At 67.0% G+C, this 47,131-nt stretch carries 46 protein-coding genes, 1 tRNA gene and 1 rRNA gene; 34 read left to right on the forward strand and 14 right to left on the reverse strand.

All coding sequences use genetic code 11. From position 1 onward, the window contains the following. The 7 genes from rrf to recN all read left to right on the forward strand — a co-directional run. Positions 1-90 (forward strand): 5S ribosomal RNA (gene rrf / locus RMCN_RS02110); the annotation flags it as partial. 103 nt (positions 91-193) lie between these two features. Then, positions 194-976, forward strand: coding sequence for a tetratricopeptide repeat protein (locus tag RMCN_RS02115; RefSeq protein ID WP_084377029.1), 783 nt, complete (start codon positions 194-196; stop codon positions 974-976). Between the two features lies 1 nt (position 977). Further along, entirely contained in the window at positions 978-2,000 is a 1,023-nt protein-coding gene (locus RMCN_RS02120) for an HAD-IIA family hydrolase (protein WP_067386946.1), read from the forward strand. Positions 2,001-2,008: 8 nt separating this feature from the next. After that, a complete protein-coding gene (locus RMCN_RS02125; protein WP_064414514.1) occupies positions 2,009-2,194 on the forward strand; it encodes a hypothetical protein in 186 nt (61 codons plus the stop codon). Between the two features lie 5 nt (positions 2,195-2,199). Next, on the forward strand, positions 2,200-3,003 hold the full coding sequence (locus RMCN_RS02130; RefSeq protein ID WP_064414445.1) for a TlyA family RNA methyltransferase: 804 nt from the start codon (positions 2,200-2,202) through the stop codon (positions 3,001-3,003). Between the two features lie 20 nt (positions 3,004-3,023). Continuing rightward, positions 3,024-3,923, forward strand: a complete 900-nt coding sequence (locus RMCN_RS02135) for an NAD kinase (RefSeq protein ID WP_067386994.1) — start codon at positions 3,024-3,026, stop codon at positions 3,921-3,923. Beyond that, entirely contained in the window at positions 3,923-5,704 is a 1,782-nt protein-coding gene (gene recN / locus RMCN_RS02140; protein ID WP_067386948.1) for a DNA repair protein RecN, read from the forward strand. Before RMCN_RS02135 ends, recN begins: the two co-directional genes overlap by 1 nt. On the opposite strand, the gene RMCN_RS02145 is transcribed toward recN, so the two are convergent. Further along, on the reverse strand, positions 5,701-6,276 hold the full coding sequence (locus tag RMCN_RS02145) for a TetR/AcrR family transcriptional regulator (protein ID WP_067386950.1): 576 nt from the start codon (positions 6,274-6,276) through the stop codon (positions 5,701-5,703). The two genes, recN and RMCN_RS02145, sit on opposite strands and share 4 nt — an antisense overlap. 31 nt (positions 6,277-6,307) lie before the next feature. Here RMCN_RS02145 and RMCN_RS02150 point away from each other — a divergent pair, with 31 nt between their 5' ends. From RMCN_RS02150 to xerD, 6 genes are all read left to right on the forward strand, one after another. After that, positions 6,308-6,688, forward strand: coding sequence for a VOC family protein (locus RMCN_RS02150; RefSeq protein WP_067386952.1), 381 nt, complete (start codon positions 6,308-6,310; stop codon positions 6,686-6,688). An 81-nt stretch (positions 6,689-6,769) separates the two neighbouring features. After that, complete coding sequence (gene steA / locus RMCN_RS02155) at positions 6,770-7,954, forward strand: putative cytokinetic ring protein SteA (RefSeq protein ID WP_064414449.1); 1,185 nt, start codon at positions 6,770-6,772, stop codon at positions 7,952-7,954. Between the two features lie 9 nt (positions 7,955-7,963). Beyond that, positions 7,964-8,902, forward strand: a complete 939-nt coding sequence (locus RMCN_RS02160; protein ID WP_064414450.1) for a copper transporter — start codon at positions 7,964-7,966, stop codon at positions 8,900-8,902. Positions 8,903-9,100: 198 nt separating this feature from the next. Further along, positions 9,101-10,864 carry a CTP synthase gene (locus RMCN_RS02165; RefSeq protein WP_067386953.1) on the forward strand — a complete coding sequence of 588 codons (1,764 nt, stop codon included), beginning with the start codon at positions 9,101-9,103 and terminating at the stop codon, positions 10,862-10,864. Continuing rightward, a complete protein-coding gene (locus RMCN_RS02170; protein ID WP_067386955.1) occupies positions 10,857-11,477 on the forward strand; it encodes an NUDIX domain-containing protein in 621 nt (206 codons plus the stop codon). Before RMCN_RS02165 ends, RMCN_RS02170 begins: the two co-directional genes overlap by 8 nt. After that, the gene (gene xerD, locus RMCN_RS02175) at positions 11,474-12,421 is read left to right on the forward strand and encodes a site-specific tyrosine recombinase XerD (RefSeq protein WP_067386957.1); all 948 of its coding nucleotides are present in this window, start codon (positions 11,474-11,476) and stop codon (positions 12,419-12,421) included. Before RMCN_RS02170 ends, xerD begins: the two co-directional genes overlap by 4 nt. A gap of 75 nt (positions 12,422-12,496) precedes the next feature. Here the strand turns inward: xerD and RMCN_RS02180 are convergent, their stop codons facing one another. Then, the gene (locus RMCN_RS02180; protein WP_067386959.1) at positions 12,497-13,255 is read right to left on the reverse strand and encodes an O-methyltransferase; all 759 of its coding nucleotides are present in this window, start codon (positions 13,253-13,255) and stop codon (positions 12,497-12,499) included. 138 nt (positions 13,256-13,393) lie between these two features. Between RMCN_RS02180 and RMCN_RS02185 the strand changes: the two genes are divergently transcribed. The 12 genes from RMCN_RS02185 to RMCN_RS02245 all read left to right on the forward strand — a co-directional run bounded on the left by RMCN_RS02185 (position 13,394) and on the right by RMCN_RS02245 (position 23,689). Continuing rightward, complete coding sequence (locus tag RMCN_RS02185; RefSeq protein WP_064403198.1) at positions 13,394-14,254, forward strand: ParA family protein; 861 nt, start codon at positions 13,394-13,396, stop codon at positions 14,252-14,254. 8 nt (positions 14,255-14,262) lie between these two features. Next, positions 14,263-15,099, forward strand: a complete 837-nt coding sequence (locus RMCN_RS02190; protein ID WP_064396540.1) for a segregation/condensation protein A — start codon at positions 14,263-14,265, stop codon at positions 15,097-15,099. Continuing rightward, entirely contained in the window at positions 15,092-15,841 is a 750-nt protein-coding gene (scpB, locus tag RMCN_RS02195; RefSeq protein ID WP_084377033.1) for an SMC-Scp complex subunit ScpB, read from the forward strand. The genes RMCN_RS02190 and scpB overlap by 8 nt, the downstream gene beginning before the upstream one ends. Continuing rightward, positions 15,834-16,577, forward strand: a complete 744-nt coding sequence (locus tag RMCN_RS02200) for a pseudouridine synthase (protein WP_064414457.1) — start codon at positions 15,834-15,836, stop codon at positions 16,575-16,577. Before scpB ends, RMCN_RS02200 begins: the two co-directional genes overlap by 8 nt. Next, positions 16,574-17,257, forward strand: coding sequence for a (d)CMP kinase (cmk, locus tag RMCN_RS02205; RefSeq protein ID WP_067386961.1), 684 nt, complete (start codon positions 16,574-16,576; stop codon positions 17,255-17,257). The genes RMCN_RS02200 and cmk overlap by 4 nt, the downstream gene beginning before the upstream one ends. Beyond that, the gene (gene der / locus RMCN_RS02210) at positions 17,254-18,657 is read left to right on the forward strand and encodes a ribosome biogenesis GTPase Der (protein WP_067386963.1); all 1,404 of its coding nucleotides are present in this window, start codon (positions 17,254-17,256) and stop codon (positions 18,655-18,657) included. The genes cmk and der overlap by 4 nt, the downstream gene beginning before the upstream one ends. A gap of 81 nt (positions 18,658-18,738) precedes the next feature. Beyond that, positions 18,739-19,506 carry a sulfite exporter TauE/SafE family protein gene (locus RMCN_RS02215; protein ID WP_082680882.1) on the forward strand — a complete coding sequence of 256 codons (768 nt, stop codon included), beginning with the start codon at positions 18,739-18,741 and terminating at the stop codon, positions 19,504-19,506. Between the two features lie 228 nt (positions 19,507-19,734). After that, on the forward strand, positions 19,735-20,646 hold the full coding sequence (locus RMCN_RS02225) for a sulfite exporter TauE/SafE family protein (protein WP_064414461.1): 912 nt from the start codon (positions 19,735-19,737) through the stop codon (positions 20,644-20,646). A 101-nt stretch (positions 20,647-20,747) separates the two neighbouring features. Then, positions 20,748-20,821: transfer RNA gene (locus RMCN_RS02230), tRNA-Pro, on the forward strand. Positions 20,822-21,013: 192 nt separating this feature from the next. Then, positions 21,014-21,313 carry a WXG100 family type VII secretion target gene (locus RMCN_RS02235; RefSeq protein WP_064414462.1) on the forward strand — a complete coding sequence of 100 codons (300 nt, stop codon included), beginning with the start codon at positions 21,014-21,016 and terminating at the stop codon, positions 21,311-21,313. Then, positions 21,313-23,127, forward strand: coding sequence for an alpha/beta hydrolase (locus RMCN_RS02240; protein ID WP_064414463.1), 1,815 nt, complete (start codon positions 21,313-21,315; stop codon positions 23,125-23,127). The genes RMCN_RS02235 and RMCN_RS02240 overlap by 1 nt, the downstream gene beginning before the upstream one ends. An 82-nt stretch (positions 23,128-23,209) precedes the next feature. Beyond that, a complete protein-coding gene (locus RMCN_RS02245; RefSeq protein WP_067386965.1) occupies positions 23,210-23,689 on the forward strand; it encodes an LppA family lipoprotein in 480 nt (159 codons plus the stop codon). A 12-nt stretch (positions 23,690-23,701) separates the two neighbouring features. Here RMCN_RS02245 and RMCN_RS02250 read toward each other — a convergent pair whose 3' ends face one another. Both RMCN_RS02250 and RMCN_RS30940 read right to left on the reverse strand, forming a co-directional pair. Continuing rightward, entirely contained in the window at positions 23,702-24,388 is a 687-nt protein-coding gene (locus RMCN_RS02250; protein ID WP_067386967.1) for a sensor domain-containing protein, read from the reverse strand. Between the two features lie 261 nt (positions 24,389-24,649). Next, positions 24,650-24,964, reverse strand: coding sequence for a hypothetical protein (locus tag RMCN_RS30940; RefSeq protein WP_067386998.1), 315 nt, complete (start codon positions 24,962-24,964; stop codon positions 24,650-24,652). Between the two features lie 247 nt (positions 24,965-25,211). On the opposite strand from RMCN_RS30940, the gene RMCN_RS02260 reads away from it, so the two are divergent. The 3 genes from RMCN_RS02260 to RMCN_RS02270 all read left to right on the forward strand — a co-directional run bounded on the left by RMCN_RS02260 (position 25,212) and on the right by RMCN_RS02270 (position 28,504). Next, positions 25,212-25,532, forward strand: a complete 321-nt coding sequence (locus tag RMCN_RS02260; RefSeq protein WP_064414466.1) for a hypothetical protein — start codon at positions 25,212-25,214, stop codon at positions 25,530-25,532. A 136-nt stretch (positions 25,533-25,668) separates the two neighbouring features. Beyond that, positions 25,669-27,198, forward strand: a complete 1,530-nt coding sequence (locus RMCN_RS02265) for a flavin-containing monooxygenase (RefSeq protein WP_084377037.1) — start codon at positions 25,669-25,671, stop codon at positions 27,196-27,198. Positions 27,199-27,202: 4 nt separating this feature from the next. Further along, positions 27,203-28,504: an acyltransferase family protein gene (locus RMCN_RS02270; protein ID WP_067386969.1), complete on the forward strand. Its 1,302-nt coding sequence runs from the start codon at positions 27,203-27,205 to the stop codon at positions 28,502-28,504. Here the strand turns inward: RMCN_RS02270 and RMCN_RS02275 are convergent. Further along, positions 28,449-31,316, reverse strand: a complete 2,868-nt coding sequence (locus RMCN_RS02275; RefSeq protein WP_067386971.1) for an MMPL/RND family transporter — start codon at positions 31,314-31,316, stop codon at positions 28,449-28,451. The genes RMCN_RS02270 and RMCN_RS02275 overlap by 56 nt on opposite strands. An 82-nt stretch (positions 31,317-31,398) precedes the next feature. Continuing rightward, the gene (locus tag RMCN_RS02280) at positions 31,399-32,028 is read right to left on the reverse strand and encodes a cutinase family protein (RefSeq protein ID WP_067386973.1); all 630 of its coding nucleotides are present in this window, start codon (positions 32,026-32,028) and stop codon (positions 31,399-31,401) included. A gap of 222 nt (positions 32,029-32,250) precedes the next feature. On the opposite strand from RMCN_RS02280, the gene RMCN_RS02285 reads away from it, so the two are divergent. Next, positions 32,251-33,483 carry a DUF7159 family protein gene (locus tag RMCN_RS02285; RefSeq protein ID WP_067386976.1) on the forward strand — a complete coding sequence of 411 codons (1,233 nt, stop codon included), beginning with the start codon at positions 32,251-32,253 and terminating at the stop codon, positions 33,481-33,483. A 9-nt stretch (positions 33,484-33,492) separates the two neighbouring features. On the opposite strand, the gene RMCN_RS02290 is transcribed toward RMCN_RS02285, so the two are convergent. The 5 genes from RMCN_RS02290 to RMCN_RS02310 all read right to left on the reverse strand — a co-directional run bounded on the left by RMCN_RS02290 (position 33,493) and on the right by RMCN_RS02310 (position 38,382). Further along, positions 33,493-33,945 carry a DUF5078 domain-containing protein gene (locus RMCN_RS02290; protein ID WP_407937604.1) on the reverse strand — a complete coding sequence of 151 codons (453 nt, stop codon included), beginning with the start codon at positions 33,943-33,945 and terminating at the stop codon, positions 33,493-33,495. 10 nt (positions 33,946-33,955) lie between these two features. After that, positions 33,956-34,297 carry a DUF732 domain-containing protein gene (locus RMCN_RS02295; protein ID WP_064414471.1) on the reverse strand — a complete coding sequence of 114 codons (342 nt, stop codon included), beginning with the start codon at positions 34,295-34,297 and terminating at the stop codon, positions 33,956-33,958. Next, complete coding sequence (locus RMCN_RS02300) at positions 34,294-37,200, reverse strand: MMPL/RND family transporter (RefSeq protein WP_064414472.1); 2,907 nt, start codon at positions 37,198-37,200, stop codon at positions 34,294-34,296. Before RMCN_RS02300 ends, RMCN_RS02295 begins: the two co-directional genes overlap by 4 nt. After that, on the reverse strand, positions 37,197-37,625 hold the full coding sequence (locus tag RMCN_RS02305) for an MmpS family transport accessory protein (RefSeq protein ID WP_067386978.1): 429 nt from the start codon (positions 37,623-37,625) through the stop codon (positions 37,197-37,199). Before RMCN_RS02305 ends, RMCN_RS02300 begins: the two co-directional genes overlap by 4 nt. Positions 37,626-37,791: 166 nt before the next feature. Beyond that, positions 37,792-38,382 carry a TetR/AcrR family transcriptional regulator gene (locus tag RMCN_RS02310; protein WP_084377039.1) on the reverse strand — a complete coding sequence of 197 codons (591 nt, stop codon included), beginning with the start codon at positions 38,380-38,382 and terminating at the stop codon, positions 37,792-37,794. Between the two features lie 53 nt (positions 38,383-38,435). On the opposite strand from RMCN_RS02310, the gene RMCN_RS02315 reads away from it, so the two are divergent. From RMCN_RS02315 to RMCN_RS02335, 5 genes are all read left to right on the forward strand, one after another. Next, positions 38,436-39,272 (forward strand): mycofactocin-coupled SDR family oxidoreductase, encoded by an 837-nt coding sequence (locus RMCN_RS02315; protein ID WP_067386980.1) that lies wholly within the window; start codon positions 38,436-38,438, stop codon positions 39,270-39,272. A 9-nt stretch (positions 39,273-39,281) separates the two neighbouring features. Continuing rightward, on the forward strand, positions 39,282-40,496 hold the full coding sequence (locus tag RMCN_RS02320; protein WP_067386982.1) for a cytochrome P450: 1,215 nt from the start codon (positions 39,282-39,284) through the stop codon (positions 40,494-40,496). A 113-nt stretch (positions 40,497-40,609) separates the two neighbouring features. After that, positions 40,610-40,849: a hypothetical protein gene (locus RMCN_RS02325; RefSeq protein ID WP_084377041.1), complete on the forward strand. Its 240-nt coding sequence runs from the start codon at positions 40,610-40,612 to the stop codon at positions 40,847-40,849. 137 nt (positions 40,850-40,986) lie between these two features. Next, positions 40,987-42,360 carry an aromatic ring-hydroxylating oxygenase subunit alpha gene (locus RMCN_RS02330; protein WP_067386984.1) on the forward strand — a complete coding sequence of 458 codons (1,374 nt, stop codon included), beginning with the start codon at positions 40,987-40,989 and terminating at the stop codon, positions 42,358-42,360. Further along, a complete protein-coding gene (locus RMCN_RS02335) occupies positions 42,354-44,027 on the forward strand; it encodes an FAD-binding protein (protein ID WP_084377043.1) in 1,674 nt (557 codons plus the stop codon). The genes RMCN_RS02330 and RMCN_RS02335 overlap by 7 nt, the downstream gene beginning before the upstream one ends. Here RMCN_RS02335 and RMCN_RS02340 read toward each other — a convergent pair. From RMCN_RS02340 to RMCN_RS02350, 3 genes are all read right to left on the reverse strand, one after another. Further along, the gene (locus tag RMCN_RS02340) at positions 44,008-44,853 is read right to left on the reverse strand and encodes an enoyl-CoA hydratase/isomerase family protein (protein ID WP_201028784.1); all 846 of its coding nucleotides are present in this window, start codon (positions 44,851-44,853) and stop codon (positions 44,008-44,010) included. The genes RMCN_RS02335 and RMCN_RS02340 overlap by 20 nt on opposite strands. A gap of 8 nt (positions 44,854-44,861) precedes the next feature. Continuing rightward, positions 44,862-46,082 (reverse strand): CaiB/BaiF CoA transferase family protein, encoded by a 1,221-nt coding sequence (locus tag RMCN_RS02345; RefSeq protein WP_067386988.1) that lies wholly within the window; start codon positions 46,080-46,082, stop codon positions 44,862-44,864. Further along, positions 46,079-47,131, reverse strand: a 1,053-nt coding sequence (locus tag RMCN_RS02350) for an acyl-CoA dehydrogenase family protein (protein WP_110765729.1), incomplete at its 5' end; no start/stop codon positions are given. The genes RMCN_RS02345 and RMCN_RS02350, both read right to left, overlap by 4 nt.

Raw genomic sequence — 47,131 nt, forward strand, 5'->3', positions numbered from 1 at the left:
ACGCCCGGACCCATCCCGAACCCGGAAGCTAAGCCTGCCAGCGCCAATGATACTGCCCAACCCGGGCGGAAAAGTAGGACACCGCCGAACACACATTAGGATTACCCCCCACAATTGCGTGGGGGGTAATTCTATTTCGCGGCAATTCATTTCGTATTATCGCGAGGCTCCTCCATCGGGTAGAAAGGCATACGTGGCTGAAGAAAGAAGGGGCGGTGGCACCGGGGGCCGCCCGCAGCGGTCGGCTCCGCGCAGCTCCGGCCCGAACCGAGCCCGCAGGGCGCAGCCCAAGCCCGACGGCGAGGCTCGTCAGCCGTTGGGCCCGCCGATACCGGAGGGTATCGAGCCCCGCCAGCTCGCGCCTGATGTGCGTGGCGAGCTCACAACGCTCGACCGCTCGACTGCCGACTTCGTCGCCCGCCATCTGGTGGCTGCCGGACAACTCATCGATGACGATCCACAGACGGCGCTCGAACACGCGCGCGCCGCGCGCAACCGCGCTGCCCGAATCCCCGCGGTGCGCGAAGCGGTCGGTATCGCCGCGTACCACTGCGGCGACTGGGCGCAGGCACTCGCCGAACTGCGCGCCGCCAGGCGGATGGGTAGCAGATCCTCGCTGCTGGCGTTGATCGCCGACTGCGAACGCGGTCTGGGACGTCCGGAACGCGCGATCGAACTGGCGCGCACCCCGGAGGCCGCTCAGCTCACCGGTGACGATGCCGACGAACTCAAAATCGTGCTAGCCGGCGCCCGCTCCGATCTCGGGCAGCACGAGCAGGCGTTGGCACTTCTGTCGACGCCGCAGCTGGATCCGAACCGCAAGGGGCAGACCGCGGCACGCCTGTTCTACGTGTACGCCGAAACGCTTCTGGCCCTTGGCCGCAACGAGGACGCGTTGCAGTGGTTCATCAACGCCGCCGCCGCCGACCTCGAGGGCGTGACCGACGCCGAAGAGCGCATCACGGAGCTCTCCTGAGGTGAACACCCTCGCCCACGAGCACGACTGCCTTCTGCTCGATCTCGACGGCACCGTTTTTCGCGGACACGAAGCCACCGTCGGAGCGGTCGACACGCTGGCCACGATCAGCGCACGCACCCTCTACGTCACCAACAACGCCTCGCGTGAGCCCGCCGACGTCGCGGCGCATCTTCACGCTTTGGGCTTTCGCGCCGCTCCCGAGGACGTCGTCACCAGCGCGCAGAGCGCCGCTCGACTGCTGGCCGCCCAACTGCCTTCTGGGGCAGTCGTTCTCGTCGTCGGAACCGATGCGCTGGCCAACGAGGTCGTTCGCGTTGGACTCAAACCGGTCCGACAGTGGTCGGATGGGCCGATCGCCGTTGTGCAGGGCCACTCACCGCAGACCGGTTGGCCCGATCTGGCCGAAGCGGCTTTGGCCATCCGGGCCGGCGCACTGTGGGTGGCCGCCAATGTCGACCGGACCCTGCCGTCGGAACGAGGACTGTTGCCCGGCAACGGATCCATGGTGGCGGCGCTGCGCGCGGCGACCGACCGCGAACCCCAGGTGGCGGGCAAGCCGCAGCCGACTCTCCTCACCGATGCCTTGGCCCGGGGCAGCTTCCAGACGCCGCTGGTGGTCGGCGATCGCCTCGACACCGACATCGCCGGGGCCAACGCCGCCGGACTGCCCAGCCTGCTCGTGCTCACCGGCGTCAGCACTGCCGTCGACCTCGTCCGGGCACAAAGCTCGGAGCGGCCGACCTATCTGGCCGCCGATCTGCGGTCGCTCAGCGAGCCTGCGCACACGCTGCGCATCGGGGCCCATCCGGCCTGGCGCGTCGACGCCGCTGCATCGACGGTGACGGTGCGCTCCACGGGACACGATCCCGGCGAGATGCTGTCGGTGGTGCGCGCCCTCGCCGACGCGGTGTGGAACGCCGGCCTCGACGGCCGCTCGGTCACGATCACCGCCGGTGACGACACCGCCCGACAGGCGCTGCAACGCTGGTCCCTGCTTCCTGAGTCGAATCAGCTAGCGTGAACCTCGATATGAGTACCGATCCCGAACAAATCCGCGCCCGGATCGCGGAGTTGCTGGCCGACCTGCCCGACCCCGCGCAGGAGGGTTCGGGTTTCGCGGAGCTGGCCGATGCCGACGTGGAGCTGCTCGCGGCACGGCTGGAAGAGGCGCACGACGTGCTCGTGCAGGCGCTCGAGTCGGTCGAGAAGGGCTGAGCGCCGTGGCACGGCGCGCGCGAGTGGACGCCGAGTTGGTGCGACGGGGGTTGGCCCGGTCCCGCCAGCAGGCCGCCGAGCTCATCGGCGCGGGACGGGTGAGCATCGATGGTATGCCGGCCGCCAAACCCGCCACCGCCGTCTCGGTCACGGCCCACCTCACCATCGAGGGTGCCGACGAGCGCACCTGGGTGTCGCGGGGCGCGCACAAGCTGATGGGCGCACTGGACGCCTTCGGTCTCCCGGTGGACGGTAAGCGATGCCTGGATGCCGGCGCGTCGACGGGTGGCTTCACCGAAGTGCTGCTCGACCGCGGCGCCCGCCAGGTGATCGCCGCCGACGTCGGCTACGGACAGTTGGCCTGGTCGCTGCGTAACGATCCGCGGGTGAGCGTGCTGGAACGCACCAATGTGCGCGAGCTGACCGCCGACGCGATCGGTGGACCCGTCGACCTGATCGTCGCCGACCTGTCGTTCATCTCACTGTCCACAGTCCTGCCCGCGCTGACGTCGTGCGCCTCACCGGGCGCCGATATCGTTCCCATGGTGAAACCGCAATTCGAGGTCGGCAAGGACCGAGTCGGTGCCGGCGGCGTGGTCACGGATCCGGCCTTGCGCGCCGAGGCGGTCCTCTCGGTGGCCCGCCGCGCGGCCGAACTGCGCTGGCATCCGGTTGCGGTGACCGCCAGTCCGCTTCCCGGGCCCTCCGGCAACGTCGAGTACTTCCTGCACTTGCGCACCGACGGGGGACTGGAAGGGCACGACCTCGAGGGCGCCGTACGCACCGCCGTCGCGGAGGGCCCACAGTGAACACCGACCGCGCGATTCTGATGGTGGTGCACACCGGCCGCGATGAAGTCGCCGAGGTCGCCCGACGCGTACAAAAGGTTCTCGGCGACAACGGGATTGGACTCAAGGTCCTGTCGGCCGAAGCGGTCGACCGCGGGCCCGTTCCGCTCTCACCCGACGACATGCGCGCGCTCGGCGCCGAGATCGAAGTGGTTGACGCCGACGAGCGCGCCGCCGAGGGTTGCGAACTCGTCCTCGTCCTCGGCGGCGACGGAACCTTTCTGCGCGCTGCCGAACTCGCTCGCAACGTCGAAATCCCGGTGCTGGGAGTGAATCTCGGCCGCATCGGCTTTCTGGCCGAGGCGGAGGCCGACTCCATCGACACAGTGCTCGACCGGATCGTCAAGCGTGACTACCGCGTCGAGGAGCGGATGACACTCGACGTCGTGGTGCGGGTGGACGGCAGGATCGTCGACCGGGGTTGGGCGCTCAACGAAGCCAGCCTTGAAAAGGGGCCCCGGCTCGGAGTCCTCGGAGCCGTGCTGGAAGTCGACGGCCGACCGGTATCGTCGTTCGGCTGCGACGGCGTGCTGGTGGCGACGCCGACCGGGTCGACGGCGTGGGCCTTCTCCGCCGGCGGGCCGATCGTGTGGCCTGAACTCGAGGCAATCCTGGTCGTACCGAACAACGCTCACGCATTGTTCGCCCGGCCGATGGTCACCAGCCCGGAAGCGGCCATCGCGATCGAGGTCGAGGCGGGAGGCCACGACGCGCTGGTGTTCTGCGATGGACGCCGCGAGATGGTGGTGCCCGCCGGGGGACGCCTGGAGGTGACCCGGTGCGGAACTCCGGTGAAGTGGGTGCGCCTGGACAGCGCACCGTTCACCGACCGCCTGGTGCGCAAGTTCCGGTTGCCGGTCACGGGGTGGCGCGGACAGTAGTGCTATCCGAGATCCGTATCGAGTCGCTGGGTGCGATCAGTGCTGCGACCGCTGAATTCGATCGCGGTTTCACCGTGCTGACCGGCGAGACCGGCACCGGCAAGACGATGGTGGTCACTGGTCTGCACCTGCTCGGCGGCGCACGCGCCGACGCCACCCGGGTACGCTCCGGGGACACCCGGGCGGTTGTCGAAGGGCGTTTCACGACAACCGAACTCGGTGACGGCGTGGCTTCGCTGGTGGATGAGATCCTCGACAGCTCGGGCGCCGAACGCGACGACGACGGCAGCGTGATCGCTGCCCGCTCGGTCAGCCGCGACGGCCCGTCACGCGCCTATCTCGGCGGCCGCAGCGTGCCGGCCAAATCGCTGAGCAGCTTCACCACCGAACTGCTCACGCTGCACGGGCAGAACGACCAGCTGAGGCTGATGCGTCCCGATGAACAACGCGCCGCGCTCGACCGGTTCGCCGACGTCGAGACGCAGCTGAAGAAGTACCGCCGCGTGCGCGAGGAGTGGCTGGCGGCCAGGCGCGATCTGTTGGACCGCACGCAGCGGGCGCGGGAACTTGCACTCGAAGCCGACCGGCTGAAATTCGGGCTCAATGAAATCGACGCTGCGGCACCGCAACCGGGCGAGGATGCCGCGCTCGTCGACGACATCCGGCGGCTCTCCGAACTCGACGCCTTACGCGAAGCCGCCCAGATCGCTCGGGCCGCGCTTGCAGGGCCTGACGACCCCACGCCCGACGTGGTGTCCGCGACCCACGGTGTAGCACAGGCCAAATCGGCACTGGAGGCCACCGGCGACACCACGTTGACCGCGCTGGCCGAGCAGCTCAGCGAAGCCATCGCGGTGATCACCAATGTCAGCGGGGAACTCGGCAGTTATCTGTTCGGGTTGCCGACCGACACCAGTGCCCTGGAAACCAAGCTGGCTCGGCAGTCCGAACTGCGTTCCCTCACCCGCAAGTACGCCGCCGACATCGATGGTGTGCTCGAGTGGGCCCGGGAGTCCCGGGAACGGCTCGAGCAACTCGACGTGTCCGAGGAAGCGCTCGCCGGTCTGCAGCGCCGGGTCGACGAACTCGAGGAGAAGACCGTCGTCGCGGCTGCCGACCTGACCAAGGCCAGAACCAAGGCGGCCAAAGGTCTCGCCAAGGCGGTGACCGCCGAATTGTCGGGTCTGGCCATGGCGGGTGCCGTGTTCACGGTGTCGGTGGGCCCGCTGCTCGCGCGCGCGGACGACTCCGCGCCGGTCGTGTTGCCGTCGGGTGAGACGGTGCATGCCGGTCGTGACGGCGTCGACAACGTCGAATTCGGCTTCGCCACCAGCGGTACCGATGTGCTCCCGCTGCACAAGAGCGCATCGGGCGGTGAGCTCTCTCGGGTGATGCTGGCACTCGAGGTCGTGCTGTCCTCGTCGGCGGAGGGAACCACGATGGTGTTCGACGAGGTCGATGCCGGGGTCGGGGGCCGGGCCGCGGTGCAGATCGGCCGCCGGTTGGGCCGTTTGGCTCGCACTCATCAGGTCATCGTCGTCACGCACCTGCCGCAGGTCGCCGCTTATGCCGACGTGCACCTCGTCGTCGGGGGCGAGAGCGGGAAAGCCACCGCCGGCGGTGGCGGGAAGAAAGCCAGTGGCGTTCGCCGCCTCGAGGACGAGGAGCGAGTGGCCGAGCTGGCGCGCATGCTGGCGGGTCTCGGTGAATCCGACAGCGGCCGGGCCCACGCCCGCGAGCTGCTCGAGGCGGCGCAGAAAGAGCGTGCCGAAGGCGATTAGGCGCCCAGCACCGTGTCGATCAGCGCGGTGAGAAATTCGGAGTCGGCCGGCTCGGTCGTCGCGAGGCGCCGGTAGAACAGCGCGCCCGACAGCGCCACCGATGCGGCCTCGGGATCGATGCGCGCCGGGAACTGTCCATCACCGACACCGGAGGCGATCGTGGCGGTGAGCCGTTGCCGTCGTTGTGCCGAATACGCGTGGAAGAACCGGCGGATGTCCGGTTCGGTCCCTGCAGCGTGTACGAGCGCGGGGATGCACGCGGAGACCGCCGAATCGCTCAGGGCGCGGGCGAGGTGCTTCAGAAGGATCTCGACCTGCCTGCGTGCCGTTCCCGTGGGCGCTTCGCGCTCGGGGTCCGGTTGGACATTGAGGGTCTCGAGTGCATCGGCGATCAGGGCGGCCTTGTCCGGCCAGTGCCGATACAGCGTGCTGCGGCCCACGCGCGCGCGGGCGGCGACGGAGTCCATCCGGAAGCCCGCGTAGCCGGCGTCGGCGAATTCGTCGAGGGCTGCGCGAAGGATCGTCCGACGGGAGTGCTGGGCGCGCGGATCATGCTGACTTTTCTGGGACACAGATGTATCATAACTGTCAGGAGGTGCAATTATGACGAGCACCAGTGTTCGCTACATCGTGGACGACGTCGATGCCGCCGTCCAGTTCTACACCGGCCAGTTGCGCTTCGACGTGGCCATGCGGCCCGGACCCGGGTTCGCCATGCTCCGTCGCGACGAGTTGCGGCTGCTGCTGAACTCGCCCGGCGGTGGAGGCGGGGCGGGGGAGTCGCTCAGCGACGGAAGCCGGCCAGCCCCCGGCGGCTGGAATCGAATCCAGTTGGAGGTCAACGACCTTGACGAGACCGTCACCCGACTCGCCGATGCCGGCGTGCCCCTGCGCGGAGACGTCATCACCGGACGCGGCGGGCGTCAGGCCTTGGTCTCGGATCCGTCGGGCAACCTCGTCGAGTTGTTCGAGCCATACCGCTAAGGTGTTACCTGTGTGACAAAAGGGACAGATGATACGGCGCGCCTCCGACAGATAGCGCGCTAGTCTCGACAAAATCGGCGCATGAAGATGTCAGCGCTGCTATCTCGTAACGCCAGCTCACGTCCGGGCATCACCGGCACCGCCAGAGTCGACCGCGACATCGATCGACTGCTGCGGCGTGTCACCCCCGGCGACATCGTCGTCATCGACGCCCTCGATCTCGACCGCATCACCGCCGATGCGCTCGTCGAGGCCGGCGTCACCGGCGTGGTCAACGCCTCACCCTCCATCTCCGGGAGGTATCCCAACCTCGGGCCCGAGGTTCTGGTCGCCAACGGAATCACCCTGATCGACGACACCGGCGACGACGTCTTCAAGAAGGTCAAAGACGGCGCGCGGGTGCGACTGCACGAGGGCGGCGTCTACACCGGTGATCGTCGCCTGGTGCTGGGCGTCGAGCGCACCGACCACGAGATCCACGAGCTGATGCACGAGGCCAAGAGCGGGTTGGTGGCCCATCTCGAGGCCTTTGCGGGCAACACCATCGAGTTCATCCGCAGCGAGAGCCCGCTGCTGATCGACGGCATCGGCATCCCCGACATCGACGTCGACCTCAACCGGCGCCACGTGGTCATCGTCGCCGAAGACGTCGACGCCGCCATCGACCTCAAGGCGCTCAAACCCTTCATCAAGGAATACCAACCGGTGCTCGTGGGTGTCGGCACCGGCGCCGACGTACTACGCAAGGCGGGCTACCGGCCGCAGCTCATCGTCGGGGATCCCGACAAGATGAGCGCCGAGGTGCTGCGGTCCGGCGCGCAGGTGGTGTTGCCGGCCGACGCCGACGGACACGCCGCCGGTCTCGAACGAATACAGGACCTCGGGGTGGGGGCGATGACGTTCCCGGCCGCGGGGTCGGCGGCCGATTTGGCCTTGTTGCTGTGCGACCACCACGGCGCGTCGCTGATCGTCACCGCCGGCCACACCGCCAGCATCGAGGAGTTCTTCGACCGGGCCCGCCAGCAGAGCAACCCATCGACGTTTCTGACCCGGCTCAAGGTCGGGGAGAAACTCGTCGACGCCAAAGCCGTTGCCACGCTGTACCGCAGCCGCGTGTCGGGCGGCGCGATCGCGCTGCTGGTGCTCGCGGTGTTGGTCGCGGTGATCGTCGCCCTGTGGGTGGCCCGCGTCGACGCCGCGCTGCTGGACTGGGTCGTGGACTACTGGAACCGCTTCTCGCTGTGGGTCCAGGGCTGGGTCACCTAGGAGCGCGCGATGATATCGCTACGTACACATGCGATTTCGCTTGCGGCGGTGTTCCTTGCGCTTGCCATCGGTGTCGCGCTCGGGTCGGGGATGCTGTCCAACACCGTGCTGTCGGGACTGCGCGATGACAAGCACGAACTGCAGGAGCGGATCAACGCCCTAACCGACGAGCGTAATGCGCTCAATGAAAAGCTCAGCGCGGCAGGGGAATTCGATGCGCAGATGTCACCGCGCATTCTGCGGGAGACACTTGTCGACAAGTCGGTGGTGCTGTTTCGCACTCCCGATGCCGCCGACGACGACGTCGACGCGGTGACACGGCTCGTCGGTCAGGCCGGGGGAACGGTCAGCGGAACGGTCGGGCTGACACCCCAGTTCGTCGAGGCCAACGCCGCCGAGAAGCTGTTGTCGGTCGTCAACTCGCCGATCGTGCCTGCGGGCAGACAGCTCAGCACCACGTCGGTGGACCAGGGCTCCCAAGCCGGCGACCTGCTGGGCATCGCGCTGTTGATCAATCGCGACCCCAAGGTGCAGACCGTCGACGACACCCAACGTGAGACGGTGCTCGCCACGCTGCGCGACACCGGTTTCATCACCTACACCGATCGGGTGGGTGCGGCGAACACCGCGGTGATCGTGACCGGCGGACCGCTGGGCGACGACGCCGGTAACCGAGGCGCCACCGTCGCCCGATTCGCCGGCGGGCTGGCCCCGCACGGTTCGGGCACCGTACTGGTGGGCCGCGACGGCTCGGCATCGGGAACCGCGGCGATCGCCGTCACTCGCTCGGATCCCGCGCTGACAGCGGCTGTGAGCACGGTCGACGACGTGGGCACCGAATCCGGCCGCATCACCTCGGTGCTGGCGCTGGGCGATCTGGCCAACGGTGGCGGGCCCGGCCAGTACGGCATCGGTCAGGGTGCGACGTCGGTCACCGTGCCGCAGTAAGCTCCGCGCCCGCGGAATCCACGACGGCGCGTCACCGACGTTCCAGCCCTCGGCGCGTCACCGACGCGGTGTCGCCCTCGGCGCGTCACCGACGCGGTGTCGCCCTCGGTGTTAAGGTGGGGTTCCGTGGGTCGGCAGGCCCCAAACTAGGAATCAGCCTAGAAACGCAAGCCCTGCCCGTCGTCACGGAGGTCGTTCTTGCCAGCGTTACGCAAACATCCGCAGACGGCCACCAAGCACCTCTTCGTCACCGGTGGCGTCGTCTCCTCACTCGGCAAGGGACTCACCGCTTCGAGCCTCGGGCAGCTGCTGACCGCGCGCGGCCTGCAGGTGACGATGCAGAAGCTCGACCCGTACCTCAACGTCGACCCCGGCACGATGAACCCGTTCCAGCACGGTGAGGTGTTCGTCACCGAGGACGGCGCCGAAACCGATCTCGACGTGGGCCACTACGAGCGCTTCCTCGATCGCAACCTGTCGGGATCGGCGAACGTGACCACCGGACAGGTGTATTCGACCGTCATCGCCAAGGAACGCCGCGGCGAGTACCTCGGCGACACCGTGCAGGTGATCCCGCACATCACCGACGAGATCAAGGCGCGAATCCTGGAGATGGCCGCGCCGGACGTCGACGGCCGGCGCCCCGATGTGGTGATCACCGAGATCGGCGGCACGGTCGGCGACATCGAATCGCTGCCGTTCCTGGAGGCGGCGCGCCAGGTCCGCCACGAGGTGGGCCGGGAGAACTGCTTCTTCCTGCACTGCTCGCTGGTGCCCTACATGGCGCCGTCGGGTGAACTGAAGACCAAGCCGACTCAGCATTCGGTGGCCGCTCTGCGCAGCATCGGTATCACCCCGGACGCGCTGATCCTGCGCTGCGACCGGGACGTACCCGAACCGTTGAAGAACAAGATCGCGCTGATGTGTGACGTCGACATCGACGGCGTCATCTCGACCCCGGACGCCCCGTCGATCTATGACATCCCGAAGGTGCTGCACCGCGAGGAACTCGACGCCTACGTCGTGCGTCGGCTGAACCTGCCGTTCCGCGACGTCGACTGGACGCAGTGGAACGATCTGCTTCAGCGGGTACATGAACCGCACGAGACGGTGCGAATCGCGTTGGTGGGCAAGTACATCGACCTGTCGGATGCGTATCTGTCGGTGGCCGAGGCGCTGCGAGCGGGTGGGTTCGCGCACCGGGCGAAGGTGGAGATGCGCTGGGTGGCCTCCGACGACTGCGAGGTCGACGGCGACGCCGCCGCGGCGCTGGCCGACGTGCACGCTGTGCTGATACCGGGCGGCTTCGGCATCCGTGGTATCGAGGGCAAGATCGGCGCGATCCAGTACGCCCGCAAGCGTGGTCTGCCCGTGTTGGGGCTGTGCCTGGGACTGCAGTGCATCGTGATCGAGGCGGCCCGTTCGGTCGGCATCACCGAGGCCAACTCCGCGGAGTTCGACCCGGCGACCCCGCATCCGGTGATCTCCACCATGGCCGATCAGCGCGACGCCGTTGCGGGGGACGCCGACCTCGGCGGCACCATGCGTCTGGGCGCATATCCAGCTGTGCTGGAACCGGATTCGATCGTGGCACGGGCCTACGACGCCACGGAGGTATCGGAGCGGCACCGTCACCGCTATGAGGTGAACAACCAGTACCGTGACCGTATCGCCGAGAGCGGACTGCGGTTCTCGGGAACGTCTCCCGACGGTCACCTCGTCGAGTTCGTCGAGTACCCGCGCGAAAGGCACCGCTTCATCGTCGGCACCCAGGCGCACCCAGAACTCAAGAGCAGGCCGACCCGGCCGCATCCGCTGTTCGTCGCGTTCGTGGGAGCGGCCCTCGACTACAAGGCCGAGGAGCGCCTGCCCGGGATGGACATCCCCGAGCAGCGGTCCAACGGCGTCGAGCACGGTGCCGAGGTCGGTGCCCTGCTGCAAGAGCCCGCGACCCGTGGCTGACCACATCTTCGAGACGGTCTCCTCTGAAACCCTCTACGTCGGAAACATTTTCGCGTTGCGCGCCGACGAGGTGCGCATGCCCGGCGGCCACACCGCCCGCCGTGAGGTCGTGGAGCACTACGGCGCCGTCGCGGTGCTGGCGATGGACGAGAACCGCAACATCGCGATGGTCTACCAGTACCGGCACCCGCTGGGGCGTCGCCTCTGGGAGTTACCCGCCGGGCTGCTCGATCTCGGTGGCGAACCGCCGCACGTCACCGCCGCACGCGAACTCGAGGAGGAGGCCGGGCTGACGGCCGCCGAGTGGCGCGTGCTGGTCGACCTCGACTCGGCGCCGGGCTTCAGCGACGAGAGCGTGCGGGTGTATCTGGCCACTGGGCTCACCGACGTGGGACGTCCCGAAGCCCGCGACGAGGAAGCGGACCTGACGCTGTGGTGGTATGCGCTCGACGAGGCGGTGCGCATGGTGTTCGCCGGTGACATCGTGAATTCCATTGCGGTGAGCGGGGTTCTGGCCGCTCACGCCGTCACGGACCCCGGCGCGCTGAGAAACGTCGACGCACCGTGGACCGATCGGCCCTCCGCCTTCGGTCGCCGTCAGGGGCACCCGTGACCACTTTCACGTCCGCGCTCGGAGGTCAGGTCCAGGGTTATCTCGACCACCTGGCCATCGAACGCGGGGCGGCCGCCAACACCCTGAGTTCCTATCGCCGCGATCTGCGTCGCTACACCGAATACCTGACCGCGCGCGGCGTCGACGACCTGACCAAGGTGAGCGAATCCGACGTCAGTGAGTTCCTGGTCGCGTTGCGCCGGGGGGATGCCGAGGCTGGAACCGCCCCACTGTCGGCGGTTTCGGCGGCGCGAGCACTGATCGCCGTGCGGGGCCTGCACCGGTTCGCCGCCGCCGAGGGGCTCACCGAGCTGGACGTGGCCTCGCAGGTCAAGCCGCCGACCCCGAGCAGGCGGCTGCCCAAGAGCCTGTCGATCGACGAGGTGTTGGCCCTGCTCGAGGCGGCCGGCGGCGACAGCGACGCCGACAGCCCACTCACGCTGCGCAACCGGGCGCTGCTGGAACTGCTGTACTCGACCGGGGCGCGGATCTCAGAGGCGGTGGGGCTCGACATCGACGACGTCGACACCCATGCACGCTCGGTGCTGCTGCGCGGCAAGGGCGGCAAGCATCGGCTGGTCCCGATCGGCAGGCCCGCGGTGACCGCTCTCGACGCCTATTTCGTGCGGGGGCGTCCTGATCTGGCGCGCCGCGGTCGCGGCACCGCGGCGATCTTCCTCAACGCCCGCGGCGGTCGGCTGTCGCGGCAGAGCGCATGGCAGGTGCTGCAGGACGCCGCCGAACGCGCCGGGATCACCTCCGCGGTGTCGCCCCACGTGCTGCGGCACTCGTTCGCCACGCATCTGCTCGACGGCGGCGCCGACGTCCGTGTCGTGCAGGAGTTGCTCGGCCACGCCTCGGTGACGACCACGCAGATCTACACCATGGTCACCGTCAACGCGTTGCGCGAGGTCTGGGCCGGTGCCCATCCGCGGGCGCGCTAGCCGCCGGATGGCGCGTTAACTGGTGGATCGCACGTACCGGCTGCGTGCAATCCACCCGTGAAGGCATGAAGACAGTCACCGGCCGCCCAGATACACGGATTCGAGGACCAGGTCGGCCAGCAGCGACTGGTACTCCGCGTGGGTCTTGTGCTCAACGGTGTCGAACAACGTGCCCTGCTGTCGGCGCATGTACTCGCGGTACTTCGGCGCGCCGGGAATCTTCACGTTGTCGGCGACGACGACGGAGCCGCGGTGCAGCCAGCCACAGTCGAGGATGCTCTGCAGATCGGCCAGGTAGGCGGCCTTGTCGTGGTCGATGAACACCATGTCGAGTGCGCCCGCGCCGAACCCGTGCTTGGAGGCCAGCGCGTCGAGGGTCCGCCCGCCGTCGCCGAGTGTGCCGACCACACAGGTGATGCGGTCCGCGACGCCGGCATGCGCCCAGACATCCCGGGCGATGTCGGCGTTGGCCTCGGCGAGTTCCACCGAGTAGATCCGCGCCGACGGCGCCGCCCTGGCCAGTCGCAGCGCCCCGTATCCGCAGTAGGTCCCGAGTTCGAGCACCAGGCTCGGGTTGCTGCGGCGCACCGCGGCGTCGAGAATCTCGCCCTTCTCGTCGCCGACATTGATCAGGAAAGACTTCTCGTACGCGAACCGGTCGATGGTGGCGAGGACGTCGTCGATGTCACCGCGCCGCGCGTTGGCCACCACATAGTCGCGAAGGGCGGCCTCGCGCCCGTCGCCGACCTGACCGGTGGTGGAGATGTTGCGCACACCGATGGCCAACCGCAGAAATGACCACCTCAGCAGCGGGATCCGTTGCTTCAAGCCCATCTCGCCAGCCTATGACGCGGTGCGGCTCAATCGGTCCCCAACTTGCCCGCGGGTCTGGCTGACCTGGCACGTTCCTGCCGTTAAACTTGCCCGGATGTCCGCCATGCCCGTGAAGTGCCTGACCAGCGACGGTCTGGTATGAGCGACGACGGGGCAGCGGTGGAAGTGGGCCTGACCGGCCGTCCACCGCGGGACATCCCCGAACCGCCGCCGAAGACCACGCACGGTCCGGCCAAGGTCATCGCGATGTGCAACCAGAAGGGCGGGGTCGGCAAGACCACGTCGACGATCAACCTCGGCGCCAGCCTCGCCGAGTACGGCCGCCGGGTGCTGCTGGTCGACCTCGACCCGCAGGGCGCGCTGTCGGCGGGCCTGGGGGTGCCGCACTACGAACTCGAGCACACGGTGCACAACCTGCTGGTCGAGCCCCGGGTGTCGATCGACGATGTGCTGATCCACACGCGGGTCAAGAATCTGGACCTCGTGCCCAGCAACATCGACCTGTCGGCGGCAGAGATCCAGCTGGTGAACGAGGTGGGCCGGGAGCAGTCGCTGGCGCGTGCGCTTTACCCCGTGCTGGACCGCTACGACTACGTCCTGATCGACTGCCAGCCCTCGCTCGGCTTGCTCACCGTCAACGGCCTGGCGTGCAGCGACGGTGTGATCATCCCCACCGAGTGCGAGTTCTTCTCGCTGCGCGGCCTGGCGCTGCTGACCGACACCGTCGACAAGGTCCACGACCGGCTGAACCCGAAACTGTCGATCAGCGGCATCCTGATCACCCGCTACGACCCGCGCACCGTAAACTCTCGCGAAGTCATGGCCCGGGTAGTTGAGCGTTTCGGTGATCTCGTGTTCGACACCGTCATCACCCGCACGGTGCGCTTCCCAGAAACCAGCGTCGCCGGGGAGCCGATCACCACATGGGCGCCGAAATCCGGTGGGGCGCAATCGTATCGATCTCTGGCTCGCGAGGTCATCCACCGGTTCGGCGCGTGAATGACCCGGTGACGGAGACCGAAGCCGCGACGACCCCGGATTCGGACGATGCTCCGCAGTCGGGTTTCCAGGTTCGGCTGAGCAATTTCGAGGGCCCGTTCGACCTGCTGTTGCAGCTGATCTTCGCGCACCGCCTCGACGTCACGGAGGTGGCGTTGCACCAGGTGACCGACGAGTTCATCGCCTACACCAAGGCGATCGGCCCGCAGCTCGAACTCGACGAGACCACCGCGTTCCTGGTGATCGCCGCGACCCTGCTCGATCTGAAGGCGGCGCGGCTGTTGCCCGCCGGCGAGGTGCACGACGAAGAGGATCTCGCCCTGCTCGAGGTGCGTGACCTGCTGTTCGCCCGCCTGCTGCAGTACCGCGCGTTCAAGCACGTCGCCGAGATGTTCGCCGAACTGGAGGCCGCGGCGCTGCGCAGCTATCCGCGCGCGGTCGCGCTGGAGGAGCGCTACTCCGAGTTGCTGCCCGAAGTGATGATCGGCGTGGACGCCGAGGCTTTCGCACAGATCGCCGCGGCGGCCTTCACGCCGCGGCCTGTGCCGACGGTGAGCACCGAGCATCTGCACCACGCGGCGGTGTCGGTGCCCGAGCAGATCGGTAACCTGATGGCACTGCTGGAGAGCCGCGGGATCGGCCAGTGGGCGTCCTTCCGAGATCTGGTCGCCGACTGTGAAGCGCCGATCGAGATCGTCGGGCGGTTCCTGGCGCTGCTCGAGCTCTACCGCGCCCGGGCGGTAGCATTCGAACAACCTGAAGCGCTTGGTGTGCTGCAGATTTCGTGGACCGGCGAGCGGCCGACACACCAACACCTGGCGGTGGAAGAAGATCAGTATGGATAGCGAAGACCACGACAACCTCGACGGGGTCGCGACGGACCTCGACCACGAGGGCGTCGCGGCTGACGCCACCGATCTCGGCATCGACGTCGCCGAACCGCCCGAGCTACAGGACGGCGAACTGGGCGCGGCGCTCGAGGCGCTGCTGCTGGTGGTCGACACCCCGGCGACCGTGGAGCAACTGGCGCTGGCGATCGAGCAGCCGCCGTACCGGGTCGCGGCCAAGCTGCAGGCGATGGCGCAGGAGTACACCGCCCGCGACAGTGGTATCGACCTACGCGAGGCCGGCGGTGGGTGGCGGATGTACACGCGGTCGCGCTACGCCCCGTACGTGGAACGGCTGCTGCTCGACGGGGCTCGCTCCAAGCTGACGCGCGCGGCGCTGGAGACGCTGGCCGTGGTGGCCTACCGGCAACCGGTGACTCGAGCCCGGGTGAGCGCGGTGCGCGGTGTCAACGTCGACGCGGTGATCCGCACCCTGGTGGCGCGCGGGCTGATCACCGAGGCGGGCACCGATCCCGACACCGGAGCGGTGACGTTCGCCACCACCGAACTCTTCTTGGAACGGTTGGGCCTGACGTCGCTGGCCGACCTCCCCGACATCGCGCCGCTGCTACCCGACGTCGACGTCATCGACGACCTCAGCGAAACCCTCGACGAGGACCCGCGTTTCATGAAGCTCAGCGGCGCTCCGGCGTCCGAACAACCGCTGTCGTTCGACGTGGACACCGATGCACATGGCTGAACCCGAAGGCGTGCGACTACAGAAAGTGTTGTCGCAGGCGGGAATTGCCTCGCGCCGGGTCGCCGAGAAGATGATCAGAGATGGTCGCGTCGAGGTCGACGACCGCGTCGTCACCGAGCTGGGCACCCGCGTCGACCCCGATGTTTCGGTGATCCGGGTCGACGGGGCCCGGGTGACACTCGACGACACCCTGGTGCACCTGGCGATCAACAAACCCAGGGGCATGCACTCGACGATGTCCGACGACCGGGGCCGCCCGTGCATCGGTGACCTCGTCGAGCACCGGGTTCGGGGTAACAAGAAGCTGTTTCACGTCGGCCGCCTCGACGCCGACACCGAGGGGCTGATGCTGCTCACCAACGACGGGGAGCTGGCTCACCGGCTGATGCACCCGTCGTTCGAGGTGCCCAAGACCTACCTGGCGACCGTGCTGGGCGCGGTGCCGCGCGGAGTGGGCCGCGAACTGCGCAACGGCGTCGAACTCGACGACGGGCCGGCGCGGGTCGACGATTTCGCGGTCGTCGACAAGGTCCCCGGCAAGACGCTCGTGCGGGTCACCCTGCACGAGGGCCGCAAGCGGATCGTGCGCCGGATGCTCGCGGCGGTCGGCCATCCTGTGCAGGAACTGGTACGAACCGACATCGGCACCGTCACGCTGGGGGATCAGCGTCCGGGCAGCATCCGGGTGCTGACGCAGAAGGAGCTCGGCGAGTTGTACAAGGCGGTCGGCCTGTGACATCACTGGTCATCGCCGTCGACGGCCCAGCGGGTACCGGAAAGTCAACGGTGTCAAGGGGTTTAGCGCGCGAGCTGAACGCGCGCTACCTCGATACCGGGGCCATGTACCGGATCGTCACGCTGGCCGTGCTGCGTGCAGGTGTCGACCTGACCGACACCGAAGCCGTCGCGGCAACGGCCGCGGACGCCGAGCTGGCGGTCGGGTACGACCCTGATGAAGACCGCTCTTATCTTGGCGGAGAAGATGTTTCGACCGAGATTCGCGGCGCCGCGGTGACCACGGCGGTGTCCGCGGTCTCGGCGATGCCCGCCGTGCGCACCCGACTCGTCGACCTGCAGCGCAAGCTGGCCTCCGGACAGGATTGCGTCGTCGTCGAGGGCCGCGACATCGGGACGGTGGTGCTGCCCGACGCCGACCTCAAGATCTTCTTGACCGCATCGGCCGAAGAGCGTGCGCGACGCCGCAACGACCAGAACATGGCGACCGGTCTGGACGACGACTACGAAGCGGTGCTGGCCGATGTCAAGCGACGCGACCACCTCGACTCGACGCGGGCGGTGTCGCCCCTGCGGCCCGCCGACGACGCCGTCATCGTCGACACGAGCGCGATGACGCAGCCCGAGGTGATCGAGCATCTGACGCACCTGGTGCGGGAGCGGGCAGGAGCGCAGCGATGAGCGAGGACGGCACCTGGGTTGACGAAAGCGATTGGGAGATCGCAGAAGACGTCGCCGAAGCCATCGAGGAGGCTGCGGCAGCGCCGCCCGTCGTTGCCGTCGTCGGACGACCGAACGTCGGCAAGTCGACGTTGGTGAATCGCATCCTGGGCCGGCGCGAAGCCGTCGTGCAGGACGTGCCCGGGGTGACCCGCGACCGAGTGTCCTACGACGCGTTGTGGTCGGGCCGCAGGTTCATTCTGCAGGACACCGGCGGCTGGGAGCCCGACGCCAAGGGTCTGCAACAGCTGGTGGCCGAGCAGGCTTCGGTGGCGATGCGCACCGCCGACGCGATCATCTTCGTCGTCGACGCGGTCGTGGGCGCCACCACCGCCGACGAGGCGGCAGCGAAACTGCTGCAGCGCTCCGGCAAGCCGGTGTTCCTGGCGGCCAACAAGGTCGACAGCGAGCGCGGAGAGGCCGACGCCGCCATGCTGTGGTCGCTTGGGCTGGGAGAGCCGCACCCGATCAGCGCAATACACGGCCGGGGAGTGGCCGATCTGCTCGACACCGTGATCGACGCTCTGCCCGCGGTGTCGGAGATGGCAGGCGGCGGGGGCGGACCGCGCCGCGTCGCGCTGGTGGGCAAGCCGAACGTGGGAAAGAGCTCGCTGCTGAACCGGCTGGCAGGTGATCAGCGCTCGGTGGTGCACGACGTCGCGGGCACCACGGTCGATCCGGTCGACTCGTTGATCGAGATGGACGGCAAGATGTGGCGGTTCGTCGACACCGCGGGTCTGCGCCGCAAGGTGGGACAGGCGAGCGGGCACGAGTTCTACGCGTCGGTGCGCACGCACGGCGCGATCGACGCGGCCGAGGTGGCGATCGTGTTGATCGACGCGTCGCAACCGCTGACCGAGCAGGACCAGCGTGTGCTGTCGATGGTGATCGAGGCGGGCCGGGCACTGGTGCTGGCGTTCAACAAGTGGGACCTGGTCGACGAGGACCGGCGCTACCTGCTGGACCGTGAGATCGACCGCGAGCTCGTGCAGCTGCAGTGGGCGCCGCGGGTGAACATCTCGGCCAAGACGGGCCGCGCGGTGCAGAAGCTGGTGCCCGCGCTGGAGAAGTCGCTCGAGTCGTGGGACACCCGCGTTCCGACGGGCCGGTTGAACACGTTCCTCAAGGAAGTGGTGGCGGCGCATCCGCCGCCGGTGCGCGGAGGTAAGCAACCCCGGATCCTGTTCGCCACCCAGGCGACCGCACGCCCGCCGACGTTCGTGCTGTTCACCTCGGGATTCCTGGAGGCCGGGTACCGGCGTTTCCTGGAACGGCGACTGCGCGAGACCTTCGGCTTCGAGGGCAGCCCGATCCGGATCAACGTGCGGATGCGCGAGAAGCGCGGCCCCCGCTCCCGGTGATCTGTGGAGTCGCACCGGCGGTAGGCGCCGCTGCCGCTCCACAAATCGACGATTAGCCTTGCCCAAGTGCCCGTCGTCGACATGGTTCTCATCGCGTTGGCGGGCCTGGGAGCGGGTGCAATCAACACGCTCGTCGGCTCCGGCACGCTGATCACGTTCCCGACGCTGGTGACGCTCGGGTTTCCTCCCGTGACGGCCACGATGTCGAATGCGATCGGGCTGGTGGCCGGGAGTGTCTCAGGTACCTGGGGCTATCGCCGCGAACTGCGCGGACAGTGGGATCGACTGCGGTGGCAGCTCCCCGCCTCGTTCGTAGGAGCGGGGCTGGGTGCGTGGCTGCTGTTGCACCTGCCGGAGACGGTGTTCGATCGGGTCGTGCCCGTGCTGCTGATCGCCGCGCTGGTGTTGGTGGTGATCGGTCCGCGGATCCAGTCCTATGCGCGGGCGCGCGCCGAGGCGGCCGGGCAGTCCGCAGAGCATGTGTCACGTACGCGGATGGCCGCGGTGGTGTTCGCAACCTTCGCGATCGGGGTCTACGGCGGGTACTTCACCGCCGCGCAGGGGATCATGCTGATGGCCGCGATGGGTGCGTTGCTGCCCGAGGACATGCAGCGGATGAACGCCGCCAAGAACTTGCTGTCGTTGGTGGTCAACGTGGTCGCGGCGGTGGCATACACAATGGTCGCGTTCGAGCGGATCAGCTGGGTGGCGGCGGGCCTGATCGCGGCCGGTTCGTTGGTCGGCGGCTTCCTCGGCGCCCACTATGGACGGCGGCTGTCGCCGAACGCGTTGCGCGCCGTGATCGTCATCGTGGGAATGATCGGGTTGTATCGATTGCTGAGCGTCTAGACGGCTTGGGTATGGTTACGGAAACCGCTGACCAGGAAAGGGGAGACGGGTGGCCGAACGCCAGTTCCACACCGCGCCGTCTGCCCTTTGCGCGCTGGAGCCGTTCTGGCCGTCGCGCCGGGTCATCGCCTTCGACGAGTGGTGTCGCGCGCGCATCTGATCCGCGCCCACCTGTCCGTCCGGTCGGCCGCCCCGCCGCGCTGACCACTTCCGAAAGCAGTCGAACCTGTGCGTTCGCTTCTGATCTTCGCGCTCGTCGGTGTCGGAGCGCAGCTGGTGGATGGCGCGCTGGGCATGGCGTTCGGCGTGACCGCCTCGACGCTGCTGGTGCTCAGTGGCCTCGGAGCCGCCCAAGCGAGCGCCGCGGTGCACCTGGCCGAGGTCGGCACGACGCTGGCTTCGGGTCTGTCGCACTGGCGGTTCAAGAACCTCGACTGGTCGATCGTGCTGAAGCTGGGCGTGCCCGGTGCGATCGGCGCATTCGCGGGTGCGACCGTGCTGTCGTCGCTATCGACCGAGCATGCCGCGCCGCTGATGGCGGCGATCCTGGTGGCCATCGGGGTTTACGTGTTGCTGCGGTTCTCGCTGCGCAACCCTCCGGTGCTGCGGCACGGCGAGACGCCGCATACGGCGAAGTTCCTCAGCCCGCTCGGATTGTTCGGCGGATTCATCGACGCGTCCGGAGGCGGCGGCTGGGGTCCGGTGACCACGAGCACGCTGCTGTCCCGCGGGAAGACGGCGCCGCGCACGGTGATCGGGTCGGTCAGCGCCTCGGAGTTCCTGGTGGCGGCGTCGGCGTCGGTCGGTTTCGGTGTGGGGCTGCGCGAGGAGTTCGTCGAGAACCTGCCGGTGGTACTCGGTCTCGCGGTGGGTGGGGTGATCGCCGCCCCGTTCGCGGCCTGGCTCGTCAGCCGGATCCGCCCCGCCCTACTGGGAACCGCGGTCGGCGGTGTCATCGTGTTGACCAACAGCCAGAAGCTGGTGCACTACTTCGGTATTGAATGGCCGTGGTCGACAGGCGTCTACACGCTGATCGTGATCGGCTGGGCCGCAGCGCTTTACGTGGCTTGGCGGTACCGGCGGTCGGTGGAGCCGGTGCCTGCCGCCGACGAGGCGGCAAGCGTCGCGGTCGGCAGGTGAGCGGACCCGCTCTCGGCGAGATCGCGCCGGGTGGCGGTTGGGATTGCAGGGCGCGCCTGCGGTAGCATTTCGACCTGCTGCCGGCGATCCCGGCGGCACCGCGGGCTGTGGCGCAGTTTGGTAGCGCACTTGACTGGGGGTCAAGTGGTCGCAGGTTCAAATCCTGTCAGCCCGACTTTCGAATCACACTGTGACCTGGGGTGATGCCCCCTCAAGCGGAAGCATTCGCGCGTCGTGATCTAAGGCCAGTGTCGCCCAGCGGGACCACACCGAACCTCCTGCCTGAGCCAGCCTCGCGCGTACTTACCCTTGATGAAGGGTTGCGTTCACACAGACCGCCGCTGGCGGCTCGGCAACGGAGGGTGCGATGCCGAAGGATCTCGAGGTCGATCCGATCGATCTCCACATGTCCGCTGATCACATGGACATGCATCATTCGGACCTGCTTGCCGCGCACAGCGCTGCCAACAGCGCGATCGAGGGGGCTCAAGTGGGCTGGGTCGGCGCCTCGGCATCGGCTCTGCAGGCGAAGTTCGCGGAGTGGCACGAGGCCACCGAAACGATGGCGGACGACATCGCCGCGCACGGCGCAGCGTTCCGATCGGCCGCCTCCGAGTATCAGATCCGCGATGCGGAGGGCGCGGCGGCGCTCAACGACCAACTCTGATGACGCTGACCCTCGCCGACGTCGAACGATGGGATGCGGGCGCGGTACGAGAAGTGTCATCGGCGCTGGCCAAGCGTGGCGCGAGCGCCGAGGAGGTCCGATCCGGTTTGACCAAGTTGCCCATGGTCGGCACCTGGCAGGGATCTGGCGGCGATGCGGCTCGAGCCTCGCTCGACAAGCTCTCGGCGTATCTCGCCGGCCACGGCCTGGAGATGGCGCGCCTGTCGTCGGCCACCGGAGAGGCCGCCGACGAGATCGAGCGGATCAAGGCCGGCCTGCAACGACTCAAAGACGATGCGCAACGCCTCGGTTTCGCGATCGATACGTCCACCGGCGAGGTGACGCCACTGCATCCGGACATGGTCGGCGACCCGATCTACGCACTACAGCAAGCCGACCTCGAAGTCCGGGTCACCGAGTTGCTGACCGCGGCCGAAACGGCCGACTCCGACCTGGCCCGCGCCATCACCACCGCCGGTGAAGCACCGGCCGACCAGCCTCCGATTCCCGATCCGCTGTCTACACCCTTGCCGGACGATCCGGAGCAGTTCCACGACTTCTGGCAGCGGCTCACCCCCGAGCAGAAGGACCTGCTGTATCGGCGCGACCACACGATCGGCAACCGCGACGGGATGCCCGCTGTCGACCGCGACTACTTCAACCGACTGGCGCTCGCCGATGAGCTGAAGCAGGCCCAGTCGGCGCAGACCACCGCGGACACACTGCGCAACGAACACCCCGACTGGGCAGCTGGACAGAACATCCCGCCACCGAACAAACCGGGCGCGATCTTCGACGAACGGCTGAGATACGAAGCGTGGCAACGCCGGTACGACGCGGCGCGAGCCGGCGCCGACGCGCTCCCGGATCTGGCCGCCGTCGACCGGGCGATCGAGGAACCCGGCCGCAAACTACTCCTGCTCGACACCAAGTCCGGCGAGATGGTTCACGCCGCGGTAGCCATCGGCGACCCGGATACCGCCGACAAGGTCGCGGTGACCGCCCCCGGGCTCAACACGACCGTGCGCGACAGCCTGGTGGGCATGACCGAAGAGGCGGTCAACCTCCAACGCGAAACCTACCGACAGCTCAGCCTGTCACCGGGTCACGAACTCGATTCGGTGTCGACGATCGCCTGGATCGGGTACGACACCCCGCAGATCCCCGGATTCGACGACACGGGCGCATCGCTGACCGGCGCCTGGGACGTCAGCCACGGCCAGCTCGCACAGGCCGGTGCCAGGGATCTCGCCGGTTTCTACGACGGCCTCACCGCCAGCCACGAGGGCGTGCCGGCCCAACTCACCGCGATCGGCCACTCGTATGGGTCGTTGACCACCGGACTCGCTCTGCAAGAGCCCGGCGACCACGGCGTGACCGATGCGATCTTCTACGGTTCGCCAGGCATCATGGCGACAACTCCCGGTGAGCTGCAGCTCCCCGACGGCCACGTCTTCACCATGCAGGCGCCGGACGACCCCATTCGGCATGTCTTCGACGCGCCCTGGCTGCACGCGGCCACGCCGCTTCTACCCGAGCCGTTCGAGACCCTCGCCGAATCAACGCTTCGGACAATGGAACTCACCGGGGCCGGGCAGTTCGGTCCGGACCCGGCCGCCAATCCGAACTTCACACACCTCGAAACCGGTGCGGTGAGCGTCCCCGACGGCAGCGGCGGGACGTTCAGCCTCGGTGCGGCACAAGGCCACAGCGAGTACCCCCGGTTCGGCGACGACGGGATGCCACGCACGACCAACTACAACATCGCCGCGGTGGTCGCGGGCCTACAAGACGACGCCATCCGGCAGAAGTGAGGCGGACGAGATGCACCGATCCTTGGGCGCTGGCATCAGCGTGGTGACGACAGGCCTTCTACTACTAGCGACAGGATGCGACGTGTCAGACCGAGATCCCGCCCCCTCGCCGACCTCGTCCGTCGAGGCGCGCGACCAACTCAACGCGTTGCCGTCCCTGGAGGAAACCCAGGCTCAGATAGTGGCCGTCATCGACGAGATCAAGGCGACCGCGTCCGCGCAGCAAGCCGGCCTCAGCTGGCAGTCCCTGCACGGTGAGACCCGGGGTAATTGCGAGGGACCGTTCGCGAACACCGATGGCAAGCGTCTGTTCCTGCCCGATGCCGTCGCCTCGGCCCAGCTCTCGGACACCCAGTGGGCGGCGGTTCTGGAAACCGCGCGGCAGTCGGCGGCACGGCTCGGCGCCACCGATGAACAGGTCATGCAGGACAGCCCGGGACATCACGACGTGTGGTTCACCGGGCCGGCGGGCCTGTCTGTCAAGGTCGCCTACAAGGGCAACCTGGTGATCTCCGGCTTCACCGGTTGCCGACTGCCCGAAGAGAAGCGGACGGCCACCTAACCCGAGACGCGCTCACCAGCGAGCGGCCACCTTCTCCGCGATCTGTTTGGCGATCCGCACGGCTGAGTCGCCCGGATTGGCGCTGCACGTGTTCACGTCGATGATGACGTTGTTCTCCAGCGCGACGGCATGCCCGCAGGCCCACCCCGGCGCAGCGGCCTCCTGCAGGGTGGCGACGGTGCTCAGCACGTCGTCGGCGTGGGTGATCGGCCCGACCGTCCACTTCGTCCCGCTCTGCAGATGGGTGTAGTCGTGGCAGGCCGGCCACTGCTGCGCGGACGCGTCGAGAAAGCCTTGCGCCTGCTTCACGAGCGGATACAGCACGACGGCCTGCTTCACATAGTGCGCGAACTTGTCGCCGTCGTTGAGGCTCTGGTCCCGCGACGCTTGGAACCCGCTGTCAGCGTAGACCGGAGCCTCCGCCGCCCCGTCGATGCCGAGGCATTCCTGCGGTTCCATCGTCGCGCTGTTGTCCGACATCGAACTCTGAGCGCTGGTGACCTCCAGGGTCTGCGAGCCCATCGCGGCGTTCAACTCAGCGGGATTGAGCAGCAGTTCATCTAACTCGCGCTCCACGAGAGGGCGCGGAATCAACGTACGGGTGGGCGTGGTCGTGACCGCATTGCCGACCGAGCTGGCACACCCGGCGACCAGAAGACAGACCATCGTGGCACCGAATGCCGTCACTGGTTGGCGCATGTGTTCCTCCCCACGGCAGCCGTCTCCAACCGATCAACGCGCGGCGATGTCCCCAACAACGCCGCTCGTGGAGCAATGGTGCAGCAGGGCGGCCGCCGACCGTACGAAGTATCACGGCGTTTCTGATAACGATGGGCGCTGCTTCTGATAACGATTGATGCGTCGCATGCAGCGCCGGAGCGCGACCGGAGAACGACACAGCCTGGGGGAACGCACCGCACCCGTTGCGCGAGAGCGGGATTCGCCAACCGTCGGGCAACCTCAGTCGGACTTTTTGTCGTCGTCGTCGTCGTCAGAGCCCTCGTCGTCGGAGCCCTCGTCATCATCGGAGTCGTCGTCATCGTCATCCGAGCCGTCGTCATCGTCATCCGAGTCGTCAGACTCGTCCTCGTCGCCGGATCGGGGGGAGTCGTCGAGTTTGTCTGCGAATTTCGTCAGCGCCCGTGCCAGCTGGCGCGCTTCGTGCGGCTCGAGAGAATCCCCGAACAACACCTCGCCATCGTCATTGGTGCGTTCGATGTAGACCCTGTTCTCCTTGGCCGCAACATTCCACTGACCGGACTCGGGCTCTGCCATCATTGCCGCCTCTCGCAAGTGAACAGTTTGGCCTCGTATACCCACCCAGATTCGCTGTCACGCAACTCACGACGCAGGCGGCACGCGTTAGCTTCTTTCGCAAGCAGTTGATCCCCCGGCCTTACCGCGGAGATAGAAAAACCTCCCCACACACGGACGGAATCTGACCTCGCGGCGATTACGGAGCCCCCCGCCGACTCGCAATCATTTCTCTCAACACCCCGCACCACCCCCGAGAGGACCCGACATGACCACCACACACGCTCGACGGACCCGACTCCAGTACGCCGCCACGCTCGTCGGCGCCTTGGCCGTCTTCGTCTTCGCCCCGGCGACCGCTTTCGCCGTCGACAATGAGCCCACGCCCGGCAGCGGCGGATGCACCTACACCGACGCCGACGGTTACGACATCCCGATCGACGATGGGCAGGACGTCTTCGTCGACGGCAAGATCGTCTCCTGCCGCGGCGGCAAGATCGTGATCACCACTGCGCCTCAGCGCAATCCAGTCAACGTGCGCCCGGCGTTGCCCGCCGGCAAGCTGCCGGTGCTCACCCGGCTGCCCTGAAACCCCTCCCCACAATCGGCCCGTCACCTCACGGTGGCGGGCCGATTCAGTACGCGATCGGCGTGGCCGGAGGAAGATCCGCAGTACATTCGCCGCATGCCGAATTGTGGCGGCACGCTTCCGCCGGGAAAGCCAAGTGGCCGGTGACGTAGCGGTCATCGGTGCGGGCCCCGGCGGGCTCGTCGCAGCACGCTGGCTCATCGCTCAGGGATTCGAGCCGACGATCTACGAGCGCGGCGCCGCCTTGGGCGGTCAGTGGACCGGGGAGCAAGGCCGCAGCGGCGTGTGGCCGACCATGCACACCAACACAAGTCGCGTCCTCACCGCGTTCAGCGACCTCGATCCCGGGGCAGGTCCCGTCTTTCCACCCGCGGTCGAGATCCTTCGTTACCTCCACCGGTACGCCGAGATGTTCGACCTGTCACGACGAATCCGGTTCCTCACGCCGGTGGCCGGCATCCGCCGCGACGACGGCCGGTGGCTGGTCGGCAGTGCGGGCGGTGAGGAAAGCTACGAGCGCGTCGTCGTGGCCACCGGGCGGTTCCAGTCACCCCTCGTTCCGGCTGTCGACGGGTTGGACGGCTTCACCGGTCCACTTGGCGCGGTACCGACCTTCGACTATCGGGATCCGACGCCCTACTGCGACAAGCGTGTCCTGGTGGCCGGATGCGCCGTCAGCGCGTTGGAGATCGCCGCCGAATTGGCCCAGCGCGGGGCCGCGCGCGTTGTGGTCACCCAGCGCCGTCAGCGCTACGTGCTGCCGAAGTTCGCCGCGGGTGTGCCGTCCGACCACCGAATCTTCACCCGGTACCTGGCGCTGGCCGACGAGCAACTGCCTTTCGCCGAGGTCGACCGTCAGCTCAAGGAGATCGTCGTCGAAGCCGGGGGAATGCCGCAGCAGTATGGTGCACCGGCACCCGATGCCTCACTGGTTTCCGCAGGAGTCACGCTGAGCCAGCATTACCTACCGCTGGTGGGGGAGGGCCGGATCGAGGTGCGCCCGTGGATGAGGTCGGTGGCCGGTGCGACGGTGACGTTCGCCGACGGGCATGCCGAGCAGTTCGACGGCATCCTGCTCGGCACCGGTTTCGGTCTCTCGATGCCGTTCCTGCACAACGAGATCCACGCAGTCCTCGATACAGACAACGTCCACCTCGACACCGATCGCCACACCTTCCATCCCGACCTGCCCGGCTTGGCGTTCATGGGGATGTGGGATCAGTCCGGCGGGTACTTCGTGCCGCTGGAGTTGCAGGCCCGCTGGATCGCCTACGCGTGGGGCGGCACGATCCCGGCTCCGAGTGCTGCCGGCCAACGAAGTGCGATCGAGGTGTACCGGTTGCGCCGTGGCCTGCCTCAGAAGACCCGGATGAATCTCGTGGCGTTGACCTTCGCTCGGGCCGCAGGCGTCGAACCGGCGATCCAGAACTGGCCCGAGCTTCACCGCGCCCTGTTGTTCGGCCCGCTGGCCCCGAGCTGCTTCCGCCTCGAGGGTCCCGACGCGTTGGAGGATGCGCCTGCGCGGTTCGCCCGTGATGCCGCGGCGTTCGGCGCGATCACCTCGCCTGCTCTGACAGACCGCGAACGCGCCTACTGCGCGTTGTTCGGGGCGCCCGCGTCACGTAGTACTACTCAAGCCGAGCCGCGGCCGGCCGGGGCATCCTGAACTCATGCCGCTCACCAAGCCCCTGTCCGGCGCCGACGAACTGGCCGCCGACACCCCGCCGACCCGCGACCGCGCCGTCGACGTCGCCCGTCTGGCCGCGCTCATCGTGGTCATGTTCGGCCACTGCGCGCTGCTGCTGGCCACCATCGACTCCGGCGGGGTGCGGATCGGCAACATCCTCGGAGAGATCCCCGCTCTCGCCCCGGCGACGTGGATCGTGCAGGTCATGCCCCTGTTCTTCCTCGCCGGAGGCGCCGCGGGGGCATACGGCTGGCACGCGGGCAAGTCGTGGGGGACCTGGCTGGTCGCCCGTGCGCAGCGATTGTGCCGGCCGGTCTTCTGGTACCTGGCGGCCTGGACGGTCGGACTTCTCGCGGTGCGACTGACCCTCGGCCCGGACTCCGCCGCGGACCTCGGCCGCGAGTCCGTCGCGCTGTTGTGGTTTTTGGGCGTGTACCTGGTCGTGCTCGCGTTCGTCCCCGCCCTGACGCGGCTGACGACGGGCCGCGACGTCGCGGTGGTGGTGGCCGGCCTGCTGGCCGCCACCGCGGTCGTCGACACCATCCGGCTTTCGGTCGGTGCTCCGATGGCCGGAGTCGCGAACTTCGTCATCGTCTGGCTCATCCCGGTCGTGCTGGGCGTCGGATATGCGCGACGGTTGATCGGCCCGCGTGTCGCGCTCGCGGTGGCGGCCGGTGCGCTCCTCGCACAGACGGTCTTGGCGATGGTCGGGCCCTACGAGGTCTCGCTCGTCGTCACCGGAACCGAGCAGCTGTCGAACGTCTCGCCGCCCACCCTGCTTCTCGCGTTGCACTGCACGTGGGTGTCCGCAGCGTTCATCGCGTGCGCGGGGGCGATCCAGCGGTGGGCTCAGCGGCCACGGGTCTGGTACGTCGTCGCGGTCGGCAATCGGGGAGCGATGACGCTGTACCTGTGGCACATCGTGGCCATCGCCATCGCCGCGTTCTCACTGCACGCCGTCGGCCTCGACGCGTATGACGTTGACGCACCGTACTTTTGGGCACTGCTCGCTCTTCGCGCCGCGGTGTTCGCCGTCGTGATGTTCGCTCTGTTCCGGCTGCTCTCGCCGCTGGAGCATCGCCGCCTGCCGTGGTGGGACGCGCCGGTCGGCGCCACCGGTGCACGGTCGCTCGTCGCCGGTGTGCTGATCGTGCTGGCCGGCGTGGCGCTGGTGCTGCTGGCCAAGAACGGGCTCACCGGGGCCTTCGGGTGGACGATGCTGGGTTGCTTTACGGCGTCGACTGCTTCGGCGCGGGCCATGGCACGGGCTTCGGCCGAGGCCTGACCTGCTGGGGCCACCAGAACCATCGGCCGAGCAGCGCGGCGATCGAAGGCGTCATGAACGCGCGGATCACCAGTGTGTCGAAGAGCAGTCCCATGCCGATCGTCGTGCCCATCTGCGCCACCACGGTCAGTTCGCTGACCATCATCGACATCATCGTGAACGCGAACACCAGACCCGCCGCTGTCACGACCGACCCGCTGCCGCCCATGGCCCGGATGATCCCGGTGTTGATGCCTGCGGGCAGTTCCTCCTTCAACCGCGCGACCAACAGCAGGTTGTAGTCCGCGCCGACCGCCAACAGGATGATCACCGCCATGGCCATGACCATGAACTGCAGTTCGATGCCGAGAATGTGCTGCCACACCAGGATCGACAAGCCGAAGGACGCACCGAGGGACAACACGACGGTGCCCACGATCACCGCGGCCGCGATGACGCTGCGCGTGATGATCAGCATGATCGTGAAGATCAGCGCCAGCGCGAGGATGCCCGCGATCATCAGGTCGTAGTTGTTGCCTTCCTGCATGTCCTTGAACGCCGCGGCGGTCCCGCCGACGTAGATCGTCGACCCTTCCAGGGGCGTGCCTTTGATGGCTTCCTTCGCGGCCTGCTTGATCGCATCGATTCGTTCGATGCCGTCGGCGCTTAGCGGGTCACCCTCGTGCTGGACGATCATCCGCACGGCACGACCGTTGGGCGAGATGAAGTTCTCCATGCCGCGCCTGAATTCCTCGTTGTCGAAGATCTCAGGCGGCAGATAGAACGTGTCGTCGTTCCACGAGTCGTTGAAGGCGTCGCCCATCGCCGACTGGTTCTCGCTCATGGCGGCCTGCTGATCCTGCAGGCCCCCTTGCGAGGCGTGCATCGTCAGCATCATCGTGCGCATCGTGCGCATCGACTCGATCTGCTCGGGCATCAGCGCCAGCAGCTGCGGCATCAGCGCATCGAGACGCTCCAGGTCCGGAACCAGGTCCTGGACATTGTCGGTCAGCTTGTTCGTGCCGTCGATGACGTCGAAGATCGACCGTATCGTCGAGCAGACCGGGATGTTGAAACAGTGCGGTTCCCAGTAGAAGTAGTTCCGGATCGGGCGCATGAAGTCGTCGAGATTGGCGATGTAATCCCGCAATTCGGCGGTGTCGGCGGCCATCGTCTTGGTCTTCTCCACCATGCTGTGGGTGGTCGCGTTCATCTCGCCCATCAACGCCATCATCCGCGTCATGGTGTCGATGGTCTTCTGCATCTCATCGGCCTGCACGAGCATGTCGGCCATGCGGTCCTGGGTGTACTTGCGGTTCAAGTCCTGGCCGACGCCGCCGAGGCTCATTTGCGCTGGGATGGTGCTGAATTCGATCGGTTTACCGTTGGGGCGGGTGATGGTCTGGACCCGCGAGATGCCCGGCACCCGAAAGACCGCCTTGGCGATCTTGTCGATCACCAGGAAGTCGGCCGAGTTGCGCAGGTCGTGATCGGTCTCGATGAGCAGCAACTCGGGATTCATGGTGGCCGGGGAAAAGTGCCGTTCGGCAGCGGCGAAGCCCTGGTTGGCCGGCAGATCGGCCGGCAGATACAGGCGGTCGTTGTAGTTGGGTTGATACCCGGGCAACGTCAACAACCCGACCAGTGACAACGCGACGGTCGCCAGCAACACCGGCCCGGGCCAGCGGACGATCGCGGCGCCGATCTTGCGCCAACCGCGGATACGCATGGCGCGCTTGGGTTCCAGCAGGCCGAAACGGGTCGCGATCGTGATGATCGCCGGTCCGAGAGTCAGCGCCACCAACACCGCGGTGGTCATTCCCACCGCCAGCGGCACACCCAGCGACTGGAAGTACGGCAGGCGGGTGAACGACAGGCAGAAGGTGGCGCCCGCGATCGTCATACCCGAGCCCAACACCACATGGGCCGTGCCGCGGAACATGGTGTGAAACGCCGTTTCTCGGTCCTGACCGAGCGTGCGGGCTTCCTGGTATCGCCCGATGAGGAAGATCGCGTAGTCGGTGGACGCCGCGATCGCCAGCGTCACGAGTAGGTTCGTCGCGAATGTCGACAGGCCGATCAGGTCGTGGTACCCGAGGAAAGCCACCACTCCGCGCGTGGCCGCCAGCGCCAGGAACACCATCACCAGCGTGATGAGCATGGTCCCGATCGACCGGTAGACCAGCAACAGCATCGTGATGATGACCGCGAATGTCGCGTATTCGATGATGCGAATGCTGCGGTCGCTGGCGATCTGCTGGTCGGCGACCAGGGCCGACCCGCCGGTGACGAAGACCTTCACCCCCTGGGGAGGGGGAATGCTGTCGACGATGCTCTTGACGGCTTCGACGGACTCGTTGGACAGGGCCTCGCCCATGTTGCCGGCCAGGTAGGCCTGGACGTAGACGGCCTTGCCGTCGGCGCTGACGGCCGCGGCCTCCGTCAGCGGGTCGCCCCAGAAGTCCTGGACGTGCTCGACGTGCTTGTTGTCGGCTTCGAGCCGGTCGACGAGTTCGTCGTAGTACCGGCGTGCGTCGTCGCCCAAGGGCTGCTCGCCTTCGAGGACGATCATCGCCGAGCTGTCGGATTTGAACTCTTCGAAAACGTGGCCGACGCGTTGCATCGCGATCACCGACGGGGCCTCCGCCGGGCTCATCGACACCGAGCGCATCTGGCCGACGACCTCGAGCTGCGGCACGGTCACGTTGAGCAGCGCGATCAGCGCGATCCAGCCGACGATGATGGGAAGGGCCAGCCGCCGGATCCACTTGGCGAGTTGAAACCGTTCGGAGTGCGCGGCGTGTTCGGTTGACGGCGCGGTGGGAGCGCTCACCAGGAATTCACCTCGGCGGAGCTCCTCCCTAGAGTGTTAGGACCGCCTTAGTTCCTACCAGATAAGAGCCTGGGACCGGTAGTCAGATCCGCCCCGCAGCGAACTCCGCAGCTTGGTTAACCAATCCGGCCTGGACATAGGCGACGTGTGCGCCCATGTCGCGTCCCCCTTCGAAACAGATCGGGTCGTTCGGCACACACAGGTCGATCGTCTTGGCCGCGTAGTTGGGCCCCACAGACGGCAGCGGCCCGGGTGACAGCCGATCGGCAAAGCTGCTGCGCGGCCCGCCGAACAGGGCGACAGCGGCGACGTGCGGAGCGACCGTCGGGGGCATCTCCGCGGTGGCGACATCCATCACCGCGGCACCCTGGGAGTAGCCACCGAGCACCATCCTTGTCGCGGGGCAGCCTGCGGCCATCGATTGCACGTGGGCGCGGGTGTCCTCTGCGCCTGCGCGGGTGCTCACCGCAAAGTCGCGAGTGGCGGGGTAGTCGACGGCGTACACACCGACGGACCGGTCACCCAACCTCGACCGCACGGTGTCGACGAAGGCTTGTCCGATGCCGCCCACTCCCGGCGGCTCGGTGGTCCCGCGCGCGAAGACGATCTCGACCTCTGGACACGGGGCGGCCTCGGCAGCGGGCACACCGATCAGTGCGGACAACATGACCGCGGCGGGAAGAAGTGCCGCGCGACTGGTGAATGCGCTCATACGGGTATTTCGCCGCGCGGGTCGCGGATGTGACACCACGGCGGACACGGCTAATGAGCGGTTAACAGAGCCGGCGGCGGGCAAAGGTAGTCCGACGGGCCGGTCGCCAGTCGCTCGCGCAGCTTTCGAGATGCCGCGCACCGCGAAGCAACTTATGCTCGCTTCGCTGATCCCGGCTGAACAGTGAAGCTGCGGCGGGATCCAGGCGGGAAGGGAGGCGGCGTGGACACGGTGCTCGGGCTGTCGATGACATCGACCGGTATCGCGTGGGTCCTGCTCGAAGGCCAGGATGCCGATGCCAAGACGGTGGACCACGACCACTTCGCCGTCGTCGCCGACGTGGCGACCGACGGGGACATCTCCACCCACCAAGCAGCGGTGCGGGGCGCGCGGGCGATCGCCTCGGCCAGTGGCCATCGGGTGGACACGGTCTACATGACATGGAGCGCCGATGTCGGCGCGAAGGCCGAACTGCTCCGAAAGTCGTTGCTCGACATGGGATTTGCAAGGGTAACCACGGTACGGATGGCGGATGCCGCTCGAACCTGGACCCGGGAGACCGGGCCCGACGACGAAATCGACGGGTGCGCGGTGTGCGTGGTGGAGTCCTCTGCCGTCACGGTGGTGTCGGTGCTGGGTGGCAATGTCCGTACCGCGATGACGCACATGCGCGAAAGCGCGGACGGCCTGGCCCGGTGGCTCACCGGCTTCTTCGACGACGAGGAGATGCAACCGCGGCGGCTCTACCTGATCGGCGCCCGCGGGGACCTGGAGCTGATATCCGGGCCCTTGGAGCAGGCCCTCGGTGTCCCGGTCGTCTCATCCGACGACGTCCAACTCGCACTCGCCCGCGGCGCCGCACTGTCGGGCCCGGCAATCAGCGTCGCGGCGCCGCCCCCACCAGCGGGGGAGTCAAGGCAGCTGCGTTCGCGTCGGCGATTGAGTCCGCACGGCCGGGCTGCGATGTTGCTCGGGGCGGGCGTGATCGCCCTGTTCGCCTTCGGCCCGGAGCTCGCCCGCTGGGACTCGCCGGAAGCCAGGGCCGACCCGTCGGCAGAAACGTCGGCTGTGGAACCCGCTGCCGCGGTGACGGACGTCGGCCCGTCGATGAGCGTGCACGCCGTGCCGTCGCGGCCCGTCGTCCCGATCGTGGTCAAGGAGGTGATCGCCAAACCGGTGGCGGCACCGGCCATGTCGACCCCGCTACCGTCGACGAGCGACGTCGCAGAGGGGACCGCCGTCGCGCCGGAGGTCGCGGCGCAGCAGGTCACCGAAACGGTGGAGCCGCAGGTTGAAGCCGTTCAGGAGCCGCCTGCAGCCGTGGCTATCGCGCAGGCAGAACCCGCGTCCCCGCAGCCCGCTCCGCAAAACCCGGTGGCGCCGCCGCCGGCCTTCGTGCCGGCTCCCGACCCCGTCCAGCTGGCGCTGAGCCCGCTGTTCGGCGGGCTGCCCTGAGCCGGGCGGCTACGGCGTCGTGGTCCAGTTCCAGATCTCAGGCTGGCTCGGCGGGTAGTTCATGCACACGTCGGTCGCATGCGCGACGACACCCTTGTTGTTGAAGAACAGCTTGGCCCAGTTACCCCACCGGGTGGCCATCTGCTCGTAGAACACGTTGGTCGCGGTGTTCTCCGCGTACTGCCGGCGGCCCGCGTAGTCCAGCGAGAAGAACCAGTAGATCCGGTCGCGGGCACCCTTTTGCACGTCCGCGGGCCGGTTCCGGTAGTCGATCATGTAGCGCTCGAAGTAGAACGGGTCCTCATCGCGAACGGCGGCCATGTACTGGTCGACCGTGCAGGGGGTCCTCATGATCCGGTTCGGGATCGGGTAGTCGTCGGTGGCGTCGGCGGCCGCGGTGGCCGGGAAGATCATCGCCGCGCAGCCGAAGGAGGCCAGCGCAATGGTGGCTTTACGGAACACTTTCGGACTCCTAGCTCTGCCGGTTACGGGCTTGGTCGAGGGTCGGAAGCAGATCGGGGCAGTAGAAGCGCAGCGCTCCGGCCAGGAACTTCCACGACTGGTCGGTGCTGTTCTGGCCCCGCGCCAGCTGCTTCTGGACGAACTGTGCCGAGGCGAACGCATCGCGGTCGACCCCCTTGCGTATCCGCTTGCAGGTGATCTTGCCGATCCAGGCGTTGTAGTCCTTCTGCCCGTAGATGCCGTATGTGTGCAACTCGTTGCTGAAGTCGGTGTCGATGTCCTGCGCTTGGGCGGGTGCGGCCAGCACCAGCGCCGCCGCTGCGGCAGCAACCCCACTGATCAGTCGTTTCATGACTGTGCTCCTTCCCCCCCTGACGGCGTCAGTTCCCTCGGTTTCGGCCACGGTACAGGCACTGGACGTTCTCGCACCCGCTGTGGCCACCAGAACCACTTACCCATGAGCGCCGCGATGGACGGCGTCATGAATGCCCGGATGACAAGAGTATCGAACAACAGGCCGAGTCCGATGGTCGTTCCGACCTGTCCGATGACTGTCAATTCGCTGACGGCCATCGACATCATCGTGAAGGCGAACACCAACCCGGCCGAGGTCACGACCGAACCGCTGCCGCCCATCGCCCGGATGATCCCGGTCTTGATTCCGGCGTGTAGTTCTTCTTTCAACCGGGAGACCAGGAGCAGGTTGTAGTCGGCGCCGACCGCCAACAGGATGATGATCGCCATCGCCATCACCATCCAGTGCAGCTCGATGCCCAGGATGTGCTGCCAGATCAGGATCGACAGACCGAACGACGCGCCGAGCGAGATCACGACCGTGCCGACGATCACCGCGGCGGCGACGACTGCGCGGGTCAGGATGAGCATGATCGTGAAGATCAGTGCGAGCGCGAGGATGGCCGCGATCATCAGGTCATAGCTGTTGCCGTCCGACATGTCCTTGTAGACCGCGGCGGTGCCGGCCAGATAGATCGTGGAGCCCTCCAGCGGCGTGCCTTTGATGGCCTCCTTGGCCGCCTGCTTGATCGCGTCGATGCGCGCGATGCCCTCGGGGGTCATCGGGTCACCGTCGTGGGCGATGATGAAGCGCACCGACTTGCCGTCCGGGGAGATGAAGTTCTCCATGCCCTTCTTGAACTCTTCGTTGTCGAAGACCTCCGGCGGCAGGTAGAAGGAGTCGTCGTTCATCGACGCATCGAAGGCATCACCCATGGCAGTCGAGTTCTCCTGCATGGCTGCCATCTGGTCCTGCAGACCCTTTTGCGACGAGTACATCGTCAGCATCATCGTCCGCATCGTCTTCATCGTTTCAATCATCGGCGGCATCAGCGTGACCATCTGCGGCATCAGCTGATCCAGCCGCTCCATATCGGGCAGCAGGGCCTGGATGTCGTCTGTCATCGTGTTGATGCCATCGAGGGTGTCGAAGACCGATCGGAACGCCCAGCAGATCGGGATGTTGAAGCAGTGCGGTTCCCAGTAGAAGTAGCTGCGGATCGGCCGGAAGAAGTCGTCGAAGTTGGCGATGTTGTCGCGCAACTCGGCCACGTCGACCGTCATGTCCTTCATCTTCGTGACCATGCTGTGCGTGGTCGCGGCCATCTCCTCGGTGAGCTTGGACATCCGCTCCATGTTCGCGATGGTCTTGGACATCTCGTCGGCCTGCACCAGCATGTCGGCCATCCGGTCCTGCAGGTACTTCTGGTTCATCTGCTGGGTGGTGCCCTGCATGCTGATCTGGAACGGGATCGACGTGTGCTCGATGGGCTTACCGTCGGGACGGGTGATGGCCTGCACGCGGGAGATCCCGGGCACGCGGAAGATCTGCTTGGCGATCTTGTCGATGACCAGGAAATCGGCGGAGTTGCGCAGGTCGTGGTCGCTCTCGATCATTAGCAACTCGGGGTTCATCCGCGCCGGCGAGAAGTGCCTGTCCGCGGCGGCGTATCCCTCGTTGGCCGGCAGGTCGGCGGGCAGGTAGTTGCGGTCGTTGTAGTTGGTCCGGTACCCCGGCAGCGCCAGGAGGCCCACCAGCGACAGGGCCACCGTCGCGACCAGGATCGGTCCGGGCCACCGCACGACGGCCGCGCCAACCTTGCGCCAGCCCCGTACCCGCATCGCCCGCCTGGGTTCGAGCACCTTGCCGAACCGGCTGGCGAGGCTGATGATCGCCGGACCCAACGTCAGCGACGCCACCACCGAGGTCACCATGCCGACCGCCAGCGGCACGCCCATCGTCTGGAAGTACGGCAGCCGGGTGAAACTCAAGCAGAACAGCGCGCCCGCAATCGTCAGACCGGAGCCCAACACCACGTGCGCCGTGCCGTGGAACATCGTGTAGTACGCGGTTTCTCGGTCTTCTCCGGCTCCGCGCGCCTCCTGATAGCGGCCGGTGAGGAAGATCGCGTAGTCGGTTCCCGCGGCGATCGCCAACGTCACCAACAAGTTGGTCGCGAACGGGGACAGCCCGATGATCTCGTGGTAGCCGAGGAACGCCACCACGCCGCGGGCCGCGGTCAACTGCAGGACGACCATCACCAATGTCAGAAGGACGGTGACGATCGACCGGTACACCAGCAGCAGCATCGTGATGATCACCGTGAACGTGAGGGCCTCGATGACCCGCATGCTGCGGTCGCTGGCGATGTGTTGGTCGGCGGCAAGGGCGGCGGGTCCGGTCACGTAGACCTTCACGCCGGGCGGTGGCTGCATGCCCGCGACCAGGTCCTGGACCGCCTCGACCGATTCGTTGGCCAGCGCCTCGCCCTGGTTGCCGGACAGGTACACCTGCACGTAGGCGGCTTTACCGTCGCTGCTCTGCGCGCCGGAGGCGGTGAGTGGATCGCTCCAGAAGTCCTGAACGCTCTGGACGTGCTTCTTGTCGGCTTCGAGCTTGGCGACCATCTCGCCGTAGAAGGCGCGGGTGTCCTCACCGAGGGGCTGCTCGCCCTCGAGCACGATCATCGCCGAGCTGTCGGAGTCGTACTCCTGGAAGACGTGGCCGACGCGCTTCATCGCGATCATCGACGGCGCGAAATCCGGGCTCATCGAGACGGCGCGCTCCTGGCCGACTGTTTCCAGTTGCGGCACAGTCACATTGAGCAGCGCGATCAGCGCGACCCAAACCAGGATGATCGGGACCGCGAAGGTGCGGATCGTCCGTGCGATGAAGGGGCGCTTGGCGCGCCGAAGGGGAGGGAAGGCGTCCGTCGGGGCCTCGTTCGTCGGTGAGGTCATGCGGATTTCACAAAGCAGAAGGTTTGGGCGTTCACGCCGGTGGAGGTTCTTTCGTCCTTGATTTCGTCATCGACGGTGATTCGGCAGGTGATGGTCTGGCCGTCTCCCTGGGCGACGATGTTGGGCGCGGCCGACGGCGCCGTGGTCTGCAGCGTCAGCGTCCAGGGCAGCGACGCGCCGTCGATCCGTTGCGGCCGGGCGTCGAGGTCCAGATAGTTGATATCCGCATACGAGCCGGTACCGAAGATCTCGTACTTGATGACCTTGGGGTCGAACGGTTCGGGGTCCTCGGCGAACACCCGGGGGGTGACGATGATGCCTTCTGCGCCGAAGAAGGTCCGGATGCGGCTGACCGTGAAACCCGCGATGGCCACCACGACGATGATGACGATGGGCAGCCAGACCTTTCTCGCCCTCCGGAGCATTACTGCGCCCGCCCGATGCAACCCATATCCGCCCTCAAGTCTTATTCGTCGTTGTGCATGCGTCTCTGCGTAACTTAGCCCGTATAAGTTCTCATTTGGCCCTAGGTTAACTCAAGTCGGAGTGCTGCTGGTCACCCGTGCGTTCGCAGTGTGGGCCAGCTCACGATCACTTGATTTCGAAGCGGTCCAGGTAGCGTCCGATGAACGCTTGCGCCTCGGCATGACCTCGGGTTATGCCCAGCCCCCGTTCGAGAAGGATGATGCGGGCCAAGCTGGTGATGATCATAGACATGACTACGGGCGGGAATGCCTCGACGTCTGCGCCGTGCGCCGTCATCGCCGCGGCCACGACGCTTTCTTCGACGCCTCCGAACCGCTCGGCGTAGGCCGCAATCTCACTGCGGATGGCCTTGCGATGGTTCGCCAGGGCCATGAACTCCATGAACAGCCGCGCCCCGTGGGTGCTGTTGAGGCGCCACAGCGCGTGCAGGGGTTCGTCGGCACCGGCCGCTTCCCGCTGACGGGACAGGTTCGCCTCGGCGCCTTCGCGCAGCACGGCAAGGAACAGGTCGTCCATGCTCGGGAAGTAGTAGTGCACCAGGGCGGGCTTCACCCCGGCCCGGGCGGCCACCCTCCTGGACGTGGCTGCGGCGTACCCCTCGTCGAGCATGACCTGGGCCGTCGCCTCGATCAGAGCCGAGCGCGCGGCCGACTCCCGACCACCCCTTGACCGCTCGACGACGGGGCTGCTAGACATGGCGCCAGCCTAGATGTTGGGCGATCGCCCAACAAGTGAGGGGAGCTGCGGCGATGGCGGGTCGGGTAGCAGACAAGGTCGCGTTCGTCACCGGTGCGGCACGGGGCCAGGGGCGCAGCCACGCGGTGCGGTTGGCGCAGGAGGGCGCCGACATCATCGCGGTCGACATCTGCCGCGGTTTCGCGGACTCGACCGCACCGGCGGCCACACCCGAGGACCTCGCCGAGACCGCCGACATGGTCAAGAACCTCGACCGCCGCGTCGTCACGGCCGAAGTGGACGTCCGCGACTTCGAGGCGCTGAAGTCCGCCGTCGACAACGGCGTGGAACAGCTGGGCGGCCTCGACATCGTCGTGGCCAACGCGGGTATCGGCACCACCGGCGTGAAGCTGCACAAGATGGACGAGGACCGCTTCGACGAGACGATCGATGTCAACCTCGGCGGCGTATGGAAGACCGTCAAAGCGGCGGTTCCACATCTTCTCGCCGGCGGCCGCGGCGGCTCGATCATCCTCACCAGCTCGGTCGGCGGCACCAAGGCCTACCCGCAGGTGGGCCACTACATCGCCGCGAAGCACGGTGTCGTCGGGCTGATGCGCACCTTCGCCGTCGAACTCGGAGCCCACTCGATCCGGGTCAACAGCGTGCACCCGACCCATGTGTGCACGCCGCTGTTGATGAACGAACCGACATACCGGCTGTTTCGTCCGGACCTTCAGAATCCGGGACCCGATGACCTCGCGCCGATCTGCCAGTCGTTCCACTACCTTCCGATCCCCTGGGTGGAGCCGGTCGACATCAGCAACGCCGTGCTGTTCCTCGCGTCCGACGAAGCCCGCTACATCACCGGCGTGACTCTGCCCGTCGACGCCGGCAGCCTCCTGAAGTAGGGAGAACCGATGACCGCTGTTGACGAGCAGGCCCACGGCAGCGCCGTTTACTACGACCCGTACCGGGTGGACATCGTCGCGGACCCGTATCCGACGTATGCCCGCCTGCGCGAGGAAGCCCCGCTCTACTACAACGAGCCCTACGACTTCTGGGCGTTGTCCCGCCACGATGACGTCGAGCGCGCGCTGCTGGACTGGCAGACGTTCTCCAACAGCCGGGGAGACATCCTCGAACTCATCCAGTCGGAGTTCGAGATGCCCAAAGGCGTGATGATGATGGAGGATCCGCCGGTTCACACGATGCTTCGCGGCTTGATGTCGCGGGTGTTCACCCCGCGCCGAATGGCCGCGCTCGAGGACCAGATCCGCCAGTACTGCGTCAACTGCCTCAACCCGCTGGTCGGCTCCGATCGCTTCGACATCATCGCCGAACTCGCGTCGATGATGCCCATGCGCGTCATCGGCATGTTGCTCGGCATCCCCGAATCCGAGCAGGTGTCGGTGCGCGACGCCAACGACGCGAGCCTGCGCACCAAGCCCGGCTCACCCATGAAGGTGGTACGCGCGGACAAGATCGCCGACGGCAGCATCTACGCCGAATACGTTGACTGGCGCGCGAAGAACCCCTCCGACGACTTGATGACCGCCCTTCTCAACGTCGAGTTCACCGACGAGAACGGCGTGACGCGCAAGCTCACCCGCAAGGAGGTGCTGCATTACACGCAGGTCGTCGCGGGCGCCGGCAACGAGACCACGGGCCGACTCATCGGGTGGCTGGCCAAAGTCCTCGCCGAGCACCCCGATCAGCGCCGCGAAGTGGTGCAGGACCGGTCGCTGCTGCAGCGTGTGGTCGACGAGACGTTGCGATACGAGCCGACCGGTCACAACGTGGCACGTTTGGTCACAAGGGATTTCGAGGCGCACGGGCAGACCGTGCCGGCGGGCAGTGCGATACTCCTGATGTTCGGGGCGGCCAACCGGGATCCGCGCCGCTACGACAATCCGGACACGTTCGACATCCACCGCGACAACATCAGCCATATCACGTTCGGCAAAGGGGTGCACTACTGCCTGGGCGCCAACCTCGCCCGGCTGGAGGGGCGGGTCGCGCTCGACGAACTGCTCAACCGGTGGCCGGAGTGGGACATCGACACCGAGACGGCGCGTCTGGCGCCGACGTCGACGGTTCGTGGCTGGGAGCGGCTCGACGTCGTGTTGCCCTGAGGCGGGCGGCTCCCGGCTTAACGGGTTGATCGCACGCACCTGGTGAGGGCGATCAACCCGTCAAGTGAAGAAAGACCTGTTTGCGACGGCGCAAATTCGGGCAAGCTCGACGCATGAGCAAGATCATTTCTCGTGCGATGGTCCTCGCCACCGCTGCCGCCCCGATAGCCGCGTTCTCGATCGCCACGGCGGCATCCGGTGGGGCTCAACCCATCAACTGTCCGAACGGACAGTGGTGGGATCCGATAGACAACGTGTGCCGGGGGCCCGTGGCGACCGCGCCGTTGGCGTGCGCGCCAGGCGAGTATTGGAACCCGATCACCAACGTTTGTCGCCCACTCGGGCAGTACTAGCGGTCGGCCGGGGGTCGACTTGTCCGACGTCGGCACTGGCCGCAGCGGAAAGCCCGCGCACCGGGCCTAGGGCTTTCTTGCTATTTTTGCTAGTTTAGTCCTGCCGTGCCGGTTGTCGCGGGCAGGAGGGCGAGCGGGTGGATTCGCGATCGGGTCCTGGGGACCAGACACCGCTTGCCGTGCCGTGGCGGGTCCAGGCCGCCGACCGGATACCCAAACAGCGTTATTACGATCCCGATTTCTACGCACTCGAAACCGAGATGCTCTGGCCTCGGGTGTGGCAGATGGCGTGCCGGCTGGAGGAGATTCCGCAACCCGGCGACTTCGTCGAGTACGAGATTCTCGACCAGTCGGTCATCGTCGTGCGGGTCGATGTGAGCACGGTAAGCGCGTACTACAACGCGTGCCGGCACCGCGGCATGAAACTGGTGGAGGGGCGCGGCTCGCGTCGCAGCCTCGTCTGCCCGTTCCACGGCTGGTGTTGGAGTCTCGACGGGACGAACACGTTCGTACTGCGACAGGACGCATTCGACGAGACCAACATGTGCGCCGAGGATCTGGCGCTCGCGAGGGTCCGCTGCGAGCTCTGGGGCGGTTGTGCGTGGATCAACCTCGACGACACCGCACCGCCCCTGCGGGACTGCGTCGAACCCTTCGCCTCCCGGCACGACGAGTGGAACGTCGCGGCGTTGCGCACCGAGTGGTGGAAGTCGTGCCTGTTGCCGGTGAACTGGAAGCTCGCAACGGCGGCGTTCATGGAGGGCTACCACGTACCCCAGACCCATCCGCAACTTCTGCCGTCATCGTTTCAGCCGGAAGCCAACTCGGTGCACCCCGTCGTGCAGAGCAGCCTTCACTTCATGCGTACCCTCGGCTCCGGGATGGGCGGCATGACGCACGAGAATGATCTGCGGGTCGCCGAGGGATTGCAGAGCATCTCGTTACCGGACGACCCCGCCGAGGCCTTGACGGCATGGCGGAGCGCCGTCAATGACGGTGTCACCCAATGGCATCGGTCCCGGGGCTGCGATTTCCCCGACCTCAACGACCTGGACCGCCGGGGCGTCATCGACCCGATCGGGTTCTGCTTCCCCCACTACTTCCTGCTGCCGCAGTACAGCAGCGCATCGTCGTACCGGATCCGCCCACTGGGCCCCGAGGAGACGCTCTTCGAGATCTGGTCGCTCACCCGCTACCCCGGTGACCGTTCCCCGGGCCGGCCCACACCCCCCGAACCGTTGGCACCGGACGATCCGAGCTGGCCGACCATCCCGGGCCAGGACTTCTCGAATCTGCCTCGTCAACAGAAAGGGCTGCACGCCAAGGGGTTCGAATACATGCGGTTGTCGGACCAGATCGAGGGCCTGATCTCCAATTTCGAACGCCTCATCGACGGGTTCCTGGCCGGTCTGCCGTACGAGCGCCTGGTTCCGGCGACCCAGAAGACCAACACGACCATCGACGTGCCGGTCGCGGATCTCGGCCTGGGCGAACGAGTTCCGGCGTGGTGAGCTGGGACCGGTCGGTCGATCTTCTGATCGTCGGCAGCGGCGGGGGAGGGATGGTCGCGGCGCTGACGGCACTGGACTCGGGCCTGGAGCCGCTGGTGCTCGAGAAGCAGGACTTGATCGGCGGATCGACCGGCATGTCCGGCGGCATGGTGTGGCTGCCCGACAACCCGCTGATGAAGGCCGCCGGCATACCGGATTCCCACGCCGACGGCATGGCGTACTTCGAGGACGTCGTCGGGGACATCGGCGAGGCGTCGTCGTACGCGCGACGGGAGATGTTCCTGACCGCCGGCAACGAGATGATCGACTTTCTTGTCCGCCGCGGTGTTCGGCTCGTGCGGTGTCCCGGTTGGAGCGACTATTACCCGAACCACAAGGGCGGCAACGCCGCCGGCCGTGCGGTCGAAGGCGTCCCGTACGACGCGGCCGCTCTGGGGGCCTGGAGCGACAGGGTCCAGCCGTCGATGGGCAAGAACTACGGCTTCGTGATCAAGACCAACGAGTTGCGCGCGGTGCAGTACTTCAACCGCTCCCCACGGGCATTCGCCACGGCGATGCGGGTGTTCCTGCGCACCAGGGCGGCGCGGTTGCGGCGGCGCGAAATGCTCACCAATGGTGCGTCGTTGATCGGCCAGATGCTCAAGGCCATGCTGGATCAGCGACCCGAGCCGCCGATCTGGACCGGAGCCGCACTCGACGATCTCCTCGTCGAAGACGGCAGGGTGGTCGGGGCCCGAGTGGCCAGGGGCGGATCGACGGTGAACATCCAAGCGCGTGAGGGTGTGCTGCTCGCGGCGGGCGGATTCAGCCGCAACGCCGATATGCGGCGCCGCTACAGCGGCCGTCAGCCCAACGACGGTCAGTGGTCGATCGCGAACGCGGGTGACACCGGCGAAGCCCTGCGGACGGCGATGGCACTGGGAGCGAAGACGGACCTGCTGGACGAGGCTTGGTGGCTGCCAATGGTTTTCCTCGCCGATCCCGGCGCCGCGTCGCTGGGTTCGGGCCGTCAGCGGCCCGGTGCGATCTACGTCGATGGCAGCGGTAAGCGGTTCTGCAACGAGTCGAATTCCTATGTCGAGGTGGGTAAGGCGATGTACGCGGCGAAGGCCGTCCCGTGCTGGCAGGTATTCGACCAGGGTTACGTCGGTCGGTATGTGTCGGGTGCCAACCCGTTCAAGAAGCGCGGTATCTCCCAGGCGCTCATCGAACAGGGTGCGGTCAAACGGGCGGTCACCGTCGGCGAATTGGCCCGGCAGATCGACGTCCCGCCTCAGGCCCTGGCGCAGACCATCGAGCGCTTCAACGGGTTCGCCGCCGACGGTCTCGACCCCGACTTCGGACGCGGCCAGTCGGCATACAACATCTGCCTCGGCGACCCCGGTTACAAACCCAACGCCGCGCTGGGCCCGCTCAACCGGCCCCCGTTTTACGCCACTCGGGTGTTCCCGGCCGACGTCGGCACGTGCGGGGGAGTGATCACCAACGAGCACGCCCAGGTGATCGACGAGTCCGACCGCGTGATCGAGGGGCTGTACGCGACGGGAAACATCACCGCTACCGTGATGGGTCGCAAGTACCTCGGCGCTGGAGGCAGCATCGCCAACACGATGATCTTCGGCTACGTCGCGGCCCGGCACGCCGCGACTAATTCTCGCGTTCGATGAATTCTGTTGGCTTCAAACCTGATTCGATGAGCTGACGCCGACGGTCCTGCACGTCGGTGGCGGCGCCGACCATGTTGGTCAGGATGTGACTGACCTGCAGGTGCACGCGCATGCCCATCAGCTCGTACGCCCGCTTGACGTTGTTCTTCACCGCCATCAGCGTGGTGAGCGGGATCTGGCCGATGCGCCGGGCCATGTCCTCGACGGTGTCCTCGAGGTCGTCGGGCGCGACCACCTTGTTCAGGAGCCCCCACTCCAGCGCCTCGTGCGCGGACAACTTCGGCGCAAGCAGCAGCCAGTCCATGGTGCGGTGCCAGTTCATCAGTAGCCACGGTTCGATCATGGTGTGGCCGCCCGGTTCACCGAGGCTCTGCGCCAACGGCATCTGGAAGTAGGCGTCGTCGGCTGCGACGCAGAAGTCGGTCAGCAGGCCCAGGTAGATGCCGCCGCCCATGCAGTAGCCGTGTATCTGCGAGATCGTCGGCTTGGGAAACTCCCACAAGTACAGCGTCGGCCATAGGAACAGGTCGGCCGTGCCCTTGTACAAGTCCTCGAAGGTGTCGCCGAAGTCAGGGTAGGGGTTCTCGTCGGGGCCCCAGCGCGCGACGTGGCCTCCGCAGAACCCCTTGCCGTTGGCCTTCAGGATCACAACCTTGATCTCCTTGTCGCGGTCGGCCTCCCGTAGGCAAGCGTCGACGTCCTGAACCAGATTCGCGTCCTTGGTGTTGGCCTTGTCCGGGCGGTTGAGGATGATCCGCGCGATCGGCGGTTCGCGCTCGTAGATCACCGACGCGAGGGTGCGCCGTTCCACGGATGACGGGTTCATCGGTTCTCCTAGAGGATCGCGCCTCGGTCTTTCGCGGTGGCGATGTCGTCCCAGTCCAAGCCCAACTCCAGCAGGATCTCCTCGGTGTGTTGACCGTGTTCGGGGGCCCGGGCCGGCTCCGGCGGGGTTTCGTCGAACTGCACAGGTGCGGCGACGACCTGGTATTCGTTGCCGTGGTCGTCGGCGTTGGAAATGACGTACCCGTTCGGCCCGACCTGCGGATCGTTCAGTGTTTCTTTCGGGGTGGCCAGCGCGGCCCACACCCCGGGTTCATCAGCGAGTGCCTCACGCCAGTGCGCCAAGTCTTTGGCCGCGATCGCCTCGCCCACCAGAGCGCAGGCCTCGGTGGCGTTCGCGATGAGGTTGCTGGACGGGACGAACCGTTCGTCGGTGGCGAGCTCGGGCAGCCCGATGCGCGCACAGAAACCGGCCCAGAACCGATCCGGCTGCAGAAACACCAGCTGAAGCCACCGGTCATCCTTCGTCTTGTAGCGGTTGACGAGGGGGTTGATCGCGAGACCGGGTGGCGCACCGGGGATACCGTCGATGCCGAACAGGTCCGCAACGGAGATCGACGGGGCGATGGTCCACATCGCCTGCGCCAGAAGCGATGAGTCGACGATCGACGGCTCGCCGGTGCGCTCCCGATGGAACAGTGCGGCACAGACGCCGCCGGCGAGCGTGATGCCGCCCTGGAGGTCCCCGAACCCCGGTCCCTGTACCGCCGGTGTCTCCGTGCCGAACGGCGTCAGGGTGTAGGCGACTCCGCCCCGGGACAGATATGTTGCGGCGTCGAATCCGCCCTTGTCGCGGTCCGGGCCCCGCACGCCGGTGCCGGTTCCGCGGGCGATGATGATTCTGGGGTTGAAAGCCCGGACGTCGTCGACCGTCAGCCGGGCCCGTTCCAAGGGGCCGGGCAACCAGTTGGTCAGGAAGACATCGGCCGTCGCCAATAGGCGCCCGAAGTGTTCGCGACCGGTGTCGGACTTGATGTCGAGTGCGATGCTGCGCTTGCCGCGGTTTCCGATTTCGAGAATGAAGTCCACCTTCGCGCGTGCGGCGTCCTTGGTGAACCCGCCGATCACCAACGCCCGGCCGGGGTCGCCCGCCTTCACGTCCTCGACCTTGATGACGTCAGCGCCCCAGTCCGCCAACGCGGCCCCGGCAGACGGCACGTAGGTCCACGATGCGAGTTCCACCACGCGAACGCCGCTCAGTACGCCTGTCACAGCTCCATCCCTTCCTGGTCGCGCGCACGGGCCACGACGCTTCGGCCGACCTCTTCGAGATACCAGTCCGTTCCGCCGAACATGGCGCTGAAACTGAGGAGTCGCTTCAGGTAGAGGTGCGCATCGTGTTCCCAGGTGAACCCGATGCCTCCGAAAACCTGTATCGCGGTGTCACCAACCGCGGCGAGTTGACCGGCGAGGGCCTTCGCGCGCAGGGCTGCCAGGTGACGTTCGGCCGGATCGGCGGTGTCAGCGGCCCATAACGCGTGCATCACTCCGCTTCGCGCGAGCTCGACGGTCTCGAACATGTCGACGCACAGGTGTTGGACGGCTTGAAAGCTGCCGATCGGCTTGCCGAACTGTTTGCGTACCTTGGCGTAACCGACGGCGAGTCGCATCACCGCGTCGGCGGCACCCAACGCATCTGCGGCGTAGGCGATCAGCACGTCGTCGACGACGGCGCCGACCGCGTCCTCGGTTGCGGGCGCGAGATGGCGCGCGGGAGTGTCGTCGAAGACGACATCGAACAACTTGCGTGTCGGGTCGACGTGGGGGCGAGCGGTGACGGCGATACCGTCAGCCTCTACTGCGAAAAGGCCGGTGCCGCTGCCGTGTTCGGCGAGTATGAGCACGATGTCGGCCGCGGCCGCGTCGGGTAGCGCGTCGATCGTTCCCTGTATCCGGAACGGCCCGCCGGAGCGGTCGGCCCGGGGTCGCGCACCGTGCAGCGGGCCCAGAGTCACGAGCGTCGATCCGTCGACGATGCCTCGCAACAGGTCGGCCGCCTCCTCGCCCGCGCCCGTGCGCACAAGCACTCGTGGTGCGGCGACAGCCGTGGACAGCCAGGGCCCGGGGTTGACCATCGCGCCGAGTTGTTCGGCGACGATGCCCGCCTCGGTCATCGTCGCGCCGGCACCGCCATGCGTAGCCGGAACGAGAAGGCCCACGACCCCTAACCTCGATCTTTCGTGAGTGAGGCAGTGACTGGTCGCTGGGGTTGTTGTCGTGTCGGTATTTCTTGGGCCATGGGTGGCCACCGGCGCTGTGTC

The organism is Mycolicibacterium novocastrense (assembly GCF_001570485.1).
Lineage (GTDB): Bacteria > Actinomycetota > Actinomycetes > Mycobacteriales > Mycobacteriaceae > Mycobacterium > Mycobacterium novocastrense.

Coding starts and splice junctions, on each gene's coding strand:
- RMCN_RS02320 (WP_067386982.1), top strand. CDS start 39,282: ATGACCGCTGTTGACGAGCAGGCCCACGGCAGCGCCGTTTACTACGAC.
- RMCN_RS02135 (WP_067386994.1), top strand. CDS start 3,024: ATGGTGGTGCACACCGGCCGCGATGAAGTCGCCGAGGTCGCCCGACGC.
- der (WP_067386963.1), top strand. CDS start 17,254: ATGAGCGAGGACGGCACCTGGGTTGACGAAAGCGATTGGGAGATCGCA.
- RMCN_RS02260 (WP_064414466.1), top strand. CDS start 25,212: ATGACCACCACACACGCTCGACGGACCCGACTCCAGTACGCCGCCACG.
- RMCN_RS02235 (WP_064414462.1), top strand. CDS start 21,014: ATGCCGAAGGATCTCGAGGTCGATCCGATCGATCTCCACATGTCCGCT.
- steA (WP_064414449.1), top strand. CDS start 6,770: ATGAAGATGTCAGCGCTGCTATCTCGTAACGCCAGCTCACGTCCGGGC.
- RMCN_RS02315 (WP_067386980.1), top strand. CDS start 38,436: ATGGCGGGTCGGGTAGCAGACAAGGTCGCGTTCGTCACCGGTGCGGCA.
- RMCN_RS02200 (WP_064414457.1), top strand. CDS start 15,834: ATGGCTGAACCCGAAGGCGTGCGACTACAGAAAGTGTTGTCGCAGGCG.
- RMCN_RS02310 (WP_084377039.1), bottom strand. CDS start 38,382: ATGTCTAGCAGCCCCGTCGTCGAGCGGTCAAGGGGTGGTCGGGAGTCG.
- RMCN_RS02340 (WP_201028784.1), bottom strand. CDS start 44,853: ATGAACCCGTCATCCGTGGAACGGCGCACCCTCGCGTCGGTGATCTAC.
- RMCN_RS02270 (WP_067386969.1), top strand. CDS start 27,203: ATGCCGCTCACCAAGCCCCTGTCCGGCGCCGACGAACTGGCCGCCGAC.
- RMCN_RS02325 (WP_084377041.1), top strand. CDS start 40,610: ATGAGCAAGATCATTTCTCGTGCGATGGTCCTCGCCACCGCTGCCGCC.
- RMCN_RS02215 (WP_082680882.1), top strand. CDS start 18,739: ATGGTTCTCATCGCGTTGGCGGGCCTGGGAGCGGGTGCAATCAACACG.
- RMCN_RS02185 (WP_064403198.1), top strand. CDS start 13,394: ATGAGCGACGACGGGGCAGCGGTGGAAGTGGGCCTGACCGGCCGTCCA.
- RMCN_RS02150 (WP_067386952.1), top strand. CDS start 6,308: ATGACGAGCACCAGTGTTCGCTACATCGTGGACGACGTCGATGCCGCC.
- RMCN_RS02180 (WP_067386959.1), bottom strand. CDS start 13,255: ATGGGCTTGAAGCAACGGATCCCGCTGCTGAGGTGGTCATTTCTGCGG.
- RMCN_RS02295 (WP_064414471.1), bottom strand. CDS start 34,297: ATGAAACGACTGATCAGTGGGGTTGCTGCCGCAGCGGCGGCGCTGGTG.
- RMCN_RS02280 (WP_067386973.1), bottom strand. CDS start 32,028: ATGAGCGCATTCACCAGTCGCGCGGCACTTCTTCCCGCCGCGGTCATG.
- RMCN_RS30940 (WP_067386998.1), bottom strand. CDS start 24,964: ATGGCAGAGCCCGAGTCCGGTCAGTGGAATGTTGCGGCCAAGGAGAAC.
- RMCN_RS02125 (WP_064414514.1), top strand. CDS start 2,009: ATGAGTACCGATCCCGAACAAATCCGCGCCCGGATCGCGGAGTTGCTG.
- scpB (WP_084377033.1), top strand. CDS start 15,092: ATGGATAGCGAAGACCACGACAACCTCGACGGGGTCGCGACGGACCTC.
- RMCN_RS02160 (WP_064414450.1), top strand. CDS start 7,964: ATGATATCGCTACGTACACATGCGATTTCGCTTGCGGCGGTGTTCCTT.
- RMCN_RS02240 (WP_064414463.1), top strand. CDS start 21,313: ATGACGCTGACCCTCGCCGACGTCGAACGATGGGATGCGGGCGCGGTA.
- RMCN_RS02300 (WP_064414472.1), bottom strand. CDS start 37,200: ATGACCTCACCGACGAACGAGGCCCCGACGGACGCCTTCCCTCCCCTT.
- RMCN_RS02305 (WP_067386978.1), bottom strand. CDS start 37,625: ATGCTCCGGAGGGCGAGAAAGGTCTGGCTGCCCATCGTCATCATCGTC.
- RMCN_RS02250 (WP_067386967.1), bottom strand. CDS start 24,388: ATGCGCCAACCAGTGACGGCATTCGGTGCCACGATGGTCTGTCTTCTG.